The organism is Luteimonas abyssi (assembly GCF_001482195.1).
Lineage (GTDB): Bacteria > Pseudomonadota > Gammaproteobacteria > Xanthomonadales > Xanthomonadaceae > Luteimonas > Luteimonas abyssi.
Genome location: NZ_KQ759763.1, coordinates 2216951 through 2274621 on the forward strand (window position 1 = coordinate 2216951; position 57671 = coordinate 2274621).

At 69.7% G+C, this 57671-nt stretch carries 47 protein-coding genes, 4 tRNA genes and 1 pseudogene (1 of these 52 cut by a window edge); 23 read left to right on the forward strand and 29 right to left on the reverse strand.

From position 1 onward, the window contains the following. The coding region (locus RG19_RS17235) for an aminotransferase class III-fold pyridoxal phosphate-dependent enzyme (protein WP_157515365.1) at window positions 1–536 on the forward strand (536 nt) is incomplete at its 5' end. Between the two features lie 637 nt (window positions 537–1173). Here the strand turns inward: RG19_RS17235 and RG19_RS09335 are convergent. The 4 genes from RG19_RS09335 to RG19_RS17630 all read right to left on the reverse strand — a co-directional run bounded on the left by RG19_RS09335 (window position 1174) and on the right by RG19_RS17630 (window position 6058). Then, window positions 1174–3372 carry a glycoside hydrolase family 3 N-terminal domain-containing protein gene (locus tag RG19_RS09335; RefSeq protein WP_058835037.1) on the reverse strand — a complete coding sequence of 733 codons (2199 nt, stop codon included), beginning with the start codon at window positions 3370–3372 and terminating at the stop codon, window positions 1174–1176. 321 nt (window positions 3373–3693) lie between these two features. After that, complete coding sequence (locus tag RG19_RS09340; protein WP_058835038.1) at window positions 3694–4350, reverse strand: inorganic diphosphatase; 657 nt, start codon at window positions 4348–4350, stop codon at window positions 3694–3696. Further along, window positions 4347–5738 carry a purple acid phosphatase family protein gene (locus tag RG19_RS09345; protein ID WP_058835039.1) on the reverse strand — a complete coding sequence of 464 codons (1392 nt, stop codon included), beginning with the start codon at window positions 5736–5738 and terminating at the stop codon, window positions 4347–4349. The genes RG19_RS09340 and RG19_RS09345 overlap by 4 nt, the downstream gene beginning before the upstream one ends. After that, window positions 5735–6058, reverse strand: a complete 324-nt coding sequence (locus RG19_RS17630) for a hypothetical protein (RefSeq protein ID WP_157515224.1) — start codon at window positions 6056–6058, stop codon at window positions 5735–5737. The genes RG19_RS09345 and RG19_RS17630 overlap by 4 nt, the downstream gene beginning before the upstream one ends. Before the next feature lie 109 nt (window positions 6059–6167). Here RG19_RS17630 and RG19_RS09355 point away from each other — a divergent pair, with 109 nt between their 5' ends. The 3 genes from RG19_RS09355 to RG19_RS09365 all read left to right on the forward strand — a co-directional run bounded on the left by RG19_RS09355 (window position 6168) and on the right by RG19_RS09365 (window position 12373). Continuing rightward, complete coding sequence (locus RG19_RS09355; RefSeq protein ID WP_058835041.1) at window positions 6168–8999, forward strand: TonB-dependent receptor; 2832 nt, start codon at window positions 6168–6170, stop codon at window positions 8997–8999. A gap of 85 nt (window positions 9000–9084) precedes the next feature. Next, complete coding sequence (upp, locus tag RG19_RS09360; protein ID WP_058835042.1) at window positions 9085–9717, forward strand: uracil phosphoribosyltransferase; 633 nt, start codon at window positions 9085–9087, stop codon at window positions 9715–9717. Between the two features lie 421 nt (window positions 9718–10138). After that, complete coding sequence (locus tag RG19_RS09365; RefSeq protein ID WP_058835043.1) at window positions 10139–12373, forward strand: TonB-dependent siderophore receptor; 2235 nt, start codon at window positions 10139–10141, stop codon at window positions 12371–12373. Window positions 12374–12398: 25 nt separating this feature from the next. On the opposite strand, the gene RG19_RS09370 is transcribed toward RG19_RS09365, so the two are convergent. The 7 genes from RG19_RS09370 to rsmD form a co-directional block, all read right to left on the reverse strand. After that, entirely contained in the window at window positions 12399–13106 is a 708-nt protein-coding gene (locus RG19_RS09370; protein ID WP_058835044.1) for a hypothetical protein, read from the reverse strand. Then, window positions 13103–13996: an MBL fold metallo-hydrolase gene (locus RG19_RS09375; protein ID WP_058835045.1), complete on the reverse strand. Its 894-nt coding sequence runs from the start codon at window positions 13994–13996 to the stop codon at window positions 13103–13105. The genes RG19_RS09370 and RG19_RS09375 overlap by 4 nt, the downstream gene beginning before the upstream one ends. A gap of 250 nt (window positions 13997–14246) precedes the next feature. Further along, window positions 14247–16001: a gamma-glutamyltransferase gene (gene ggt / locus RG19_RS09380; protein WP_058835046.1), complete on the reverse strand. Its 1755-nt coding sequence runs from the start codon at window positions 15999–16001 to the stop codon at window positions 14247–14249. After that, complete coding sequence (locus RG19_RS09385; protein WP_058835047.1) at window positions 15998–16249, reverse strand: YfhL family 4Fe-4S dicluster ferredoxin; 252 nt, start codon at window positions 16247–16249, stop codon at window positions 15998–16000. The genes ggt and RG19_RS09385 overlap by 4 nt, the downstream gene beginning before the upstream one ends. Before the next feature lie 127 nt (window positions 16250–16376). Further along, window positions 16377–16940, reverse strand: a complete 564-nt coding sequence (locus tag RG19_RS09390; RefSeq protein WP_058835048.1) for a hypothetical protein — start codon at window positions 16938–16940, stop codon at window positions 16377–16379. Between the two features lie 37 nt (window positions 16941–16977). Continuing rightward, window positions 16978–17481: a pantetheine-phosphate adenylyltransferase gene (gene coaD / locus RG19_RS09395; RefSeq protein WP_058835049.1), complete on the reverse strand. Its 504-nt coding sequence runs from the start codon at window positions 17479–17481 to the stop codon at window positions 16978–16980. Between the two features lie 60 nt (window positions 17482–17541). Continuing rightward, the gene (rsmD, locus tag RG19_RS09400) at window positions 17542–18138 is read right to left on the reverse strand and encodes a 16S rRNA (guanine(966)-N(2))-methyltransferase RsmD (protein WP_058835050.1); all 597 of its coding nucleotides are present in this window, start codon (window positions 18136–18138) and stop codon (window positions 17542–17544) included. Window positions 18139–18506: 368 nt separating this feature from the next. Between rsmD and htpG the strand changes: the two genes are divergently transcribed. Beyond that, a complete protein-coding gene (gene htpG / locus RG19_RS09405) occupies window positions 18507–20450 on the forward strand; it encodes a molecular chaperone HtpG (protein WP_058835051.1) in 1944 nt (647 codons plus the stop codon). Window positions 20451–20636: 186 nt separating this feature from the next. Here the strand turns inward: htpG and RG19_RS18215 are convergent, their stop codons facing one another. Beyond that, window positions 20637–21254: an ester cyclase gene (locus RG19_RS18215; RefSeq protein ID WP_238376615.1), complete on the reverse strand. Its 618-nt coding sequence runs from the start codon at window positions 21252–21254 to the stop codon at window positions 20637–20639. 25 nt (window positions 21255–21279) lie between these two features. Here RG19_RS18215 and ftsY point away from each other — a divergent pair, with 25 nt between their 5' ends. From ftsY to RG19_RS09430, 4 genes are read left to right on the forward strand one after another with little or no spacing between them, the layout of a single operon-like run. After that, window positions 21280–22788 carry a signal recognition particle-docking protein FtsY gene (gene ftsY, locus RG19_RS09415; protein WP_058835053.1) on the forward strand — a complete coding sequence of 503 codons (1509 nt, stop codon included), beginning with the start codon at window positions 21280–21282 and terminating at the stop codon, window positions 22786–22788. Beyond that, window positions 22785–24092, forward strand: a complete 1308-nt coding sequence (locus RG19_RS18220) for an AsmA family protein (RefSeq protein ID WP_058835054.1) — start codon at window positions 22785–22787, stop codon at window positions 24090–24092. Before ftsY ends, RG19_RS18220 begins: the two co-directional genes overlap by 4 nt. Next, a complete protein-coding gene (gene mutY, locus RG19_RS18225) occupies window positions 24089–25138 on the forward strand; it encodes an A/G-specific adenine glycosylase (protein ID WP_058835055.1) in 1050 nt (349 codons plus the stop codon). Before RG19_RS18220 ends, mutY begins: the two co-directional genes overlap by 4 nt. Window positions 25139–25188: 50 nt before the next feature. Then, window positions 25189–25467 carry an oxidative damage protection protein gene (locus RG19_RS09430; protein WP_058835056.1) on the forward strand — a complete coding sequence of 93 codons (279 nt, stop codon included), beginning with the start codon at window positions 25189–25191 and terminating at the stop codon, window positions 25465–25467. Here RG19_RS09430 and RG19_RS09435 read toward each other — a convergent pair. Further along, a complete protein-coding gene (locus tag RG19_RS09435) occupies window positions 25440–25916 on the reverse strand; it encodes a DUF6491 family protein (RefSeq protein ID WP_058835057.1) in 477 nt (158 codons plus the stop codon). The two genes, RG19_RS09430 and RG19_RS09435, sit on opposite strands and share 28 nt — an antisense overlap. Window positions 25917–26087: 171 nt before the next feature. On the opposite strand from RG19_RS09435, the gene RG19_RS09440 reads away from it, so the two are divergent. The 11 genes from RG19_RS09440 to RG19_RS09490 all read left to right on the forward strand — a co-directional run bounded on the left by RG19_RS09440 (window position 26088) and on the right by RG19_RS09490 (window position 35067). Next, a tRNA-Phe gene (locus RG19_RS09440) sits at window positions 26088–26163 on the forward strand. Between the two features lie 8 nt (window positions 26164–26171). Next, window positions 26172–26246, forward strand: a tRNA-Val gene (locus RG19_RS09445). Window positions 26247–26829: 583 nt separating this feature from the next. Next, entirely contained in the window at window positions 26830–27042 is a 213-nt protein-coding gene (locus RG19_RS09450) for a hypothetical protein (RefSeq protein WP_058835058.1), read from the forward strand. Window positions 27043–27239: 197 nt separating this feature from the next. Further along, on the forward strand, window positions 27240–28631 hold the full coding sequence (locus RG19_RS09455; RefSeq protein WP_058835059.1) for a C40 family peptidase: 1392 nt from the start codon (window positions 27240–27242) through the stop codon (window positions 28629–28631). A 37-nt stretch (window positions 28632–28668) separates the two neighbouring features. Beyond that, a complete protein-coding gene (locus RG19_RS09460; RefSeq protein WP_058835060.1) occupies window positions 28669–29766 on the forward strand; it encodes a dipeptide epimerase in 1098 nt (365 codons plus the stop codon). Window positions 29767–29977: 211 nt separating this feature from the next. After that, window positions 29978–30787, forward strand: coding sequence for a L,D-transpeptidase family protein (locus RG19_RS09465; protein ID WP_058835061.1), 810 nt, complete (start codon window positions 29978–29980; stop codon window positions 30785–30787). Between the two features lie 206 nt (window positions 30788–30993). Further along, window positions 30994–31350, forward strand: a complete 357-nt coding sequence (gene arsC / locus RG19_RS09470) for an arsenate reductase (glutaredoxin) (RefSeq protein ID WP_058835062.1) — start codon at window positions 30994–30996, stop codon at window positions 31348–31350. Between the two features lie 95 nt (window positions 31351–31445). Next, complete coding sequence (locus RG19_RS09475) at window positions 31446–31697, forward strand: helix-turn-helix domain-containing protein (RefSeq protein WP_058835063.1); 252 nt, start codon at window positions 31446–31448, stop codon at window positions 31695–31697. Then, entirely contained in the window at window positions 31694–33382 is a 1689-nt protein-coding gene (locus RG19_RS09480; protein ID WP_058835064.1) for a SulP family inorganic anion transporter, read from the forward strand. Before RG19_RS09475 ends, RG19_RS09480 begins: the two co-directional genes overlap by 4 nt. Before the next feature lie 12 nt (window positions 33383–33394). Next, window positions 33395–34207 (forward strand): bifunctional hydroxymethylpyrimidine kinase/phosphomethylpyrimidine kinase, encoded by an 813-nt coding sequence (gene thiD, locus RG19_RS09485; RefSeq protein WP_058835065.1) that lies wholly within the window; start codon window positions 33395–33397, stop codon window positions 34205–34207. Further along, window positions 34204–35067: an alpha/beta hydrolase family protein gene (locus RG19_RS09490; protein WP_058835066.1), complete on the forward strand. Its 864-nt coding sequence runs from the start codon at window positions 34204–34206 to the stop codon at window positions 35065–35067. Before thiD ends, RG19_RS09490 begins: the two co-directional genes overlap by 4 nt. 204 nt (window positions 35068–35271) lie before the next feature. Here RG19_RS09490 and RG19_RS09495 read toward each other — a convergent pair whose 3' ends face one another. The 14 genes and pseudogenes from RG19_RS09495 to RG19_RS18515 form a co-directional block, all read right to left on the reverse strand. Then, window positions 35272–36093, reverse strand: coding sequence for an EcsC family protein (locus RG19_RS09495; protein WP_058835067.1), 822 nt, complete (start codon window positions 36091–36093; stop codon window positions 35272–35274). A gap of 185 nt (window positions 36094–36278) precedes the next feature. Next, a tRNA-Arg gene (locus tag RG19_RS09500) sits at window positions 36279–36355 on the reverse strand. Window positions 36356–36547: 192 nt separating this feature from the next. Then, a tRNA-Ser gene (locus RG19_RS09505) sits at window positions 36548–36640 on the reverse strand. Window positions 36641–36713: 73 nt separating this feature from the next. Continuing rightward, window positions 36714–36908: a carbon storage regulator CsrA gene (gene csrA, locus RG19_RS09510; protein ID WP_058835068.1), complete on the reverse strand. Its 195-nt coding sequence runs from the start codon at window positions 36906–36908 to the stop codon at window positions 36714–36716. A gap of 132 nt (window positions 36909–37040) precedes the next feature. Further along, a complete protein-coding gene (gene alaS, locus RG19_RS09515; RefSeq protein WP_058835069.1) occupies window positions 37041–39683 on the reverse strand; it encodes an alanine--tRNA ligase in 2643 nt (880 codons plus the stop codon). Window positions 39684–39928: 245 nt separating this feature from the next. Then, complete coding sequence (locus RG19_RS09520; protein WP_058835070.1) at window positions 39929–40486, reverse strand: regulatory protein RecX; 558 nt, start codon at window positions 40484–40486, stop codon at window positions 39929–39931. Window positions 40487–40588: 102 nt separating this feature from the next. Then, window positions 40589–41623 carry a recombinase RecA gene (gene recA / locus RG19_RS09525; protein WP_058835071.1) on the reverse strand — a complete coding sequence of 345 codons (1035 nt, stop codon included), beginning with the start codon at window positions 41621–41623 and terminating at the stop codon, window positions 40589–40591. 207 nt (window positions 41624–41830) lie between these two features. Next, window positions 41831–42493: a transcriptional repressor LexA gene (lexA, locus tag RG19_RS09530; RefSeq protein WP_058835072.1), complete on the reverse strand. Its 663-nt coding sequence runs from the start codon at window positions 42491–42493 to the stop codon at window positions 41831–41833. A gap of 33 nt (window positions 42494–42526) precedes the next feature. Then, a complete protein-coding gene (gene ubiB, locus RG19_RS09535; protein ID WP_058835073.1) occupies window positions 42527–44209 on the reverse strand; it encodes a 2-polyprenylphenol 6-hydroxylase in 1683 nt (560 codons plus the stop codon). Window positions 44210–44234: 25 nt separating this feature from the next. Further along, window positions 44235–44729 carry a CinA family protein gene (locus tag RG19_RS09540; protein WP_058835074.1) on the reverse strand — a complete coding sequence of 165 codons (495 nt, stop codon included), beginning with the start codon at window positions 44727–44729 and terminating at the stop codon, window positions 44235–44237. 131 nt (window positions 44730–44860) lie between these two features. Then, a complete protein-coding gene (locus RG19_RS09545) occupies window positions 44861–47533 on the reverse strand; it encodes a TonB-dependent receptor (protein ID WP_082672583.1) in 2673 nt (890 codons plus the stop codon). A 342-nt stretch (window positions 47534–47875) separates the two neighbouring features. Further along, window positions 47876–48841: an alpha/beta fold hydrolase gene (locus RG19_RS09550; protein ID WP_058835075.1), complete on the reverse strand. Its 966-nt coding sequence runs from the start codon at window positions 48839–48841 to the stop codon at window positions 47876–47878. A 59-nt stretch (window positions 48842–48900) separates the two neighbouring features. Then, entirely contained in the window at window positions 48901–49272 is a 372-nt protein-coding gene (locus RG19_RS18230) for an MFS transporter (RefSeq protein ID WP_238376710.1), read from the reverse strand. 22 nt (window positions 49273–49294) lie between these two features. Continuing rightward, a pseudogene (locus RG19_RS18515) lies at window positions 49295–49876 on the reverse strand (MFS transporter); the annotation flags it as partial. A gap of 347 nt (window positions 49877–50223) precedes the next feature. Here RG19_RS18515 and RG19_RS09560 point away from each other — a divergent pair. Continuing rightward, complete coding sequence (locus tag RG19_RS09560; RefSeq protein WP_058835076.1) at window positions 50224–50865, forward strand: TetR/AcrR family transcriptional regulator; 642 nt, start codon at window positions 50224–50226, stop codon at window positions 50863–50865. Between the two features lie 344 nt (window positions 50866–51209). Further along, complete coding sequence (mutS, locus tag RG19_RS09565; RefSeq protein ID WP_425599693.1) at window positions 51210–53846, forward strand: DNA mismatch repair protein MutS; 2637 nt, start codon at window positions 51210–51212, stop codon at window positions 53844–53846. A 123-nt stretch (window positions 53847–53969) separates the two neighbouring features. Here the strand turns inward: mutS and RG19_RS09570 are convergent, their stop codons facing one another. Next, entirely contained in the window at window positions 53970–54389 is a 420-nt protein-coding gene (locus RG19_RS09570; protein WP_058835078.1) for a hypothetical protein, read from the reverse strand. Between the two features lie 478 nt (window positions 54390–54867). Here RG19_RS09570 and katG point away from each other — a divergent pair, with 478 nt between their 5' ends. After that, window positions 54868–57120: a catalase/peroxidase HPI gene (gene katG / locus RG19_RS09575; RefSeq protein WP_058835079.1), complete on the forward strand. Its 2253-nt coding sequence runs from the start codon at window positions 54868–54870 to the stop codon at window positions 57118–57120. 205 nt (window positions 57121–57325) lie between these two features. Here the strand turns inward: katG and RG19_RS09580 are convergent, their stop codons facing one another. Continuing rightward, window positions 57326–57671, reverse strand: the 3' portion of a protein-coding gene (locus tag RG19_RS09580; RefSeq protein WP_058835080.1) for an OmpA family protein. 458 nt of this gene lie beyond the right edge of the window; only the last 346 of its 804 coding nucleotides appear in the window; its start codon lies off the right edge, out of view — the gene reads right to left on this strand; it ends in the stop codon at window positions 57326–57328.

A 57671-nucleotide genomic window follows, 5' to 3' on the forward strand; every position in this document is an offset into this window, starting at 1 on the left:
TCGACTACCCCGGCTTCCAGGACGCCGATGCCCCGGACATGGAGACCTACTCCAAGGCCCTCAACGCCGGCCAGTACCCGCTGTCGGTGCTGGCGGTGACCGCACACGCCGCCGGCCTGTACCGCAGCGGCGTCTACGGCAACACCATGACCGCCAACCCGCGCGCACTCGATGTCGCCAGCACCACGCTGGGTCAGCTCACCCCCGCCCTGCGCACCAACATCCGCGACGCTGGAAAGGCCGCCGTGGCGAAGCTGGAGACGCTCAAGGGCGAGCTGGGCGGCCTGATCACCAAGGTGCAGGGCACCGGCCTGCTGTTCTCCTGCGAGCTCGCGCCCGAGTTCAAGTGCTACGGCGCCGGCTCCACCGAGGAGTGGCTGCGCGAACAGGGCGTCGGCGTGATCCACGGCGGCGCCAACTCGCTGCGCTTCACCCCGCACTTCGCCATCACCGACGCGGAACTCGACCTGCTGGTCTCGATGGTCGGCCGCGCCCTGCGCGAAGGCCCGCGCAAGACCCAGGCCGCCGCGGCCTGACGTTCCGCGGCGTCGTATCACCGGCTTGGATCACGCCGGGGATACGACAATGTGCCACCGAGCCCCCCCGCTGCCGTGGGCGGATGTTCACAAACCTCCTCGTGAGAATGTATGGAAAACGGCTCTCCCGAATGCTCGGGGTAGTCGGAGAAGAGAGCAGGTGAGCGTGTCGGCTTCGGCGGGAGCGGCGCCGCAACCGGGGCATGCTCCTCGGCTCGGTCAGACATCCCTGTCTGACTCGCCGCCGCAGGCCATCCATGGCCTGCTCTCCGCATACCCCGGCCGCGACGCCGCGTCGGCCATTCGCTGACGCAGCTTCTTTTAGGCGAGGCGCCCATCTCGACGCCGAGACGAGCCGTGCCCAGGCGGTCGGGTGTCGCGTCAAGCGCGCCATGGATGGCGCGCGCCCGAGTCAAGGCAGGATGCCTTGACCGAGGGAAGAGCGATTCCCGGCCGCCTGGGCGCGGCGTCCTAACGAACCCCGCGCAAACGGCTTCCACGCGGCCGGTGGCCGGAGACGTCGCGCAAGGAGGAAGCTGCCCATTCCGGCAAAGGCCGTCAGGTCGCAACGAGACCAAGCGACACGACGTCTACCACCTAGTTTCCAGCGACAGCCCGATAGCCGGACAAACAACACCTAAGGCGCTGCCGACACCCCAGACGCCAGCAACTCGAACGACACCGGCTCGCCGCTCTTCGCATTCGCGCACACCCACAGATCGAACAACCCCGGCTCGGCACGACGCACGCCGTCCGCATCGGTGAACGCAAGCGCATCCCGATGCAACGCGAACCGCACCTCCACCTCGCCGCCCGCCGCGATCGCCACCTTCTCGAACGCCTTCAGCTCGCGCACCGGCCGCACCCGGCTGGCGACACGGTCGTGGATATAGAGCTGCACAACCTCCTCGCCGTCCACATCGCCCACGTTGCGCACCGTGGTCACGATCTCCAGCGTGTCGTCCCACCCCAGCCGCGTCGTGCCGAGACGTGGCGCGTCGTACTCGAACCGCGTGTAGCTCAGGCCGTACCCGAACGGATACAGCGGCTCGTTCGGAATTTCCCGCCAGCGCGCCTTGAACTCCGACATCGTCGGCAACTCCGGCCGCCCCGTTCGCGGATGGTTGTAGAAGTAAGGCTGCTGCCCAGTCGCCTGCGGAAAGCTCACCGGCAACCGTGCGGACGGGTTGTAATCGCCGAACAGCACGTCGGCCACCGCCGAACCGGTGCGGGTGCCGAGGTACCACGTCACCAGGATCGCCTGCGCATCGCGGACGGCGCCGGTCAGCGCCAGCGCGCGACCGTTGCGCAGCACGACGACCACCGGCGTACCGGTCGCCGCCACCGCTTCGGCCAGCGCCTCCTGCGCCGGCGGCAGACCGATGTCGATGCGCGACTGCGCCTCGCCGCTGTAGCGCTGCGGCTCACCCAGGGCCAGCACCACCACGTCCGCATCGCGCGCGGCGGCCACCGCGGCTTCGATCCCGCCTTCCACCGGCGCCTCCAGATCGCAGCCCGGGACCACCACCAGCGAGGCCGCGGCCTCGCCGAGCGCGGCGCGCACCCCGTCCTCGAGCGGCTCGTAGCGGCTCCTGTCGCCGAACAGCGTCCAGCAACCCTCGATGTTCTCGCGGTCGCGCGCGAACGGGCCGACCAGCGCGATGCGCTGCTCCCGCTTCTTCAGCGGCAGCACCGCATCGTCGTTCTTCAACAGGACGATCGAACGCCGCGCCGCATCCCGTGCCAGGGCCTCGTGATCGGCCAGATGCCCCGTGTCCGCCTCGCGCTCCGGATCCAGCGAACGATAGGGGTCGTCGAGCAAACCGATGCGTTCCTTGAGCACCAGCATCCGCCGCACGCCTTCGTCCAGCGCCGCCATCGGCACCTCGCCGCTTTCCACCAGCGCGGGCAGGTGCGCGGCATAGAAGCCGCTCTGCATGCTGAGATCGAGACCGGCGAGAAACGCCTTCTTCGTCGCGTCGCGGTCATCTTCCGCATAGCCGTGGGCGACCAGTTCCATGTCGGCGGTGTAGTCCGAGATCACCACACCGTCGAAGCCCCATTCCTCGCGCAGGATGCCGGTCAGCAGCCCGCGATTGGCGCTGGCGGGCACCCCGTTGATGTCGTTGAAGGCCGACATCACGCTGATCGCGCCGGCCGCGAACGCCGCCTGGAACGGCGGCAGGTGCACGTCGCGCAGGGTCTGCGGGGCGATGTCGACACTGGCGTATTCCATGCCGGCGGCCACGGCGCCATAGGCGGCGAAATGCTTGGGCGTGGCCAGCAGCGCGTCGTGCGCGGTCAGGTCGTCGCCCTGGAAGCCGCGCACACGGGCGGCGGCGAACGCGCAGCCGAGCACCACATCCTCGCCGGCGCCCTCGGCCCCCCGGCCCCAGCGCTGGTCGCGGGCGATATCGACCGCGGGCGCATAGGTCCAGTGCAGACCGGCCGCGGTCGCCTCCACCGCGGTCGCCCGCGCCGTGCGCTCGGCCAGCGCGGGCTCGAAGCTCGCCGCCTCGCCCAGCGGAATGGGGAACACCGTACGCATGCCGTGGATCACGTCGGCCGCCAGCGCGACCGGGATGCCCAGCCGGCTCTCCTCAACCGCGACCTGCTGGATCCGCCGGCCCAGCTCGGCGCCCACGCCGTTGAACAGCGAGCCGACGCGGCCGGCCCGGACCTGCGCCAGCACCTCGTCGGCATTGCGCACATTGGCTTCGGGATTCACGTCGGGCGCGAACGGCCGCACCATATCGGCGAAGACCCCGAGCTGGCCGACCTTCTCCTCGACGGTCATGCGGGCGATCAGGGACTCGATCCGGGCGGAAGCAGCCATGCAGCCTCTGAGAAAACGTTTCCAGGGCCGGCATTCTAGTGGGCTCGACCCCGGTCACGCACCCCCTGCCGCGTTCAGCAACGACGTCCCGGTGGTCGGTCGACGCCCGTGCGCCTCGCCCGGGAATGCTTGGACCACACAGCGGCCCCCCCGGGCATAGACGCCGCGGCGAAAGCTCCGCGGGTCGTCCGCATGCGCTCGTACGCGCCTGCAACGCGCCCCGGTGAAACGGCCGTACGCAGCTGGCAGACATCGCTTGGCCCCTTGTGTGTCGACCCTCCCGCGCCGCCCCGATCCGGATGCCCGGCGGGCCACGATGCGTCAGTCGTCGCCGGCCTCCGCGAAGCGCGCCATGGCCTCGACCACGAGCCGCCGGGCCTCGGCGGCGTCGCCCCACCCCTGCAGTTCGATGCGGTTGGTGCCCTCGGGCAGATCCTTGTATACGCGGAAGAAGGCCTCGATCCGCTGGCGTTCGAGCGCCGGCAGGTCGTCGAGGCCCCGGACCGCCGTGTAGGTCGGGTCCACGTCGTCGGCGGGCACGGCGACGATTTTCTCGTCGTCCTCGCCACCGTCGCGCATCCGCAGTACGCCGACCGGACGCACCTTGATCAGCGCGCCCGGCATCACCGGCATCCGGGTGAGTACCAGGCCGTCCAGGGGATCGCCATCGCCACCGAGCGTGGACGGCAGCGCGCCGTAGTTGGCCGGATAGGCCACCGCCATCGCCATGAGGCGGTCCGCGTACAGCAGCCCGTCCTCGCCCAGCTCGTACTTGACCTGCCCGCCGGCGGGAATCTCCACCGCCAGCAGAACCTCTGCCGGTGCCGTCGCGGGTTGCGCCACCCGCAACGGATGCGCCGGCCGCTCCGACGCACGTGCGGTCGGAGCAGCCGGCCCCGCCAGACCCACTGTCAACGGCACCAGCAGCATGAGCGCCAGCGCGGCGCCCAGCCCGGCTGGCCGACGCGGCCCGGTCACTCCCAGCACCGGTCCGCCCGTCCCTTCAGCGTCGCCTCGCGCGGGCAGTCGCGCTGCTGGATGCGCCCTTCCGTCCGCTCGACCAGCGCCACCGAATCCCCCCGGCGCTGCAGCTCGAACGCGTCGTAGAGACGCCCGGTCACGGTGCGCGATTCGTAGGCGAGCCGGTCGCCGTCGATGCGCAGCACCTGGAACAGCTGGGTGTCTTCCGCGACCGGCGACATGTCCTGGCGCGCCTGCGCCGAGAGCCGGTACTGCTTGGCACCCGCCACCGAGACCACGTACTGCGGCGTCGGCCGCGCCCGCTCGCCACCGCGCCGGCCGTAGACATGGTCGTGGCCCTGCAGGACCAGATCCACGGCGTGGCGCTCCAGCACCGGCAGCACCTGCTCGCGCAACACCACGTTGTCGCGATCCTGGCGTGGCGAGAACATCGGCTGGTGGATCAACACCACCGTCCAGCGACGCGGGCTGTCGGTGAGCACGCCGTCCAGCCATCGCGCCTGCGCCTGGGCGGTGCCCAGATCCAGCGCCGACGTGCCATCCAGCACGACGAAGCGGACATCCTGCGCATCGAACCAGTACGTACTGATGTCCGCGCCGGTCGCACCATTACCCGGCAGCGCGAAGGTGTGCGGCCAGTGCGTGCCCATGATGCGCCGCTCCTGCGGCGTATCCTCGAACTCTTCGTCGTACTCGTGGTTGCCCATCGCAGGCGCGATGGTCATGGTCGCGGCGACGGGCGCGACGGCGTCGAACCACTCGCCCCATTCGTTGTCGTCCTCGCCGTCGCCGCCGCTGACCAGGTCGCCGGCGAACAGCGCGAGCCGCGCATCCGGTGCGTGCCGCAACGACTCCAGCATCACCCGCGACACCAGACTGGCGTTCTGGTTCTGGGTGTCGCCGAAGTACAGCACCGTCATCGGCTGCTCCGGCGCCGGCGCGGTCCGCATCTGCCGCCAGGGCCCCCAAGTGCCATCGCCCTGCACGCGCCAGGCATACAGCGTGTCCGGTTCCAGACCGTCGATGCGTGCGCGATGGGCATGCGCGGGACCGTTCTCGGTTGCCATCGGCGTGGTCGCCGCACGCACCCGGCGCACTTCGCCCGGATCGGGCGAATCGCCGGCCTCCGCGATTTCGACCACGGGTGCCTCGACGCCGGCACCGGTGCGCCAGGCGACGGAAAAGCCGCGCGCGGCGTCTTCCAGCGGGGTGGCGACGATGCGGTCCGGCAACGCGTTCGCGGCGTAGTGCATCACGCCCGCGGGCACCAGCGTGTTCGGATCCGGCTGCGTACGCCGGATGTCCTGCGCGGACAGCGGGGTGGACAGGACGGCGGCGATCGCGGCGGCGACAACCGCGCGCTTGAAGTGACGACGGAGATTCATGCGTGGGTCTCGCGAGGGGACGAATTGAGCGTGGAGGCCATGTCGCGCCAGTCGAACGCCACCAATTCCTGGTCGTCGCGAACGGCGTACACGGCGCGCTGCGAAAACCCTCCGGTGGCGCGCTGGTCCAGCGCGATGCCATCGGTACATGCCGATGGAACATCGCCGGGACTGCGGGCGGCGACGACGAACAAGGAGAGAGCAGGCTGGGAAAGGATCGAAACGGATGCCATCTGACTCGGCGAAACCAGCGGGGGCTGCAGCCTACGTCGCCATTGCTGCAGTGCCGTGACGGCGGCGGGTCGGCGCGAAAACTTCATCGCCTTTTAACCGGGCTGAAACGTTCCACGCACAGAGTGCGGCGCCAACGACAGCCCTCGCATCGCGACGCTGTCGTTTTCTTCTTTCCCAGTCAGTCCAGGGCACACGATGAATCCGACCCGTTCCGCGATGACGCTCGCGGTCGCTTCCGCGCTCGCGCTTCTCCTCCCCTCGCACGCCGGCGCGCAGTCCCTGCCCCAACCGGAGGTCTCCGCCAGCGGCGCGCCCGGGATCGTGAACGGGCGCGTCAAGGAGGGCGTGCGCGGTGTATCGCTCGACGGTGCCGTGGTGATCCTCAACGGTTACCAGGTCACCACCGGCCGCGACGGTGGCTTCCGGATCAGCGGTGTCGCCCCCGGACGCTATACGTTGCGTATCGACTACCTGGGCTATCAGGGCCGGGAAGTGGAAATCGACGTCGGCGCCGATGCCGGCGTGCGCCTCGACGTCACCCTGCAGAGCACCGCGGCGATGGAGCTCGATCGCATCCAGGTGCGCGGCACCCGCGACGCGCAGGCGCTCGCGCTCAACCAGCAGCGCACCGCGATCAACTACACCAACGTGGTGTCCGCCGACCTGCTCGGCCAGTTCCCCGACAACAACATCGCCGAATCCACCCAGCGCATTCCCGGCGTGTCGATCGAGCGCGACCAGGGCGAAGGCCGCTACGTCACCGTGCGCGGCGCGCCGAAGGAGTTCACCACCGTCTCGATCGACGGCGTGCAGTTGGCCAACCCCGACTCCGCCAGCCGCGGCGTGGAGCTCGACACCATCCCGGCCGACGTCATCTCCGCACTGGAAGTCACCAAGGCGCTGACCCCGGACATGGACGGCGACGCCATCGCGGGCAACATCAACATCCGTACCCAGAGTGCGCTGGACCGCGACGGCATGACCCTGCGCGCTTCGGCCGGCATGGGGCGTTACGAGCTGGGCAACGGCGACAACGAGCGCTACAACGCGACCCTCGGCAACCGCTTCGGTGCCGACCGCAACGTCGGCGTGCTGCTGTCGGCATCGCACAGCCGGCAGGGGCGCTTCACCGACAACGTCGAGACGCTGTACCAGGATCTCGGCGACGGCCGCATCGTGCCGGCAGCGGTCGAGATCAAGGATTACGAAGGCGTGCGCACGCGCACGGGCGTGACCGGCCGCTTCGATTTCCGGATCGACCCGGGCAACCTGCTGTACTTCGTCGCTTCCGACTCCACGTTCGAGGATCGCGAGTTCCGCGACAACCTGATCATGGAACTCGAGCGCCATACCGACGATTCCGGCCAGACCACCGGCACCGCCGGGCGCGCCACCTTCGACAAGGAGCTGCGCGAGCGCACCTACGACAAGAACATCCGCACCTTCAACCTGGGCGGCGAGCACTTCGTCGGCGACCAATGGAAGATCGACTGGCAGGCCTCGCGCAGCCGCGCGACCAAGGAAACCCAGCCGCGCATGCAGTACGTCTTCCGCTCCACCGTGCGCCCGGAACTGGCCTACGACTACACCAACCACGACTTCCCGACCTGGACCATCATCGGCCAGCCCGACGCACCGGCCACCGGCGTCGACCTGCCCGAATCCTGGTTCGGCTTCCGTCGCCTCAACGACCGTTACGAGTACAACCGCGAAACCGAAGACGCGCTGCGGCTCGATTTCGAGCGGCAGCAGGCCTTGCTCGGCGACAGCGGCACGATGAAGTTCGGCCTGCGCTCGCGCATGCGCGAAAAGTCGTTCGACGACGAGCGTTACCGCAATAGCGATGCGGACGACTTCGCGGCGCTCGGCATCACCATGTCGGACATGCTGTGCGACGGCGTCTCCAACAATTTCGGCTACTTCCTCGCCGGCCGCCGCTTCTGCCGCGACATCTTCGACCGCCATGCCGGCCCTCTGCGCGACAGCGAGAACCACGGGCGTCTGATCCCCGACTCCCTGATCGGCGACTACACCGCCGAGGAGGACGTGCACGGCGCCTACGTCCGCCTGGACGCGGAATGGGAGCAACTGACCCTGGTCACCGGCCTGCGCTACGAGCGCACCCGACTGGAGGGCGCGGCGATCCAGTTCGACGAGGACGAGGAGGTCATCGTCCCGATGCGTTCGAGCCGCGATTACGGCCACCTGCTGCCGAGCGTCCACCTGCGTTACGAGATCGACGCCGACACCATCTGGCGCGCGTCCTACTCGACCGGCCTGAACCGGCCCGACTTCCACCGCACCGCCCCGTTCCGGGTCTTCGCCGACGATTCGGATGGGGACAATGCGATCATCGAGGTCGAGGCAGGCAATCCGGACGTCGAGGCGGCCTACGCGCACAACCTCGACCTGTCGCTGGAACGCTACCTGCGCCCGCTGGGCCTGGTGTCGGCGGCGGTGTTCTACAAGCGCATCGAGCATCCGCTGTTCGTCGCCACCTCGACCGAGGTCCAGCCGGACGGCAGCCGCGTCCGCACCACCCGCCCGGAGAACGGCGACAGCGGCCGCATCTACGGCGCGGAGCTGGCCTGGCAGCAGACCTTCGACTTCCTGCCGGCGCCGTTCGACGGCCTGGGCGTCTACACCAACTACACCTATGCCAACTCGCGTGCGGACCTGCCGTTCGACGGCGGCAGCACCGAGCTGCCCGGGACGTCGCGCAACAACTACAACGTCGCCCTGAGCTACGACAAGCACGGCTTCACCGCGCGTCTGGCCTACAACTACCGTTCCAGGTTCATCCAGGCGTTCGACGTGACCTCGCCGGAACTCAATGTGTACTGGGACGATCGCGAGAGCCTGGATTTCTCGGTCGGTTACGCATTGACCCCGCAGTGGCGCCTGTTCGGCGAGGTCAACAACATCACCGATACCGACCAGGTCCGCTTCCAGGGCGAACGCGCCCGGGTGCTGGAAATGGAGAACTTCGGCCGCTCCTGGCTGGCCGGCGTGCGCTTCGAGTACTGATCCGCACATCGCGCACGCGGCCGCCGGCCGCGTGCGTCGCCGGTGCCGACTGCGGCACACTGGCGGCTCCGTCTCGGGAGCCGCCATGAAGATCGTCGAAGTCCGCCACCCCCTGGTCCAGCACAAGATCGGCCTGCTGCGCGATGCCGGGTTGTCCACCAAAGGATTTCGCGAACTGGTCACCGAACTCGGCACCCTGCTGGCCTACGAGGCCACCGCCGACCTGGAGACCGAAGCCGCCGTGCAGCCCGGCTGGGCCGGCGAGGTCGCCGTGCGCCGCATCGCCGGAGCCAAGATCACCGTGGTGCCCATCCTGCGCGCGGGACTGGGCATGCTCGACGGCGTGCTGTCGCTGATCCCGGCCGCCAAGGTCAGCGTGGTGGGCCTGCAACGCGACGAAGAAACCCTGCAGCCGGCGACGTACTTCGAACGCCTGACAGGCCGCCTCGACGAGCGCGATGCGCTGATCCTCGACCCGATGCTGGCCACCGGCGGCACCCTGATCGCCACCGTCGACATGCTCAAGCGCGCCGGCGCGCGCCGGATCAAGGGCATCTTCCTGGTGGCGGCGCCGGAAGGCCTGCGGGCTCTCGAGGCTGCGCATCCCGACGTCGAGGTCTACACCGCCGCGATCGACCAGCGCCTCAACGAGAAGGGTTACATCCTGCCCGGCCTGGGCGATGCCGGCGACCGGATCTTCGGCACCCGGATTCCGTAGCGGCCCCGGATTCGTGGCGGCACCGAATCCCGCACGGCCATCGGCCGCGGCGGAACGAGCCGTCCTGCGATGCCCGGCGCCGCATATCCACGATGCCCTGGTCGCCGGACGGCGCACCATCGCACCGGCCGCGTCCGCTCTGTCTCGGGCGACGGAACGTAGACCGACCGGACGCCGCCGGACGCACCGCCGCGATCGGCTCGATGGCTGACCCCGCGGCCTGACGAGGCGCGCATCGCGTCCAGACCCGTCTGGACGCCGAGGCCACCGCTTGCACCGATTCGGCGGTATCGCTCACAATAGCGATTAACGCGAATCGTTCGCATTATCAGTCTTGTTCTCGGCCACGTATGCCGTCTCGCCCATCGCAATGCCGTGGGCCTGCGGTGCTGTTCCGGTCACCGTCTTCTGGAGTTCTCCCATGCCGCGCAATCGCCCCGTCATCCTGCCCGGGAGGCGTCCGCACGCCCCGGCCCCACGCCGGCCGCTGGCCCTGGCGCTCATGGTGGCGTTGACCAGCCCCGCGGGTCCGGCGTGGGCGCAATCCACCGAGGGGACATCTGCCGCGAGGACCCTCGATACCGTCGTCGTGCAGGCGCAGCGCGATGCATCGACCGAGGGCTCGCGTACCTACGGTGGCCGTGAGACCACTCTCTTCAAGGGCATTCGCAGCATCCGCGAGACCCCGCAGCCGGTCACCGTCATCTCGCGTCAGTTGCTCGACGACCGCGTCCTGCCGGATCTGCACGAAGTGCTGCAGAACACCCCGGGCGTCACCGTCGATTACACCGACAGCGAACGCGTCAATTACTTCGCGCGCGGCTTCGCCATCGACTCGCTGCAGATCGACGGCCTGTCGATCGACCAGGCGGGCTCGGTCTTCATCCAGCCCGACACCGTCGTGCTCGACCGGCTCGAGATCCTGCGCGGCGCGGCCGGTCTGCTGCGCGGCGCCGGCAACCCGTCGGCGACGGTGAACCTGGTACGCAAGCGGCCGACCCGCGAGCTGCAGGCCTCGGCCGGGCTCACCCTCGGCTCGTGGGACCGCCGCCGCGTGGAAGCCGACCTGTCCGCGCCGCTCAACGCCAGCGGCAGCGTGCGCGGGCGGATCGTCGCCGCCTACGACGACAAGGATTTCTTCCAGGACGCGCGGACGGAGCAACGGCGCACCGTCTACGGCGTGCTCGAAGCCGACGTCACCGACAGCACGTTGCTCACCTTGAGCCTGCAGCACGCCGACCTCTATGCGACGGGCTCATGGGGCGGACTGCCGTCGGACCTCGACGGCAGCCCGCTGCACCTGCCGCGCAGCACCTACCTCGGCGCGGACTGGAACACCTGGGACCGCTACAACCAGCAGGTCTTCCTCGGCCTGGAGCATCGCTTCGACAACGACTGGAACGTCCGCCTGAACGCCGCGCACACCCGCTTCGGCTACATCAACGACTTCAAGCAGACCTCGTTCTCGCGTCCAGCCTCGGCCACCGATCCCCACCTGGTCGACGTGTCGACGGCGATCTACGGCGACGCCGGCAGCCACCAGAACGCGATCGGGCTGGTCGTCGACGGCCCGTTCCAGCTGTTCGGCCGCATGCACCATCTCACCGCCGGCGCCGAGGGCCGCAATGTGAAGACCGCGAACTCCTCGGGCTACTGGAACATCGCGCCGATGACCGGGGTGGATGTGCGCGAGTGGAACCCGTGGACGAGCTATCCCGAACCGTTCGACACCGGCACGGCCAATTATTTCGAGGGCATCGACAACGCCACCCGCCAGGAAGGCGTGTTCGCGGTCGCCAAACTCTCGCTGGCCGATCCGCTCACCGCCCTGGTCGGCGCGCGCGCGAACTGGTGGACGTACTCGGTGCCCAGCAATCCCGCCAGCGGCTACTCGGTGGACCGCGAGATCACGCCCTACGCGGGCCTGGTCTACGATTTCGGCGGGCGCTTCAGCGCCTACGCCAGCTACAGCGAGATCTTCGTGCCGCAGAGCGCCTACGGCCGCGACGGCAACCTGATCGCGCCGATCACCGGCGAGGACTACGAGGCCGGCATCAAGGGCGAATTCTTCCGCGGGCGCCTCAACGCCGCGCTGTCGCTGTTCCGCATCAACAACGTCGGCCGCGCCGTCGACGACGTGACTTCGCCGGACCCGTGCCTGCCGCACTACCCGACCGGATACTGCAGGATCGCCGACGGCAAGACCCGCAGCCAGGGCTGGGAGCTGGAGCTGGCCGGCGACCTGACGCCGGACTGGCAGATCATGGCCGGCTACACCAATACCCGCACCGAGAACCTGCGCGACAACAGCCCGGCCAATGTCGGCCAGCCGGTCCGGAGCGCCGACCCGCGCCACCTGCTGCGCGTGTTCACCACCTACCGCCTGCCCGGCGCCTTGCAGGCGCTGCGCGTCGGCGGCGGCGTGCAGGCCCAGAGCGACACCTACGTGCGCAGCGGCGGGCTGGTCGCCCGCCAGGGCGGCTATGCGGTCTACAACCTGATGGGCAGTTACCAGCTCAACGATGCGGTGCGCCTGCAGCTCAACGTCAACAACCTCTTCGACAAGAGCTACTACCGGAAGATCGCGCCGACCGGCTTCGGCACCTACTACGCCGATCCGCGCAACGTGATGCTGACGGTGCATACGCGCTTCTGAGCGCGTACGACCGCCGTCGCCAGGCTCAGGAGGCGCGCCTGCGCGCCGCCAGCACGGCCACCAGCGCCAGCAGGAGGATCGCGGCCAGCCAGTAGGGCCAGCGCGCGCTTCGCTGCATCGAGTCGCCGGACGACGCCGCGCCCGCTCCCGCGTCCGGGCGGGCGGGCGCCCAGCCGTCGGCGCCCGGCACGAACGCCGCGTGCGGCGGCAGGACCAGCGCCGACCAGCGCAGACGCAGATCGCCGGCTTCGGGATGATCGGGATCCGCGGCCGTGGTCAGTACCTCGCCGCTGGACTGGAAGGTCGCCGCCAGATTCGGCGGCAACGCTGCCGCGTCGGGCGACAGCAGCCGCCACTCGCCGCTGGCCAGCAGTTGCGCCGGCGCGAGTTCGCGACCGTCGGGCATGCGCGCGTCCGTCCGCCACAGCATGGCCGCCACCGGAAGCGCCGCCGGATTCTGGTGACCGGCGGCGAGCCCGTCGCCGGCCACGGCCGCGTCGCGCCATTCGAGACGGTCCCCGCCGCCGCCCGTGCGCGGCACCCACTGCAGCATCTGCACCTCACGCCGCAACGCGAAGCCCTGCCGGGTCTCGACGCCGAACTCCGGGTCGCGCAAGACCTCCGCGGGAACGGGCCGCTCGCCCTCCTGCGCCTTCAGCACGCCGCCCGGCAACCACGCGGCGCACACCAGTACGCCCATCATCGCGACACGTGCGACGAGGCGCGGGCTCATGCGTCCCCCAGCGCGCGCGCGCTCAGCACCTCGACCTCGTGATCGGTGGCGTAGCGGCCGCGCGCATCGCGCACCACCCGCGCGAGCGCGATTCCGGGATCGTGGGTGAAGAACAGCCGCACATCGCGAGCGAGCGCGTCGGCGAGCAGCGCGTCCTTCTCGTCGATCAGCAGTTCCGGATAGCGGTCGTAGCCCATCGTGATCGGCACATGCACCCAGGGCCTGGCCGGCACCAGGTCGGCGCAGAACACGATGCCGCCGTGCGGCGTGCCGTCGCCGCGATCGGCACCGAGGATTTCGGCCAGCATCATGCCCGGCGTGTGACCGTCGCTGTAGCGGAAGCGCACCGCATCGCCCAGCAGCGGTGACCGCTCGCCGTCCACGAACTGCAGCCGGCCACTGGCTTCGAGCAGGCCCGGCAGCTCCGGGATGAAACTCGCCCGGTCGCGCGCGTGCGGCGCCGTGGCCCGCGCCCAGTGCGGGCGGCTGGTGAGAAAGGTCGCATTGGGAAACAGCAACTCGGGCGTCCGCCCCTCGTGCCAGGCCGCCAGCAGGCCGCCGGCGTGATCGAAGTGCAGGTGCGAAAGCACCACCACGTCGATGTCCTCGTGCGAGAAGCCCGCATCGGCCAGCGAATCGAGCAGCACATGGCGCGCCTCGACCACCCCGTAACGGTCGCGCGATGCCGGATCGAAGAACGCACCGATACCGGTCTCGAACAACACCGTGCGGCCGTTCAACGGGCTCGCCAGCAACGCACGGGTGGCCAGCGGAATGCGATTGAGCGCATCGGGCTCCGCCCAGCGCGTCCACAGCGCGCGCGGCGCATTGCCGAACATCGCGCCGCCGTCGAGGCGTTGGGAATTGCCGAGCAGCGACCAGAGTTTCATAGGCATCGATCCTGAAACGGGAGACACGCGGTGCGCGAGCACGTGGGGCGAACGCAAGCGTAACGCGCCGGGAGTCGCGACGCCGTGGGGGCACGGAGGATGTCGGAAGCACCGCGCGGTCGCGGCGCATGGACGCCTCGCATGCATCGTTCGCCGCGGGACGGACGTCGTGTGGGCACCACGGCACCGCCGCGCCCCCCTGCCATGCTGCGGGACGAGCCGGCGTACGGCGCCTGCAGACTGCAGCCTGCTATCGCGGCACGTTGCTGTCGACCACGGCCGCACCGACATCGTTGCGCGGATCGCTGCCACCCTCGAGCGTGCCGTCGGCGCGGTTCCACATCACCGTCTGCAGGTTGCCCCAGACATGGCTGGAGCCGCGGCCGTCGGCGGCATCGTCGGGTGGCAGGTTCAATGCATGCCCCATCGCCTCCAGCCGCTCGGCGGTGCCGGCATCGAACATCCCGCGCTCGGCGGACACCACGTCGGGCATCCACTGGTGATGGAAGCGCGGCAGCGCCGCCACGGCCTGCGCATCCAGCCCGGCGTCGTAGCCGAGGATGCCCAGCAGCACCATGGTGATGATCCGCGAGCCGCCGGGCGTGCCCAGCACCGCGACGCGCTCCGGCGACACCATGAAGGTCGGCGTCATCGAGCTGAGCATGCGCTTGCCGGGCGCCGGCGCGTTGGCATCGAAGCCCATCACCCCGAACGCGTTCGGCGTGCCGGGCTTGAGCGCGAAATCGTCCATCTCGTTGTTGAGCAGCACGCCGGTCCCCGGCGGGATCAGCCCCGAGCCGTACAGCAGATTGACCGTCTGCGTGCCGGCGACGCGGTTGCCCTGTTCGTCGATGATCGAGAAGTGGGTGGTCTCCTCGTCCTCGAGGGGCGTGGGTTCGCCGGAGAGCAGGTCACTGGGCGTGGCCCGGGAGGGATGGATCGTCGCGCGCAGGCCGGCGGCATAGTCGCGGCTGGTCAACGTGCGCAGGGGGATCTCGACGAAGTCGGGATCGCCCAGATAGAAGGTGCGGTCGCGGAAGGCGCGGCGCATCGACTCGATGGTCAGGTGCGCGCGCATGGCCGGCTCCAGCGTGTCCAGCTCCCACGGCGCCAGGATCTGCAGCATCTGCGCCAGCGCCACGCCGCCCGACGACGGCGGCGGCGCGGTGACGATCTCCCAGCCGCGATAGCCGAACCGGATCGGCTCGCGTTCGACCACGCGGTAGCCGGCCAGTTCGTCGGCGGTCCACTCGCCGCCTTCGGCGTGGACGCCGGCCAGCAGCAGGCGGCCGGTCTCGCCCCGGTAGAACCCGTCGAAGCCCTCGGCGGCCAGGCGTTCGAGCGTGCGGGCGAGATCCGGCTGCCGGAACGTGTCGCCCACCTGCAGCGGCCGGCCCGACGCCAGGAACACCTCGCGCGTGCCCGGGTAGCGCTCCATCACCTCGCGACGGCGCTCGTAGCCGCGGACCATGCGCTCGTAGGCCGGGAAGCCGTCGCGCGCGGCGCGGATCGCCGGGGCCAGCGATTGCGCCAGCGGCAGCGCGCCGTAGCGCTCGGCCAGATGCACGAAGGCCGCCGGCAGGCCCGGAATGCCCGCGGCCCAGGGACCGTTCTCGGCGCGATCGCGATCGAACGCGCCATCGGCGTCGAGATAGCGTGCCGGCGTCGCCGCGGCCGGCGCGGTCTCGCGGGCGTCGACGAAGACGTCGCGGCCGCTGGCGGCATCGTGCAGCAGGAAGAACCCGCCGCCGCCGAGGCCCGAGCTGATCGGCTCGACCACCGACAGCGTCGCCGACACGGCGATGGCCGCATCGAAGGCGTTGCCGCCGGCGTGCAGGGTGTCGATGCCGGCCTGCGTGGCCAGCGTGTGCGCCGAGGCCACCGCGATCCCCGGCGGCCTGTCCGCCGGCCTGATGCCTGCTCCGTCGGCGGCGCAGCCCGACACCGGCAGCAGGCACAGCGCCAACAGCCACACCATCGCCAGCCCGCGGCGGATCCGGGTCATGCGGCATCCTCGAGCCGGCGCATCTTGGCCAGCAGTTCTTCGTGGGTTTCGGGGAAGGCCGGGTCGGGATCGATGCACTCGACCGGGCACACCATCACGCATTGCGGCTCGTCGTAATGGCCGACGCACTCGGTGCACAGGGCCGGATCGATCACATAGATCGTCTCGCCCATGGAAATGGCCTTGTTCGGGCAGGCCGGCTCGCAGACGTCGCAGTTGACGCAGAGCTCGTTGATCTTCAGCGACACGGTGCCGCCTCCGCGGCGTACCGCGCGCGGACGCCGCCGCCGGCACGGCCGCGACGGGCCATCCGACGAACGACCTCCCCGGCACATGCCGGAGAGGTCGGGGTGTGGAACAGGTCTCGTCGTGCGATCACTGCGTGTCGACGAAGACGTACTCGACGCCGGCCGGGGCCACCGCCGCCTCGGCGCGCGGGCTCTCCGCCGCGGACCCGATGTAGAGCACGCGAACGCCCTGCATGCTGCCCTCCGGCACGCCCTCGAACGCGGCCTCGACGAAGCCCGCCACGCGGGCCGGATCGGCACCGGCATAGGCCAGCAGGTTGCCGCGCACGATGCCGCGCGCGAGGTCCGAACGGGCCTTGTCGAGCTGACGCTGGTAAGCGCCGCCGTCGTCGGCCAGGGTCGGCGCGGTCGCCTCCATGCCTTCGGCCGCCTCGCCGCCTTCGGCGGGCTCGACCACCGGCGCCTCGTCGGCCTCGGCCGCCGGCACCAGGTAGATGTACGGGGTGTTGACGATGCCGTCCATGTGGCGCGGCACCAGGTCCTGCAGATAGGCGCGCCATTCGGCGCTGCTGCTGCCGGTCGGTGCGGGCACGGCGGCGCGCTCGACCTGCTGCGGCGCCTCGTCCTTCTGGCAGGCGGCGAGCGGCACGGCGAGACAGGCGGCGAGCAGCAGGCGGTTGACGGTCTTCATACGGGTCCTCCCCAGTGAATCGTTGATCGGAATGTCATCAGTCGTGTTTGCGCCGCCATTCGGCCTGCAGCGCCTCGGCCACCGCCGCCGGCACGAACCCCGAGACATCCCCGCCGAGGCGGGAGATCTCGCGCACCAGCGACGAGGAAATGAACCCGTACTGCTCGGCCGGGGTCAGGAACAGGGTCTCGACCTCGGGAATCAGGTGGCGGTTCATGCTCGCCAGCTGGAACTCGTACTCGAAATCCGAGACCGCGCGCAGGCCGCGCAACAGCACGCCGGCCCCCAGGTCGCGCACGAAGTGCGCCAGCAGCGAATTGAAGCCGCGCACCTCGACGTTGGGAAACGCGGCCAAGCCGCGGCGAGCCAGGTCCACTCGCAACTCGAGCGGCAGGGTCGGCCCCTTGGCCGGACTCTCGGCCACGCCGACGACGATCGTCTCGAACAGCGAGGCCGCCCGGCCGACCAGATCGATGTGACCGTTGGTGATCGGATCGAAGGTGCCGGGATAGACCGCGATGCGGCTGCGGTTCGCGCTCATGGACGGGCTGTGACTCGGCTGCCGGGATCGGACGGCCAGTGTATCAGTCCGGCCCGCTCGTCAGCCGCCCTGCGCCGCCGTGCGGCGGTACAGCGCGTGGCGCGCATCGCGGCTGCCGCCCTCCCGGTGCAGGTGCCAGTCCGCGCCGGGCCGGATATCGCGCGTGGCGGGGCTTTCCACATACAGCCAGGCATCGGCCGCGAGCCAGGGTGCGAGCAGCGCCAGCACGCCGTCCCAGAGATCCGCGTCGAACGGCGGGTCGCAGAACACCCCGTCGAACGTGCCCAGGACCGGGGCGCGCAGCAACGTCAGGGCATCGGCGCGCACCACACGGATCGCCTCGCCGGCCTGCAGGCGCCCGGCGGTCGCCTCGATCGCCGTCGCCAGTGCCGGATCCCGCTCCACCAGCACGGCCTGCGCCGCCCCGCGCGAGACCGCCTCCAGCCCCAGCGCGCCGGTGCCCGCGAACAGGTCCAGCACCCGCGCGCCCGGCAGCGACGGCTGCAGCCAGTTGAACAGGGTCTCGCGCGCCCGGTCCGAGGTCGGGCGCAAGCCGGGCGCATCCGCCACCGGAAGCCGGGTGCCGCGCCAGCGCCCGCCGACGATACGCACCGCCCCGGCACCGGCGCGTCCGGCGCCGCGTCCCTTCATCGGCATTGCAGCGGTTCCGGCGTCGGCTTGCGGCTCCGGATCACCACGGGCTCGGCGAGTGTGCTGCGGGTCATCGCGATCCAGGCAGGGAACGGGGCGACGATCATAAGACAGCGCCGCCGCCCCGGCCCATGAGGCCCGACCGGCCTGGTTTCGCCGGCGCCCGCAGGGCGGGGCATGCCAGGCATCGCCGTGCTGTCGACGCGGTTGCGCCTTCTCATGGCAGCGTCTCCCGGCGGCATCGCGCCCCGCCGCTGGAGCGAGACGGCCGCCCCGGGTTGAAACCGCGCGCCCGGCCCTCATCTGCCCTCTACCGCCCGCGGCGCCGCGCGCCCGGCATTCTTTCGACATTGCGCAACGACGAACGGACCCCGATGAGCACGGACACCCAAAGCACGGATACCCAGAAGGAAACCCTCGGCTTCCAGACCGAGGTGAAGCAACTGCTGCACCTGATGATCCATTCGCTGTACTCGAACAAGGAAATCTTCCTCCGCGAGCTGGTCTCCAACGCGGCCGACGCCGCCGACAAGCTGCGTTTCGAGTCGATCGCGAAGCCCGATCTGCTGGAGGCGGACCCGAACCTGCGCATCCGCATCGGATTCGATGCCGAGGCGCGCACGGTCACCATCGACGACAACGGCATCGGCATGAGCCGCGACGAGGCCGTGGCCCACCTGGGCACGATCGCCAAGTCCGGTACCGGCGACTTCCTCAAGGCCCTGTCCGGCGACCAGAAGAAGGACGCCAACCTGATCGGCCAGTTCGGCGTCGGTTTCTACAGCGCGTTCATCGTCGCCGACCGGGTCGACGTCTACAGCCGCCGCGCCGGCCTGCCCGCATCCGAAGGCGTGCACTGGGCCTCGGCCGGCGAAGGCGAGTTCGACGTCGCCACCATCGACAAGCCCGAGCGCGGCACCCGCATCGTGCTGCATCTCAAGGAAGGCGAGGAGAACTTCGCCGAAGACTGGACTCTGCGCGGCATCGTCAAGAAGTACTCCGACCATATCGGGCTGCCGATCGAAATGCAGGCGCGCCAGGACGCCCCCGCGGTCGACGGCGAGGACGGCGACACCGCCACCGACGCAGCGCCCCCCGCCTGGGAGCCGGTCAACCAGGCCAGCGCCCTGTGGACGCGGCCCAAGACCGAGTTGCAGGACAGCGACTACCAGGCGTTCTACAAGCACATCGCCCACGACTTCAGCGACCCGCTGACCTGGAGCCACAACAAGGTCGAGGGCAAGCTGGAGTACACCTCGCTGCTGTACGTGCCCGGCCGCGCGCCGTTCGACCTCTACCACCGCGACGGCGCCAAGGGCCTGAAGCTCTACGTGCAGCGTGTCTTCATCATGGATCAGGCCGAGCAGTTCCTGCCGCTGTACCTGCGTTTCGTGCGCGGCGTGGTGGACTCGGCCGACCTCTCGCTCAACGTCTCGCGCGAGATCCTGCAATCGGGCCCCGTCGTGGATTCGATGAAGGCCGCGTTGACCAAGCGCAGCCTGGACATGCTGGACAAGCTGGCGCGCGACAAGCCCGAGCAGTACGCAGGCTTCTGGAAGGAGTTCGGCCAGGTCCTGAAGGAAGGCCCCGCCGAGGATTTCGGCAACCGCGAGAAGATCGCCGGCCTGCTGCGCTTCGCCTCCACCCACGACGCCTCGGGCGAGCAGACCGTGTCGCTGACCGACTACATCGGCCGGATGCGCGACGGCCAGGACCGCATCTACTACCTCACCGGCGATTCGCACGCGCAGATCAAGGACAGCCCGCACCTGGAGGTGTTCCGCAAGAAGGGCATCGAGGTGCTGCTGCTCACCGACCGCATCGACGAATGGCTGATGGGCTATCTCACCGAGTTCGACGGCAAATCGCTGGCCGACGTCGCCCGCGGCGACCTCGATCTCGGCAAGCTCGACAGCGAGGAGGAGAAGCAGGCTCAGGAAACCTCCGCCAAGGCGAAGGAGGCACTCGCCGGCCGGCTCAAGGCGATTCTCGCCGACGATGTGACCGAGGTGCGCGTGTCCCACCGGCTGACCGACTCGCCGGCGATCCTCGCGCTGGGCCAGGGCGACCTGGGCCTGCAGATGCGCCAGCTGCTCGAAGCCAGCGGCCAGCAGGTGCCGGAGACCAAGCCGGTGTTCGAGTTCAATCCCGACCATCCGCTGATCGCCAAGCTCGATGCCGAACAGGATCCGCAGCGTTTCAGCGACCTGTCGCGGGTGCTGTTCGACCAGGCCGCACTGGCCGCCGGCGACGGCATCAAGGACCCGGCCGCCTACGTGAAGCGGCTCAACAAGCTGCTGCTGGAACTGTCGGCCTGACCGGGTCCGGATGCGTGGCGGCCATCGACCGCCCGCATCTCTGGCCGCGCCCCTGACCGCATGCCCGACCCGGCGCCGGTGGCCCGGCGCCACCGGCGCGCACACTCTGGCGCCACATCGTCGACGCCTTCCCTCGACGCGACACCGCACCGTCGGCGCCGTCCCCGGACGGTCCTGCCGCACCGGTTATGCGGCGCGCTCGAGCTGGTCCGCGATCGCCGCCCGGTCGATGATCGACCGCACCTCCAGGATCCGGCCGTCCTCGAAGGTGTAGAAGACGTTTTCCGAGAACCGGACGCGGCGGCCGTTCACCGGCAACCCGAACAGTTCTCCGCTCGGCGTGCAGTCGAACAGCAGGCGGCTGGCCACCCGCGGCGGCTCGCACACCAGCAGATCGACCCGGAACTGCAGGTCGGGAATCGCCCGGACGTCGCCTTCAAGCATGGCGCGATAACCGGCAAGGCCCAGGTGCTCGCCGTTGCGGTGCACGGCCTCGTGCACGAACTGCCCAAGCGATGCCCAGTCGCGTCGATTGAGGCAATCGATGTAGGCGCGGTAGACGGTGGCGAGATCGCGCTCGGTCATGGCGACGGCATTGGCAAAGACGTCGGACAGGGTAGTGCGAAAGCGCGTCGCGACGGCGTGTGGCAGCGCCTCGGGATGTCGACGTGCGCGCAGGCATCTGCGCGGCGCAGCGGGTCTCGCCGTGTTCGCGGAGACGCCGTCGGCGCCCGCAGCGAGCATGAATCCCGCCGCCCCGCGAATCCTTGCCTGCACAGGCGAACGAGTCGCCGGTGGTAGCATGACGCCCCCCCGAAGAGCCTCCCGCATGGTCAGTTTCTTCCGCCGCAAGAAGCCCGAAGATCAACGCGAGCAGCCCGTCCGCCGCGGCTTCACCGCCGAAGAACTGGCCGCCGCGTTTCCCAGCGCGCCCGCGGATGCCGCACCGCGCGACGAGGCCGTCCCGGCACCGTCCGCACCGCCCCCGCCTGCCCCTGCTCCGGGCATGCCGCCCGCCGATGCCGCGCCGGTCGACACCGGCGCCATCGGCGATGCGCCCGTCGACGTGGCGAACGATGTCGACGGACCGCACGCCCCCGCGACATCGAATACCGCGGCGCCCGCGGACACGACTGACGTAAACCCGGCTGCACGTGCGCCGACGCCCTCCCGCGCCGGGCCGTCCACGGTCGGGACCGCGGACGCCGCCCCGGAGATGGATGCGCGCGCCTTCGCGGCACCGCGACCCGCCGACCCCGCGCTCGCCTACGCGCCCGCGCTTCCGCAGCCGCGCGAGACCGCGGCCACGACATCCCCGGTCCCCGCGGCATCCGCCCCGGAGCAGGTCGCAACCGCCTCGGCAGCCGTTCCCGCGCCCGCTGCACCCGGCAAGACCGGCTGGCGCGACCGCCTGCGCGGCAGCGCATTCGCGCGCAGCCTCGGCGGCCTGTTCTCGCGCAACCCGAAGCTCGACGACGACCTGCTCGACGAGATCGAAACCGCCCTGCTGACCGCCGATGTCGGCGTCGCCGCCAGTACCGCGCTGGTCGAATCGATGCGCAAGCGAATGAACGCGCGAGAGTTCGCCGATGCCGGCGCCCTGCTCGCCGCCCTGCGTGCGGAGTTGATCGCCCTGCTGCAGCCGGTGGCCCGCCCGCTGGAGATCGACCGCGACGCCAGACCCTTCGTCGTCCTGACCGTCGGCGTCAACGGCGTCGGCAAGACCACCACCATCGGAAAGCTGGCGCGCCGTTACAAGGATGAGGGCCGCGGCCTGATGCTGGCCGCCGGCGACACCTTCCGCGCCGCCGCCGTCTCGCAGCTGCAGGCCTGGGGCGAGCGCAACGGCGTGCACGTGATCGCCCAGGGCCAGGACGCCGACCCCGCCTCGGTCGCCTTCGACGCGCTGCAGGCCGCCAAGGCCCGCGGCACCGAGGTGCTCATCGCCGACACCGCCGGTCGCCTGCATACCCAGCAGGGCCTGATGGCCGAACTCGGCAAGATCCGCCGCGTGCTCGGCAAGATCGACACCCGCGCACCGCACGAAGTGCTCATGGTGGTCGACGGCACCACCGGCCAGAACGCGATCTCGCAGGTGCGGCAGTTCCATGCCGCGGTGAACGTCACCGGCCTGGTGGTGACCAAGCTCGATGGCACCGCCAAGGGCGGCGTGGTGTTCGCGCTGGCACGCGAGTTCGGCATCCCGATCCGCTACGCGGGCATCGGCGAGCGTCCCGAAGACCTGCGGGTGTTCGACGCCGAGGCCTTCGTCGATGCGCTGCTGCCCGCCGCCCTGGGACGCGACGACGCATCCGCACAAGGCGCGGCGACGCAGTGAACCGCCGGCGCGCGATCGCGCTGGCCGTGATCGTGGCGCTGCTGCTGGTGGCGCTGGCCGCACTGCGCTGGGTCGCCCATCCGGACACCGTGGGGCGCCTGTTGCTGGACCGTGCCGGCGCGGCACTCGGCCTCGAGATCAGCGCCGAATCCTTCGAATACCGCCTGCGCGGCACCCCCGAAGTGATCGCCCGTGGCGTACAGGCGCGGGTGCCCGGCGCATCCACGCCGTTGCTGCATGCCGAGCGCGTCTTGCTTTCGGTGCCGTGGTCGACCATCCGCGCCCGCGGCGCGGTGCTCGACATCCAGCGTTTGGAACTCGATGCCCCGGTGCTGGATCTGCCGGCATTCCAGCGCTGGTGGGCGACACGTCCACCGGGCGACGGCGTCGCGCCGCGTTTCATCGACGGCATCGCGATCGTGCGCGGACGTATCGACGCCGACGGCTGGCGACTCGACGACCTCGACATCGCACTGCCCCGCTTCGCCGTGGAGGCACCGCTGCGCGCGCACGTGCGCGGACGCTACGTCGCCTCGGCGCTGCAGGCACCGTTCGATGTGCGCGTGGCGATGGTCCGGGCCTCCGCACGCTCCGGTATCGGCGTCGTCGGCAACGCGACCCCGTCCACCGACGGCTGGCGCCTGCCCGCATGGTTGCAGTTGTCCGGACGCCTGCATGCCGGCGAGGGCCGCATCGCCCTGGAGCGCGCCGCGCTGGCCCTGCGCGGCCGCCTGCATCTCGACAGCGCGGCGCATCCCTTGGTCGCCGGCGCCGCCGGCGAGATGCTGATCGCCGGCGGCGGCGTCCGCGTGGAACCGCTGGCCCTGGTGTTGCGCGGCGAAGGCGTGCTGCCGCGCCTGCGCTCGCGCGGCCTGCTGGCGCTGCAGGACGATTTCGCGCTCGCCCTGGCCGGCGAGATCGCACACTGGCCGGAGGGCTGGCCCACGTTGCCCGCGCCGCTGGAGCGGCGCGATGTGCCGGTTCCCTTCGCGCTGGGCTACAACGGCGCGCCCGACCTGTCCGCACCGCTCGCCCTGCGGCTGGAGCGCGACTGCGCACGGTTCGAAGGCCGCCTGCGTATCGGTGCGATCGGCGACTGGCTCGAGCAGCTCGATCGCGGTACGCCGCTGCCCCCGGTGGTCGGCACTCTGCGCATGCCGCGGCTGGAGATCGCCGGCGCCACCCTGCACGGCGTGGAAATCCATATCCAGGACGAACCCATCCAGGGCGACCATCTCCAGAAGGGCCATCTGCGAGAGGGCGATCTCCAGGACGACCAGCGCTCAGGCGACGATCCGCCGTGAACCACGACGACGCCTTCGCCACCCGCCTGCTGGCCTGGTTCGACCGCAACGGCCGTCACGACCTGCCTTGGCAGCATCCGCGCGCACCGTATCGGGTCTGGCTGTCGGAAATCATGCTGCAGCAGACCCAGGTCGCAGTGGTGATTCCGTATTTCCAGCGCTTCGTCGAGGCCTTGCCGGACGTGGCCGCACTGGCTGCCGCGCCGCAGGACCGCGTGCTCGCGCTGTGGTCCGGCCTCGGCTACTACGCCCGCGCCCGCAACCTGCATGCCGCGGCACGCGCCTGCGTCGAGCGGCATGGCGGCGATCTGCCGCGCGATTTCGACGCCCTGGTCGCCTTGCCCGGCATCGGCCGCAGCACCGCCGGCGCGATCCTCTCGCAGGCCTGGGGCGACCGTTTCGCCATCCTCGACGGCAACGTCAAGCGCGTACTCGCCCGCTGGCACGGCGTGACCGGCTGGCCAGGCCAGCCCGCGGTCGAGCGGGTGCTGTGGGACCACGCGCGCAGCCACCTTCCCGACACCCGCCTGGCCGACTACACCCAGGCGCAGATGGACCTGGGCGCCACGCTGTGCACGCGCCACGCACCGCATTGCCTGCTGTGCCCGGTGGCCGAGGGCTGCATCGCCCGCCGCGACGGCCTCACCGGGGACCTGCCCACGCCCAAGCCCGGCAAGACCCTCCCCGAACGCGAGGCGCACATGGTGCTGTTGCAGGACGGCGACGGACGCGTCCTCCTGCAGCGCCGCCCCGGGACCGGCGTATGGGCCGCCCTGTGGTCCCTGCCCGAGGCCGACGACGCCGCGTCGGCACGTGTCCTGGCCGCCACCTTGGCCGGCATCGACGGCGAAGGCGACGCCTTGCCGGAAGTGCGCCACGGCTTCAGTCACTATCGCCTGACGATCCGCCCATGGCGCTGGCGAGGCGTCACGCCGGCCGCGCGCGTGGGCGACAATGACGCACTGCAATGGGTCGCCTCCGATGCACTGGCTGCATTGGGCCTGCCCGCGCCGATACGGCGCCTGTTGCTCGACGCGCTCGCCTGACGACCGCTCCGCACGCGCCCCCTGACTTTTTTCGAATCCGGAGACCCACGATGAGCCGCCAGGTGTTCTGCCAGTACGAACAGAAGGAAACCGAAGGCCTCGACTTCGTGCCCTGGCCGGGCGAACTCGGCAAGCGCATCTATGCCGACATCGGCAAGGCCGGCTGGGCCGCGTGGCTCGCGCACCAGACCATGCTGATCAACGAGAACCGGTTGTCGCCGCTCGACCCCAAGCATCGCGCCTTTCTCGAGGACGAGATGCAGAAGTTCCTGTTCGCCGGCGGGGCCGACAAGCCCGCCGGCTACGTGCCGGAACCGTCCGACGCCTGACCGGACGCCTCGCCGCCGTCGCGCAGAGCGCGCTCGGCGGCACGCAACGCGGCCACATCCAGCGGCTGGATTTCGGCGATGTGGCACGGGATCTGGATCGACTGCCGGTTGAGCGCCATCACCCGGTCGAAACGCGCATGCACGCGTCCTTGAGTACTGGTCAGCGAAATCGCCTGGGCGAACTCGATATCCGGGCAGGGACCGCTGAACGTGAGCAGGAAGGCCTCCGACTGGCGCGGCCAGACCGCCACCGCCCCGCTGCCCAGCGCGACCCACTGGGTCGGCGTACCGAGCAGACGGAAACTGGACACCGGTTCGCCGGCATGGGCCCGATACAGCGCCAGCCGGTCCGTGTCGGAGATGCGCTGGCCGGCACACGCCGTCAGCACGAGCATCAGGATGCCCGTCGACAGCCCTGCGAGGCGGCGCGAACAGGACGAGGCGATCATGCGCTTGCTCCCGTCACCGACGTGGCGACGACCTTCGGCACCATGCGCCCTGCCCCCGATCCCCGCAACCGCAGGCCGTCGTACGATTCAGGTGTCGGAACGCTTGCCGCCCGCCCCCGCGATCCGTATCATGCCGGGCTCGCAACACGGCAGCGCCGCGTTGCGAGACGTGGCCGGGTAGCTCAGTTGGTAGAGCAGGGGATTGAAAATCCCCGTGTCGGGGGTTCGATTCCCTCCCCGGCCACCATCGCTTCCGGGCGGTTAGCTCAGCGGTAGAGCATTGCCTTCACACGGCAAGGGTCGCAGGTTCGATCCCTGCACCGCCCACCAGCGACACACCAGAACGTACGACGAAACCGCCGAAAGGCGGTTTTTTCGTGGCCGTCGGAAAAGTCCGACACTCGTGCGGGCGGGACACCGATACCTGGGAGCCGGCGCGAAGCCCAAGCTGGATAGCCAGCAACGCGCGGACGGATGACGGCGAAGCGGCGATCAGGGCCTCCCTCCCCATCCCCTCGGGAAGACTCATCGCCTCCGGCGCCGGAACACCTCCCGCGCGTGTCCCGCCATGGAAGGCAGGCCGCTGGCGTCCTGTCGGACCAGACGCGGGCGCCCCCACCCTCCGCATCGGCCGCGCCACCCATCGACATACCGGAGGCCATTCTCGAAATGGCCTTTTCGCGTCGCGGCTTCGCGTGCCGCGGCTGCCTGCCCCGTCGGGGCGCATCCATGCTCGCCTGACGGCCCATCGGACTTTTCCTACATCGCGACACTCGACGCACTGACTGTGCACCACCCACTCGCCTTCCATGATGTCGCGATTCCACGGCAATGGACTGCCTGCGCATCGGCTGCATCGTGTGCGCATCGCCCACTGCCCCCCGGCCGTTTCCTCACCTGGAGGCATCGCACATTGAAGCGCACCCTGATCGATGTGGAGCCTGACTCGCCTGGCTGGAAAATCCGTGTGGGCGTCTGCCTGCTCGAGCGCAATCTCGAAAAAGTGGTCGCCATAGAACGTGCCAGCCGCCTGGCGATGGAACGACATCGTGCGACCGGACAACCCACCGGCGTCGCCATCCATACCCTGCACGGCGGCGCGACGCTGGTCGGCCTTCACGACTGACCCCCCGGAGGCCCGGCGGGTCTTTCGTACGCATCCGGAGCCGCTCTGTACCATGGCGGGACATCGACGATGTCCCGCCGACAGCAGGCTTCCGCATGCCACGCATTTCCTCCCAGTCCCGAGCGTCCGCCGCAGCCGCAAGCGTCGGCAGCCCGCCCGTTCCGTATCACAGCGGCCGCCCACGTCGCACCTCGCGCATGCTCGCGCTGGCATCCCTCGTACTGCTGGCCGTCGCCACCGGCCACGTGCAGGCGACGTCACACCCGGCACCGGCGGCACGGTCCGAACTCGGCATCGTCGGGCTGCAGACGCGACACCTCGACCCCGCCCACTGGGTCGCCCGCCTCGGCGCGGACGCCGATATCCCTTATCTCGACCCGACCGCCATCGCCGCCCTCAATGCGCGCCTGGTCGCCGAGGACGACAGCGTGCGCGACATGGCCGGATTTCCGCGCACGCTGGAAGGGGCGGCCATCCGCGCCTGGATCGAAAAAGCGTCCGCCCGGCCTTCCGCCGATCGCTACGACGCCGCGGGCCGACGGCTGGACGCGGCCGATTTCGCCGCACTCGAACGCTCTCTCGCGCTGGAGGCGATTCCCGCCGAAGCGACGCCACAACCGGGCCTCGTGGTCGAGCGCGCCGCGCTGCGTGCGTTCCCGACCCGCGAACGGGTGTTCTCTCGCCCCGGCGACCTCGATATCGACCGGTTCCAGGAAAGCGCGCTGTTCCCCGGCGATGCGGTCGCCGTGCTGCACACCAGTGCCGACGGCGCCTGGGCCTTCGTCGCCAGCGACCGGTATCTGGCCTGGATGGAGCGCGACAAGCTCGCCACCGGCACCGCGGCCGAAATCGACGCCTGGCGCACACGCACGCCGGCGCTGTTCGTCACCGGCGCCACGGCGCGTACCGTGTTCAATCCCGAGCGCCCCGACGTGTCCGACCTGCAACTGGACATGGGCGTGCGCGTGCCGCGGGCGGTGCTGCCGCGGGACGCGCTGGTCCACGGCCAGCACCCGGCGTTCGGCCATGCGATCGAGCTGCCTGCACGGCGCGAGGACGGCACGCTCGCGTTCGTACCCGCCCTGCTGCCGCGCACCGCCGATGTCGCCGACGCGCCGCTGCCGCTGACGCCGGCCAACCTGATCCGCCAGTCGTTCAAGTTCCTCGGCGAACGCTACGGTTGGGGGCACGACTTCAACGCCCGCGACTGCAGCGGCTTCGTCGCCGAGATCTACCGCAGCATGGGCCTGGACATGCCGCGCAACACCAGCGACCAGAGCGTGAGCCCGGCCTTCGACAAGACGCTGTTCGACGCCGGTACCGACTCCGCCGCCCGCGAGGCTGCCGTCGCCGCGCTCCAGATCGGCGACCTGGTCTACATTCCCGGCCACGTGATGATGGTGATCGGCCACGAGGACGGGATGACCTACGTGATTCACGACACCGCCGGCTTCGGCTACACAGGTGCTGACGGCGACTACGTGCGCGTGCCCGTCTACGGCGTCGCGGTCACGCCGCTGGAGCCGCTGATGTCCGATGCCGGCACGTCCACCATCGACCGCATCACCAGCATCGTGCGCCTGCGTTGAGCCCGGCGCCTCACACCTGCATCGGGCCCTCGTCGCGATGAAGATCGAACGGATCGAAATGGCCCTGCTGCAGGTGCCGTTGCACACGCCTTTCCGTACCGCCCTGCGCTGCGTCGACACGACGGAAGACGTCGTGGTCCGCATCCGCACCGACGACGGCCATGTCGGCCATGGTGCCGCAGCCCCTACCGCGGTGATCACCGGCGACACCCGCGCCTCGATCGTCGGCGCGATCCGGCAATCGATCGCCCCGCGGCTGGTCGGGCTGGATGCGCGAGACCTCAACCGCACGCTGCAGGCGGTGCACGGCGCGATCCAGCGCAACACCAGCGCGAAGGCCGCGGTCGAGATCGCGCTCTACGACCTGTGGGCCCAGCACCACGGCGCGCCGCTGTACCGGATACTGGGAGGCGGCGATCCGGCGCTGCGCACCGACATCACCATCAGCGTCGACGACGTGGAGGCCATGGTCGCGGCCGCCCTGAGCGCACTCGACCGCGGTTACGATGCGCTGAAGATCAAGGTCGGCCAGGATATCGCGACCGATCTCGAGCGCGTCCGGGCGATCCATTCGGCCGTCGGCACGCGTGCCCGGCTCAGGCTCGACGCCAACCAGGGCTGGACCGCGAAGCAGGCCGTGCGCGCGATCCGGACGGTGGAAGATGCCGGCATCGCGCTCGAACTGGTCGAACAACCGGTGCCCGCACGCGATCTGGATGGCCTGCAGCACGTCACCGCGCACGTCGATACGCCGGTCATGGCCGACGAAAGCGCATTCGGCCCGACCGAGGTGCTCGAACTGCTGCGCCGACGGGCCGCCGATATCGTCAACATCAAACTGATGAAGGCCGGCGGCCTCTCGCATGCCGTGCGTATCGCCGATCTCGCCATGCTGCACGGGGTGCCGTGCATGATCGGTTGCATGATCGAATCCAGCATCAGCGTCGCCGCCGCGGCCCATCTGGCTGCGGCGCGGCCCGACGCGATCAGTCTTGTAGATCTGGATTCGCCGGCCCTGGCGCAGTACGACCCGGTCGAGGGCGGCACCGTCTTCGATGGCCCGCGCATCGTCCTGGGCGACGGGCCCGGTCTCGGCATCGGCGAGATCCGCGGCCTGCAGCCGCTGGAGAACTGAAGGATTCATCGAGCCGGCTATGCGCCCCACGATGGGCGCAACGCGGCCATCCGCCCGGGCTTTCCGCGCCCCCGGGCGTGTTCCGACTTCCCACCTTCCCAACGCACGAGAGCCGCCGCCACGAGGGGTCGCCATGCCGGCGAGCCGGACCCGCTCGACCGCGACGTGCCGGGATGCGACAGTGGCGGCTGCACCGATCCGGACGCTCCCCATGCCGTACCGCCCCACGCTGTCGATCCCGCGCCCGTCGGTCTTGCTCCCGACAGCCCTGCTGTCGATCGTCGGCGCTCTGTCGCTGGCAGCCTGCGGCGGCCGGAGTGTCGAACCGCCCGCCGCTCCCCTCGCCAACGCCTACCAGCTGATCCTGGTGACCACCCCGGACTGGGACGCGCCTGCCGGCACGCTGCGCAGCTACGAGCGGCTCGCCGACGGCGGCTGGCGCGAAGTGGACGACGCCGCCGACGTCACCGTGGGCCGCAGCGGCACCGCATGGGGACGCGGCCTGCATCCGCAGCAACCGGGCGATGCCAAACGCGAAGGCGACGGGCGCGCACCTGCGGGTGCGTTCCCGATCGGCATCGCATTCGGCTACCCGGACCAGGTCCGCACCGCGCTCGACTATCACGCGATGCAGGCGTCGGATTACTGCGTCGACGTGTCGGGCTCGCCGCTGTACAACCGGATCGTCGACACGCGCGACGTGGGCGAAGACGCCGTGGTCGGCTCTACCGAACCGATGCGCCGCGACATCCACCGCGACGGCGACGAGCGCTATCGGCTCGGGTTCGTGATCGAGCACAACGCCGACGGCACACCCGATGCCGGCAGTTGCATCTTCGCCCACCTGTGGCAGGCCTCCGACGTGCCCACCGCGGGATGCACCGCGATGGCGCCTTCGCGCATGCAGGCGCTGCTGGGCTGGCTGGATCCGCAGCTCAAGCCGGTTTTCGTCCTGTTGCCGCAGGCCGAGTACTCGCGGCTGCGCGACGCCTGGGACCTGCCGCGCGTTCCCGGCGCGTAACGCGCGTTCGGCAGCACACGCCTCATCCGCGCCGGTCCGCATGGCCGCGCAGCGTGGCGGCGCGACACGGCGGCGAGCGGGCCGCCCGCATCGCCCCCCAGGCGGCGCCCGCGTGCCGGCCGGGACGCACCCGCGACTGCAGGTGCACCGGGCGCAAAACGCGTCATGATCGCCCGCTTCCAGACCCGCACTCGCCGAGGACCTCCATGAGCGACCCCGTGCTGTACCACAACCCGCGCTGTTCGAAATCGCGTGGCGCACTCGAGCTGCTGCAGCAGCACGGCGTCGCACCGACCGTCGTGCGCTATCTCGACACCCCACCCGATGTCGCCACACTGCGTCGTCTGGTCGATGCGCTCGGCATCGCGCCACGGGAGCTGCTGCGACGCGGGGAGACCGCGTACCGCGAACTCGGCCTCGCCGACCCGTCCCTGGACGACGATGCCCTCCTCGCCGCGATGGCCGAACACCCCAGCCTGATCGAGCGCCCGATCCTGGTCCGGGGCCCGCGGGCGGTGATCGGCAGGCCGCCGGAGCGCGTCCTGGAACTGCTCGACGAATGATGCATAGAACATCAAGAATAATATGTAGAAATTGCATATGACGATCTGAGGCGTATCATCTCGATCATCGGCGCCAACCCACCGGAGGCCAGTCCATGATCAGTTCCGCCCAGATGCGCGCGGCCCGCGCGCTGCTTGGCATCGACCAGCGCACGTTGGCCCGCATGGCCGGCATCTCACTGCCGACGATCCAGCGCATGGAGGCCAGCGACGGCACCGTGCGCGGCGTGGTCGGCACGCTCACCCGTGTGGTCGAAGCGCTGGAAGCCGCAGGCATCGAATTGATCGGCAACGATCAGCCCAGCCAGGCGCGCGGACGCGGTGTCCGCTTGAAAGAGCGCGCGTGAGCGCGCCGCGCACCGACTTCGCGGCGCTCACCCCAAAACTCTGGACGACCCTGCGCGGCGGCTACCACCTGGCGGATCTTCGCGCCGACGCGTTGGCCGGACTCACTGTCGCCATCGTCGCCCTGCCGCTCGCAATGGCCCTGGCGATCGCCAGCGGCACCACGCCCGACAAGGGTCTGCACACAGCCATCGTCGCCGGCTTCTTGATTTCAGCACTCGGCGGCTCGCGGGTACAGATCGGCGGTCCGACCGCCGCCTTCATCCCGGTCGTGTTCGTGGTGATCGAGCGCTTCGGTTACGGCGGTCTGATCCTGTGCACGCTGCTGGCCGGACTGATGCTGATCGCCGCAGGATTGCTTCGGCTCGGCGCGCTGATGCGCTACATGCCGCAGCCGGTGATCACCGGCTTCACGGCGGGCATCGCCGTGACCATCTTTTCCAGCCAGGTGAAGGATGCACTGGGCCTGCGGATGGATCACATGCCGGCGGAGTTCGTGAGCCGCTGGACCGCCTACGGCCAGCACATCGCCACCACCCAGCCGGCGGCCGTGGTCCTGACCGTGCTCGGGCTCGCGGTCATCGTCGGGCTGCGTCGCTGGCGACCGAAGTGGCCCGGCTTCCTGCTCGCACTGCTGGCGTGCACGTTCGCCGCCATGATCTTCGCACTACCGGCGGAGACGATCGGTAGCCGCTTCGGCACCCTGCCCTCGTCGCTACCGACATTCGCGGTCCCGCATATCCCGCTCGATCGCACGTTCCAACTCCTGCCCAGCGCGTTCACCATCGCATTCCTGGCCGGCGTGGAGTCCTTGCTGTCGGCCGTCGTCGCCGACGGCATGATCGGCGGACGCCATCGCTCCAACGGCGAACTGGTCGCCCAGGGCGTCGCCAACGTCGGGGCCGCCCTGTTCGGCGGCCTGCCCGCGACCGGTGCACTCGCCCGTACCGCGACCAATGTCCGCGCCGGCGCGCGGTCGCCGGTGTCGGGAATCCTGCACGCCGGGTTCCTGCTGGCATTCATGCTCCTGCTCGCACCGCTGATGCGTCATGTCCCTCTCGCGGCGCTGGCGGCGGTACTGCTCGTGGTGGCCTGGAACATGAGCGAGGTCGATCACTTCCGGCACACGATGTTGGCGCCCTGGGGCGACCGCATCGTCCTGCTGCTGACGTTCGGGCTCACCGTCTTCCTCGATCTCACCGTTGCCATCCAGTTCGGGGTCGTCGCCGCGGCCTTCGTCTTCATGCACCGGATGGCGCAATCGGGGGGGTTCGACCCGGACCGATCGCGGGAGCAGGATGAGGCCTGGCGACAACGCGCGCTGCTGCCGCCCGGCGTCGAGACCTTGCGCATCAGCGGCCCGCTGTTCTTCGGCGCCAGCAACCGCCTCGACACCCTGCTCGACCCGTTCCTCGCGCCGCCGAAGGTGTTCATCCTGCACATGCGCCGCGTGCCGATGATCGACGCGAGCGGCGAGCACGCGCTGGAAAACCTCGCCGCACGTTGCCAGCGTCAGGGCATCGCCCTGATCGTGTCCGGGCTGCAGCCGCAGCCGCGACGCGTGCTGGACGACATGGCCTTCGCCGCACATGCCCGAGACGTGCATTTCACCGCCAACGATGCGGCCGCCATGACGCTCGCACACACGCTCGCCACCGGCGACGCGCGGAGCCAGCGCGATCCGTAGCACAATGCGCGCATGCGAACGCCCGCCATCGTCTCCGCCCTGACCGTCGCCGGCTCCGATTCCGGCGGCGGCGCCGGCATCCAGGCCGATCTCAAGACCTTCGCCGCGCATGGGGTGCACGGCCTGTCCGCCATCGCCGCACTGACCGCGCAGCACACCCGCGCGGTGACCGCGGTGCACGCGCCGCCGCCCGGCTTCCTGCGCGCGCAGATCGACGCCTGCTTCGAGGATTTCGCCATCGGCGCGCTCAAGCTCGGCATGCTGGCGAATGCCGAACTCATCCGCGCCGTGGCCGACGCGATCGATACGCACGCACCTGCGCACGTCGTGGTCGATCCGGTGATGGTCGCCACCTCCGGTGCGCGCCTGCTCGAAACCGACGCGCTGCAGGCACTGCGCGAGCGTTTGTTGCCGCGCGCCACCGTGCTGACGCCGAATCTGCCCGAGGCCGAACTGCTGCTCGGCCACCGGATCGCCTCGCGCAGCGCCATGGAAGGCGCCGCACGAGCCTTGCTCGCGCTCGGGCCGCAAGCGGTGCTGCTCAAGGGCGGGCATCTCGACGACGACGGCGACGACGTGGTCGATCTGTACATCGGCCCCGGTGGCGAACGCGTCCTTCGCCACCCGCGCCTGCCCGAAGCCGCGCACGGCACCGGCTGCACGCTGGCCTCCGCGGTGGCCGCGCGCCTGAGCCAGGGCGCGCCCCTGCCCGACGCCGCAGCCGATGCGACCGACTATGTGCACCGCGCGCTGCTGGGCGGATACCGTCCGGGACGCGGCGACGTGCGCGTGCTCGACCATTTCGGCGCCATGGCACGCCCATGAGCGTGAGCGCGGGCGACGATGCCGACACCGTCGCCGTCGAGGCCGCGGATGGGCATCGCTTCGAATTGATCGTCCGTCACGCCGTCCAGCCACGCGCGGCGCTGCTGTGGCTGCCGGCGCTCGGCGTCGCCGCGCGGCATTACCTGCCGTTCGCCGACGCCCTGGCCGCGCACGGCATCACCGTGTGCCTGCACGAATGGCGCGGCCACGGCAGCAGCAACCTGCGCGCCGGACATGCCTGCGACTGGAATTACCGGAGCCTGCTCCAACATGATCTGCCTGCGGCGGACGACGCGCTGCGTCGCGCCGTCGGCGGCCTGCCGACGGTGTTCGGCGGACACAGCCTGGGCGGCCAGCTGGCGAGCTGCCACGCGGGCTTGTCGGACGCACCAGGGCCCGTCGGGCTCTGGTTGGTCGCCAGCGGCGCACCCTGGTGGCGCGGCTTCCCGGCGCCGCTGCGCTATACGATGCCGGCGTTCTACAGATTCATGCCCTGGCTGGCCAACCGCCGCGGCGCGCTGCCGGGCCGCACGATCGGCTTCGGCGGCAACGAGGCGCGCGGGGTGATCCGCGACTGGGCCGCATGCGGCCTGAGCGGCCGTTACGCCGCGCACGGCTGGAACATCGACCTCGAAGCCCGCCTGCGCAGCGTACGGGCGCCGGTGATGGCGGTGGTGCTGTCCGAGGACCGGCTGGGGCCGGCCTCGTCCCTGCGCGTCCTGCTGGACAAGCTCGGCAGCGGTGCGGACGCCCGCATCGCCACCGTCGACAGCACGGCATTGGGTGCGCGGGCCGACCACTTCGCATGGATGCGTTCGCCCGGTCGCATCGCCGATATCCTGGGCACGGCGCCCGGCTGAGTCGGATGCCGCCGTGGAGCGGTCGCGATGTCCGCACGATGCATCGCGTGCCGTCGACTGGGCCGAGCGCACGGCTCGCTCCGGCATCCGCCATGTCGCCGCTGTGCACTTGCGCCAAGATCCGCCGCCCCGCGACGATCTGCCCGAGCCACGCCCGCGCCTCCAGCGCACGAGGCGCCTCTCGCTCTCGGTTGCCCCAGACGCTCAGCGACCGGCCGGGGCCCCTGCCGCCTCGTAAGCGTTGCGGATGACCTCGCGGCCGTGCAGGCGCTCCAGGCGACGCACCACGAAGTGACCGCGCGCGGTGCGCTGGAAGTGCCGCATGAACAATGTGTTGAGCGTGGCTCCGCTCGCGGCCCCGATCACCGGCACACTCTGCGCGGCCATCTTGTGTCCGATCTTGACCGAGAACTTGGACGCCACCGAACTCATCACCTGGACCAGCGCGGGCGCGCCGCTGCTCATCAGACCGTGCGCGGCCACGTACTCCGCCGCCACGGTGATCTGCTGCGCCAGCACCGCACGCGCGGCGAAGTAGCCGGACTCGGCCCCGTCGTCGCGGGCGCTCTTGCCGCCCATGGTCAGGACCTCGTAACACGCCAGCAGGGCCTCGGGATCGTCCAGTCGCTCGCCTTCGCTGCGGGCGACCTCGGCCACGGAGCGCAGGATCAGGGTCGTGGTGACCGGCAGTTCCGCGATCAGGCCGGCCATACCGAATGCGCCGCCGGCCGCGCCGGTGCAGGCCACGGCCGCGGTGTGCAGGCGCGTCCGTGGCGCACGCGCGACGGAGGGCGCCTGACCGAGCGTGCGCGTCGCCAGACGCAGCGACTGCCGCAGCGCCAGCTGCACGCCGCCGTGTACCAGCCGGGTGGCCGCGCGCGGCAGGCGATAGGCGAGCAGGTATTCGACCGGCGCACCGACCAGATTGGCCAGCTGCGCGGCGACGCCCGGACTTTCGAGCAGGGCGCGCGCCTCGCGCAGTTCGGCGAGGTCGCGCGGCGAGAGCGTGGGCACGAGAGCGTTCATCGCGCCACCTTAGCGCGCACGGCGTCGGCCTGTGTGAGCAGCGGCCAAGCGAGCATTGCGCTGCGATCACGACCATCCGGATGTCACCGCACTCTCCGAAAGCGCTGGATACGTGCGCGACGCCATGCATGCATCCAGAAACAAACAGGGCCGGCATTGCTGCCGGCCCTGTTCGTCGTATCGAGTGGCGCGCCCGGAAGGATTCGAACCTCCGACCCCCAAGTTCGTAGCCTGGTGCTCTATCCAACTGAGCTACGGGCGCGTCGAGGCGCGGAATTATGAGGCCCGATGTTCGTCGCGTCAACGCATTTCTGCATGTTCGCGACGATGTATTCGAACCTCGTTCCACGCACCCGGAAAACCGCTCCTGGGAGGGCTTTCCGGAACAGCGCATCACGCTGGCGATGCGCTGTCTGGAACGTTTTCCTCCGGCAGATATCTGCTTGGGAGGAATTGGCGGAGAGTGAGGGATTCGAACCCTCGATGGAGTTTTTAGCCCCATACTCCCTTAGCAGGGGAGCCCCTTCAGCCACTCGGGCAACTCTCCGTCGAGTCCGGCCCGCGCGGTCCGCGCGATCCGGGCAGCGAAGGATACCGGTTCAGCCTCGAAGCGGCAAACCTCAGCTTTCGTCGTCGCCGCCCTCGGCACCTTCGCCGCGGCGGATACGCTGGTAAATCTCTTCGCGATGGACGGCGACATCCTTGGGTGCGGTGATGCCCACGCGCACCTGGTTGCCCTTCACGCCCAGGACGGTCACGGTGACGGAATCGCCGATCATCAGGGTTTCGCCGACGCGCCTGGTCAGAATCAACATGAGTACTTCTCCATGAACTGGCGGCGTGACCGCCAGCCGCGATCCGGGCAATCCCGCCCGGCCTCGCGCTTGTGGGTTAACGACAAACGACCATGATACCGGCCGCTCGCTGAAGGGAGACTAGGTCAGAAGTCACGATCCGGCAGGCGGGATCCGGGTGGCGACCCAGTTCTTGACGTCATCGAGCGCCGCCACCAGCGCCGGCCCATCGCTGCCGCCGCCTTGAGCCATGTCCGGGCGCCCACCGCCCTTGCCGCCGATCTGACCGGCCACGTGGGCCAGGAGTTCCCCCGCCTTGACCCGGCCACTGGCCGCGCCGGCCACGCCCGCGACCAGGGCGGCCTTGCCCTCGCCCGCACCTGCCAGGACGACCACCGCATCGCCGAGCTGCTGCTTGAGCCTGTCCACGGCCTCGCGCAGCGCCTTGGCGTCGAAGCCCTCCAGTCGTGCGGCCAGCACCTTGATGCCCGCGACATCGACCGCGCCCCCCGCCAGGTCGGCGGTCGCGCCACTGGCCGCCTTGGCCTTGAGCGCGTCGAGCTCGCGCTCGAGCTTCTTCTGCCGGTCGAGCAAAACCCGCAATTTGTCCACGACCTCGCCTGGCGTGCCGCCGAGCAGTCCCGCAGCCTGCTGCAATTGCCGCTGCTCGGCCGCGATGAGGTCCAGAGCGGCCTGCCCGGTCAACGCCTCGACACGGCGCACGCCCGCCGACACGCCTCCTTCGGACACCAGCTTGAACAGCCCGATCTCACCGGTGCGGCCGACATGCGTGCCGCCACACAGCTCGACCGAATCGCCCATGGTCACCACGCGCACACGCTCGCCGTACTTCTCGCCGAACAACGCGATCGCACCGGCATCGATGGCTTCGTCCATGCCCATCTCGCGGATGCCGACGGGATGATCGCGCCGGACCTCGGCGTTGACCCGGCGCTCGATCTCGATGAGCTGCTGCGGGTCGACCGGCTCGAAATGCGAGAAGTCGAAACGCAGGCGGTCGGGCGCGACCAGCGAGCCCTTCTGAGCGACATGCGTGCCCAGCAGGTCGCGCAGCGCACCGTGCAACAGATGGGTCGCACTGTGGTTGAGCACCGTCGCGCCGCGGCGCGCGCCGTCCACCTGACCGGACAGGCGGTCGCCGACCGCCAGTGTGCCGTCGGCAAGCCGTCCGATGTGACCGTGGAACTGGCCGGCGAACTTGCGTGTGTCGTCGACGTCGAAGCGGACGCGGTCCGCCGTCAGGGCGCCGGTATCGCCGACCTGGCCGCCCGACTCGGCGTAGAACGGCGTACGGTCGAGGATGACCACGGCGTCGTCGCCGGCCTCGATCCGGTCGACCGGACGGCCGTCGCGCAACAGCGCCACGACCCCGAGCTCGCCCGCCTCCACCGTGTCGTAACCGACGAACGCGGTCGCCGGCATCTGCGCGATCAGTTCGGCCGGCAGACTGGTCGTCGCGGCGAACTTGCCCGCCGCACGCGCAGTCTCGCGCTGTCGGGCCATCGCCGCATCGAATCCTGCGGTGTCCACCTGCAGGCCGCGTTCGCGGGCGATGTCGGCGGTGAGGTCGAGCGGAAAACCGTAGGTGTCGTAGAGCCGGAACGCGTCCTCGCCGGGGATCGTCGCACCGCTGCGTGCGGCCACGTCGTCGAAGATGCGCATGCCGGCGTCGAGGGTCTCGGCGAAGCGCTCCTCTTCGGCGCGCAGGCTGCGTTCGACCAGGTCGCGCTTGGCGCGCAGTTCCGGGTAGGCCTCGCCCATCAGCGCATCGACGGTGCCCACCATGCGATGGAAGAACGGCTCGCGGACCCCGAGCATCCAGCCATGGCGCAGGGCGCGACGGATGATCCGGCGCAACACATAGCCGCGTCCCTCGTTGGACGGGAGTACGCCGTCGACGATCAGGAATGCGCAGGCGCGGATGTGATCCGCGATCACCCGCAACGACTTGTTCTCGAGATCGGCGGTACCGGTGAGCTCGCCGGCCTCACCGATCAGGGCCTGGAAGAGGTCGATCTCGTAGTTGCTGTGGACGTGCTGCAGGATCGCAGCCAGGCGCTCCAGGCCCATGCCGGTGTCCACGCAGGGCGCGGGCAAGGGCTGCAGGCTGCCGTCGGCCTGGCGGTCGAACTGCATGAACACCAGATTCCAGATTTCGATGAAACGGTCGCCGTCCTCGTCCGGCGAGCCGGGCGGCCCGCCGGGCACGTGCGCGCCGTGGTCGTAGAAGATCTCGCTGCACGGGCCGCAGGGGCCGGTGTCGGCCATCTGCCAGAAGTTGTCCGACGCATAGGGCGCACCCTTGTTGTCGCCGATGCGGATGATCCGCTCTTCGGGCAGGCCGATCATGTCGCGCCACAGCGCGTAGGCTTCGTCGTCGGTGTGGTAGACCGTCGCCAGCAGACGCTCGGGCGGCAGCTTCCAGACTTCGGTCAGCAGTTCCCATGCCCAGGCGATGGCTTCCTTCTTGAAATAGTCGCCGAACGACCAGTTGCCCAGCATCTCGAAGAAGGTGTGGTGGCGTGCGGTATAGCCGACCGCGTCGAGGTCGTTGTGCTTGCCGCCGGCACGCAAGCAGCGCTGCACGTCGACCGCACGCACGTAACTGCGCTTCTCCGCGCCGAGAAACACGTCCTTGAACTGGACCATGCCGGAGTTGGTGAACAACAGGGTCGGATCGTTCCCCGGCACCAGCGGCGCCGACGGAACGATGGTGTGGCCCTTGTTCCGGAAGAAGTCCAGGAACTCGGCACGGATATCTGCGGTGGTTTTCATGCGTGGCGGAGGCTGCGTGAACGGCGCCGTTCCGACGTCGTCCACCCGAGGCGGCCACGACGAGCGAGGGGCGCCCGAAAGGAAGCGACAAGGGTATCAGGGGTGGCCCGGAGCGTGCAGACCCGCACCTGTGCCGGGCTGGAGGCGCTCCGAAGTTCTCGCTCTGAGCGGCGCACCGCCTTTCGCATGGCGCCGGAAGCGCGACACCTCCTGCTTCGCGGCCCCGAGCCCTTCTACCGGCGGCCTCAATCCTCGCCGTCGAAGCCGCTAGCCCGCCTGGCCACATCCACGCTGAAGCCGCGCCGCAACAGGAACTCCGCAGCCTTGCGCTGACGCCGCCAGGCCGCGTCGTCGGCTTCGTCGTCGGGTGCGCGGAAACGGCGCGCGACCAGATCCCGCGCGCAGGCGACCCAATCGTCCTCGCCATCGTCCGCCAGTGCCGCGAACGCCGCCTCGACCGCCGCGGCATCCAAGCCATGGGTTTCCAGCTCCACCCGGATCCGCAGCGGACCATAGCCCCCGATCGCCCGGGACCTCGCCAACGATGCGGCGAACCGGTGATCGTCCTGCCAGCCGGCCTCGGTCATCCGCGCGACGGCGCTCCGGGCCGCGTCCGGCTCCACACCGCGTGCGGTGAGCTTGCGTTCGAGCTCCCGCCGCGAATGCTCGCGACGGACCAGAAGACCCAGAGCGCGCTGCTCCGGGCTTGGCTCGGGGCGGCGGCGTCGCGGGCGCTCACGACTCGCCGCCGCATCGGCTTCGCCAGGGCGGTCGTCGTCCGTACCGCCCCCGGGCGGATTCACCGCTTCGACCTCGTGCGCCTGGCCGCAGGCGCCGCGCCCGCCTCAGCCGCCGCCTCCGGCGGCGGGACCGCTCCGGCCTTGTTCACCGTGGCAACCGGGGCGTCAATCGTCCTCCGCGTCGTCGCCTTCGCCGCGCTGCATCTCGGCCGGGACGAACTGGGCACGCAACGCGGTTTCCAGGCGACTGGCGATCTGCGGGTTGTCCTTCAGGTACTGGCGGGCATTTTCCTTGCCCTGGCCGATGCGCTCGCCATCGTGGCTGTACCAGGCACCCGCCTTGTCGACCAGCTTGGCGTCCACACCCATCTCGATCAGCTCGCCCTCGCGGCTGATGCCCTCGCCGTACAGGATCTCGGTGATGACCTGCTTGAACGGCGGCGCCATCTTGTTCTTGACCACCTTGATGCGGGTCTGGTTGCCGATGATCTCGTCGCCCTTCTTGATCGCGCCGATGCGGCGGATGTCGAGACGCACCGAGGCGTAGAACTTGAGCGCGTTGCCGCCGGTGGTGACCTCGGGGCTCTGGCCCGGCATCATCACGCCGATCTTCATGCGCAGCTGGTTGATGAAGATCACCAGACAGTTGGAACGCTTGATGTTGCCGGTGAGCTTGCGCAGTGCCTGACTCATCAGGCGCGCCTGCAGCCCGGGCAACTGGTCGCCCATTTCGCCCTCGATTTCCGCCTTGGGCGTGAGCGCGGCGACCGAGTCGACCACCACCATGTCGACGGCGTTGGAACGCACCAGCATGTCGGCGATCTCCAGCGCCTGCTCGCCGGTATCCGGCTGGCTGAGCAGCAGATCCTCGACGTTGACGCCGAGCTTGGCCGCATACACCGGGTCGAGCGCGTGCTCGGCATCGATGAACGCCGCGGTGCCGCCGGCCTTCTGGCACTGTGCGATCGCCTGCAGGGTCAGGGTGGTCTTGCCGGAGGACTCGGGCCCGTAGATCTCGACCACGCGACCCTTCGGCAGGCCGCCGATGCCGAGCGCGATGTCGAGCATCAGCGAGCCGGTGCCGATGACCTCGGTGACTTCCACCGCGCGGTCGCCCATGCGCATGACCGAGCCTTTGCCGAACTGTTTCTCGATCTGGCTCAGGGCGGCCGACAGCGCGCGCTTCTTGTTCTCGTCCATCAGGGAAGTCTCCGGGTGCGTTTGAAGTGTTGGGATCAGGTTAGGCGGCGGGGGTCGCACGGGCTGCGACCGTCCCGCACGACATCAGTGTGGAGCGGGCGACGGCATGGATCGATCCGCCGCCCGGCCTCGCCGGGGTCGGAAAACCACGCGGACAATCGAGGGAAACAGGCCGTTCCGGACCAGGCCATACAGGCATCCGGCGACTCATCGGTTCGGCCGGACCAGGCCGCAGTAGAGCCCCTCGATGGCGAAGTCCTGGCCCGGCAGCACGTCGATCGGCGCGAAGTCGGGATTGCGCGGCATCAACCGGATGCGCTCCTTGCCGATGCGCAACAGCTTGACGGTGATCTCGTCGTCCACCCGGGCGACCACGATCTGGCCCGAGCGGGCCTCCGCGGTGCGGTGCACGCCGATCAGGTCGCCGTCGAAGATGCCCTCGTCGCGCATCGAATCGCCTTTCACCCGCAACAGGTAATCCGGCGAGGGCGAGAACAGCACCCTGTCGAGCACGAGATAGTCTTCCGCACCGGTCAGATGCTCAGGCGCGCCCGCACCGATTGGCAGGCCAGCGGCCACCTGCCCCAGGACCGGCAGCCGCAGCGCGTCGTCATTGGCCGACGCCGCCAGCGCGAGTGCTTCCTGCCGGGGCCCCGGTGGCGGCACCAGCAACCGGATGCCGCGCGCGCGCCCCGGCACACGCTCGATGGCGCCGGCGTTCTCCAGCGCCTCCAGATGGTATTGCGCGGCACGCACGCTGCTGAAGCCCAGCGCGCGCGCGATCTCCGTCTGCGACGGGGGAACGCCCTCGGCCTCGACACGCTCGGCGATCAGGGTCAGGACAGCCTGCTGGGTGGGGGTGATCTCCATGGTTAGTAGTAATACTACTAACGCCTCGCCTCGTCAACGGCGACCGCTGCGCCAGATCGAGAGCACGATCCACACCCCGGTCAACGCGGCGCCGACGAATCCGAGAACGCCCATCGCCATCAGCCACGAATTGGACACGCCACCGCCGACGCTGTTCATCACGATCGACGAACCGATGATCAGCGCTGCCGTGATCACGCCGATGGTCAGCCGGTTGGCGGCGCTGTTGAGCTGGTCGCCGAAGGCCTTGAGCGAAGTGACCTCGATCTGTGCGCGCAGCCGGCCGTGGCGCGCGGCCTGCAGCAGACGGCGCAAGTCCCGCGGGAGCGCGCCGAGCAGGTCGATCACCCCCGACGCCGTACGCCGGCCGCGACGTGCCAGCACCTTGGGCGAGTACCGTTGCAGCATCGCCCGCTCGACGAACGGCCGCGCCTCGCTGGCCATGTCGAAATCCGGATCCAACTGCCGGCCCAGGCCCTCCAGGGTCAGGAAGGCCTTGATCATCAACGCCAGATCCGGCGGCAGGGTGAGCGCATGCCGACGCAGCAGCGCGGCGACGTCGGCGAGCATCGCGCCCATGCGCAGCTCCTTGAGCGGCACGCCGCGGTACTGGTCGATCAACGAGCCGATCTCGACCTGCAGGCGGCCCTCCTCCACGTCGGCCTCGCCTTCGGTCCACTCCAGCAGGATGTCGGTGACCGCTTCGGCATCCTGATCGATCAGCCCATGCAGCAGTTGCGCGATCTGCAGGCGACGTTGCTCGGAGACCCGTCCGACCATGCCGAAATCGATGAGGCCGATGCCACCGTCGCGCAGGTAGAAGATGTTGCCCGGGTGCGGATCGGCGTGGAACAGGCCGTCCTCGAGCACCATCTTGAGGACGATCGCCGCGCCCTTGCGGGCCAGCGCATGACGGTCGAGACCCGCGGCATCCACCGCGACCAGGTCGCAGCCCGGAATACCGTCCATCAACCCCTGCACGTTGAGTCGCTCCGAGGTCCAGCGCCAGTGGACCTCGGGTACGACGACATCGTCGCGACCGGCGAAGTTGGCGGCGATGCGCTGCGCATTGCGGCATTCGGCGGCGAAATCCAGCTCGGCCCGGAGCGACGCGGCGAACTGCTGGACGATGCCCGTCGGCCGGTAGCGCCGCAGGTCGGGCGCGTTCGCCTCGACGATCTCGGCCAGCCGCGCCAGCAGGCGCAGGTCCGCCTCCACCGTCTCGCGGATCCCCGGCCGCCGCACCTTCAGCACCACCGCCGTGCCGTCTTCCAGCCAGGCCCGGTGGGTCTGCGCCAGCGACGCCGCCGCCAGCGGCCGGGTTTCCAGGCGATGAAACACGGTCTCCGGCTCGGCGCCGAGGTCTTCGGCCAGCTGGCCGCGGATCGCCTCGAACGGTAGTGCGGGCACCGCGTTCTGCAGCAGGCCCAGTTCCCGGATCCAGTCCGGCGGCAGCAGATCCACCCGCGTCGCCAGCACCTGGCCGAGTTTGACGAAGGTCGGCCCCAGGTCCTCGAACGCATGACGCAGCCGCTCGGGCGGCGCCATCCGCACCTTCTCCTCGGCACGGTGCCAGTGCAGCAGGCGCCCGGCCCGCTCCAGCGCGCCGGCCAGACCGATGCGCTGGACCAGATCGCCGAAGCCGTAGCGGATCAGGACCGAGGCGATCTCCTGCAGGCGCCCGAGATCGCGGACCGTGCCGAGGGTCTCCCACATCAGCCCGCCCTCCCCGTCGCCGGACTCACAGGACCTCCAGGCCGCGCAGCGCGGCGGCGACGGTCTGTCGCCGCACCGCATCGCGATCGCCCTCGAAATGGAACAGTTCGGCACGCGGGTAGCCGCCGCGTCGTTTCCAGGCGATCCACACCGTGCCGACAGGCTTGTCGTCGGTCCCACCGCCGGGCCCGGCAATGCCGGTCACCGCAACCGCCACGCTGGCCCCGGAGCGCACCAGCGCGCCGGCGACCATCTCGATCGCGGTATCGCGGCTGACGGCGCCTTCCGCCTCCAGGGTCTGCGGACGCACGCCCAGCAGTGCCTGCTTGGCTTCGTAGCTGTAGACCGCCAGCCCGCAGTCGAACCAGGCCGACGAGCCCGCGACATCGGTCATGACCTTGGCGATCCAGCCGCCGGTGCAGCTCTCGGCCGTCACCAGCATGTCGCGCGCGGCCAGCAGATGCCGGCCGGTGGCGGTGGCGAGCGCTTCGAGCGCGGTGTCGTCGGGCGTGGAGGACATGCGGACAGGATCGGCGGGGACGAGGCCCTATTTTGTAGCCGATCCGGATGGACAAGTCTGTGTGCGTGCGGATCGTGCATGCGGGGAGCCGGATCGCGGCTCCCCTCCCCGGTCCGAAGGCGATCGTTCTCTCAGTACCGCATGCGCAGGGTCATGCCGTAGGTACGCGGCGCACCCAGGAAGGCATTCCACGAGCCGGCCTGGATCGGCGCGTCGATGCCGACCTGCCGGTAGGTCTCGTCGGTGAGGTTCTGGCCCCAGAACTCCAGCATCCAGCGTTGGTCCTGGCGACCGAATCCGACGCGCGCGTTGACCAGGGTGTAGCCGTCCTGCAGCTTTTCCGGATCGAGATCGGAGCCGGTGTTGTACTCGGACATGTACTTGGCGCCGACGTTGAAACGGCCCAGCAGGTTGCTGCCGATGTCCCAGTCGTAGGTGACCGAGGCATTGCCCGACCACTTCGGCGCGAAGCTCATCTGGTTGCCGGGCAGCAGGATCAGATCGCGGTCGGGCAACGGATCGTTGCCGTATTCGGTCTCGGCGTAGGTGAGGCCGCCCTGCACCATCAGCCCGGGCAGGCCGGTCTGCCAAAGCACCTCGGCGTCGATGCCGCGCGAGGTGACCTTGGGAATGGAGCGCACCACGAACGCGGTGCCGAGGAAGCTGTTGAGCTGGAAGTCCTCGTACTCCTGGTAGAACAGCGCACTGTTGAACAGCAGGTTGCCGCCCGCCCAGGTGGTCTTGAGGCCGATTTCGTAGCTGTCCACGAACTCGCCGGAGAACGCGGTGTCGTCCACCGGGAGGATACCGTCCACACCGCTCGACTGGCCGTTGGACGACTGCACGCGATCGAGGTTGAAGCCGCCCGCCTTGTAGCCGCGCGCCGCCGAGACGTAGCCCATCACGTCGTCCGACCAGTCGTAGGCCACCTTCAGGGTGCCCGACCACTCGCGCTCGGTCCGCTCCTGCCGGGTCTCGCGGCCGTTGTGCAGGGCGTTGGCCCAGGGCAGGCACATGAAACCGGCGACCTGCTGGATCGCGGGCTGCAGCTGCGGCAGCACCTGGGCCAGCAACTGTTGCTGCAGCGCCGGCGGCAGATTGGCGAAGCCGTCCACGCGCCCGATCATCGCCCCGCCGATGCTGGCCAGCGGATCGGCGAGCGCCGTACCGCAGGCGACACTGCCGTTGGGATTGGTGAAGCGCGAATCCAGCGTCTTCTTCTCGCGGGTGTAGCGCAGGCCGAGGGTGATCGCGAGATCGTCGGTGGCGTGGAACGTGTTGTTGGTGAACAGCGCCGCGCTCTTGGCGTTCTGCGCATAGCGGTCGAGTGCGCCCACGCCGGTGAAATTGGTCCCGAACGGCCGCCCGGTGGCCTCGGACAGGAACGTCGCCGGGTTGGCGGTGTTCACGCTCAGGCCCAGCTCGGGCGGCAACTGCCCGACCGCGGCCGACAGGCCGCCGAGCACCTGGCTGCCGACCAGGGTCGACAGGTACGGCTCGTAGGCCGAACCGAAGTAATAGGAATCGTTGCGGCTGAGGTCTTCATCGGAATAGAACATGCCGACCATCCAGTCCAGTCGGTCCGTGGAGCCGGTGAAGCGCAGTTCCTGGCTGAAGGTCTCGAACGCCGCCAGCGAGGCGTCTTCCTGCGGCGGGCGGTAGAGGATGTCGGCTGCGGTGTAGTCGAAGTCGATGCTGGTGATCGCATCCCATTCGCGGAAGGCGGTGATCGAGGTCAGCACCGCGTCGTTGGCCCAGGGCGTGGTCCAGTTGACCTCCATGGACACGCCCTTGTCCTTGATGTCCTGCTCGGTGGTGCGGTTGGCGTAGGCCAGCCGGCGGTCCGGGTCCGGCACCGGAATCACACCGACGCCCCCGGGCGTGAGCGCATCGATGATCGCCGCGGTCGGGCCACGATGGGTCGTCACGGTGACGCAGCAGTTCTCCTCGCGGCTGGTGTAGTCGGCAATGAAGTTGATCTCGAGGTTGGAGGTCGGCTCGAACAGCAACTGGCCGCGCAGGCCGTGATAGTTCTGGTCGCCATCGTCGGTCTCCCGGCGCGGGCCGTTGGCGGTGAACACATCGTCCACGCCGTCGCGCTTGCGCTTGGTCGCGAAGATGCGGAACGCGGCGTTCTCACCCAAGGCATCGTTGTACGAGCCGGACACGCCGACGAGGCCGTAGTTGCCCACGGTCACCTCGCCTTCCACTGCCTGGGTGAAGCTCGGCCGCCGGGTGACCACGTTGATCACGCCGGCCGAGGTGTTCTTGCCGAACACCGTGCCCTGCGGGCCCTTGAGCACTTCGATGCGCTCCATCTCGCCGAGATCGCCGAACCCGACGCTGTTGCGCGCCCGGTAGACGCCGTCGATCACGATGCCGACCGAGGACTCGAGACCGGGGTTGTCACCGACGGTACCGATGCCGCGGATGCGCGCAGTGGTCTGCGCCGCGGACTGCGTGCTGGTCACGGTCAGGCCGGGCACCAGGACCTGCATGTCCTTGATGTCGCGCACGCCGGCATCCTGCAGCAGTTGCTCGGGCAGCACGTTGATGACGATCGGCACGTCCTGCAACGCCTCCTCGCGCTTCTGCGCGGTCACCACCAGCCCCGACAGCGTGGTGGGCTCGTCGCGCGAAGCGGCCGCGGCGGCCTGGCCGCCCGCGACCACCGCGGCAGGCGCCGAGACGGCGGCAGTGTCGTCGAGGACATCCTCGGCGAGAGCCTGCAGCGGATGGAACGACGCGAGCGCCGCCACCACGGCGGCCGTCAACAGCTTGCGTTGCGGGCAAATCGAATGCATGGCGTCCCCCTGACCCTTCTGAATTGGATGCGACGGCCGCGACGCGGCCGTGCCGGGACGCCCCACGTGCTCCGACGACAGCTCCCCTGTCGGATGCACGGGCCGGATCGGCGTGGGGGACACGATCCGGCACGCGCGGCGTGCCCTGCGGCGGACGCTAGCACAACTCCGAACGGTTGCGTATGCGCAGAATCGGCGGCGCCTCCGCTGCTGCGCCGCAGCAGCCCCGGCCGCGCCCGCCGCCGGTCTCGAGACCTCCGGCCCTGCATGCGACGTACCCGGGCACCGCCGTGCATACCGTGGCTCGTGCACGCCCGCCCGGGGGATTCGCACGCGGCGCCGCTAGCGGGCGGAGGACTCGGCAGCGCCCAGGAACTCCAGGACGGCGGCATTCAGCGGCTCGACGCACTCCTCGGGCAACCAGTGACCGCACCCTGGCAGCACGAGACCGGTGACGTCGCTCGCATAGCGCCGCATCTGGTCGACCTGGAACTGCCCCATGCCCCCGTGTCCGCCGCCGCCGATGGCCAGCGCCGGGATCGTGACGCGGGTCTGCGCGAGCACCAGGTTGTCCTGCACGCCCTGGTTGAGCACCCGGTAATACTCGAACGCGGCATTGAGACTGTGCGGCTTGGCGTAGGACGCGGCGTAGAGATCGAGCAGTTCGGGCGTGAACACATCCTTGTTGGTGGCGTGCTCCTTGATGAAGTGCTCGAAGAACATCCGCTCGTTGCCGGCCACCAGCGTCTCGGCCAGCCGCCCTTCCGCGGCGAAGAAGCTGAAGTGCCACACCAGAGATTCGCCCTGCGCGGTGAACGCCGGGAACGTGTAGATGCTCTCGTCCGGGATCGGCGCCTCCATGTAGATCACGCGGCGAATGTCGCCCTGATGCTGCACGAGCATCGGATAGGTGTTCCAGATGCCGATATCGTGCGCGACCAGATCGAACCGTTCGCCCCCGCTGAACTGCAACGCAAGTGCGTGCAGCAGCGGGGCGATGTCGGTGGCGCGATACGACGGCGGCACAGACGACTGCCCGAGCCCGGGTAGATCCGGCGCGACCACGGTGAAGCGCTCGGCGAGTGCAGGCATCAATTGGTGCCACTCGTACCAGGTCTGTCCGAAGCCATGCACCAGGTAGACCAGGGGTCCGGAGCCGCCCTTGACGTAGTGGAGATCGACGCCGTCGATGGTCCGGTAGCCGCTGGTGAACCCCTCGGGCAACGGGAACTCGTCGGCGGCGAACGCGCACGCACCCGGAATCAACACGGCACCGAGAAGGAAGGCATGGAAACACGTTCGAAACATGACGTTGGCGTCCTTTAGGGGGAGGGAAAACACCGCATCCGGATCGATGCGGCATGCGCTCAGGCACCGGCGGCATACCTCCGCGGACCTGGCGGGAAACCGTGCGTTCGGGCTGAGCGCACGATGAGAAGTCCGATCGCCAGCAGCACGGTCGACGCCCACGGAAAAGTCTGGGCGCCCCAGCGCTCGAGCAGCACGCCACCCAGCACCCCGCCGGCGGCGATCACGCTGTTCCACGCCACCACGTTCATCGACAGTGCGACGTCGGCGCCGTCGCCGGCGGTATCGGCCAGCGCGGTCTGCAGCAGGGTCGCGGCACCGCCGAAACTCGCGCCCCACACCGCGACGCCGATGTAGACGGCGGCGGGCACGGTCGCCAGCCAGGCGAACAGCAGGGACACGGCGAAGAACGCGGCCAGGCAGGCCAGCACCGTGGCGTTCGCGTCCGGCCTGCCCGGGATAATCGGGCACCTTGGCCAGCACCCAGACGATCAATGCCAGGGTCAGCACCGACATGAGGCCGAACGCGCTTCGCCAACCCAGCGCACCGCCCAGCCAGGTCCCCAGCGGCACGCCCAGCGACAACGCGACGGGCGTGCCGATCATCGCGATCGCCATCGCCCGTCCCTGCTGATGCGGCTGCACCATGCGTCTCGCGTAACCCGCCAGCAGACTCCAGGCCAGCCCCGCCGCGACACCGGCGAAGAAGCGCGCGCCCAAGGTGAGCCAGTAGCTCGACGACAGCGCGGTGATCGAATTGAACAGCAGGAATCCGACGATGGTGAGCAGCAGCACAGTGCGCCGCCGCCAGCCACGGGTGGCGATGGTCAACGGGATGGCCGCCAGCACCGACCCGAGCGCATAGGCGGTGATCGTCTGTCCCGCCAGCGCGGGGCTCACGGCGAGCCCTTCGGACAGTTGCGGCAGCAGTCCTGCCGGCAGGGTTTCGGTGACGATGCAGATGAATCCGGTCATGGCCAGTGCCAGCAGGGCCGCATGCGGCATGTGCCCGGCGGTGGCCTGCTGCGCCGTCATCGCCGGGCTCGAAGAGTGTCTGGCTTTCAAGGTCGATGGTTCCTGGTAGAGGGGAAAGTTCAGCTGGGAGCCGCCGGCCCCTCAATATGTACCGATAGGTACATATTTTCGGGAACGAGTCCGATGCCTTCCAATAGCCGGGAGACAGAGGGAAATGAGGGGGAACAGCGCAACCGACCTGCCGCCCGCCGCGCACTCCAGACGACGCGTCGGACCGTGCCGGGCAGAGAGGCCCGCGCCCTCTGCTTTCAATATACATACCGAACGATACAAAATTATCGTCCGGCCGCGGAGATTGTCAACCACATTTGTATCGACTAGTCTTTATGTGGCCTCGGGAGTACGTCATGAAGCAGATGGGCAGACCTCGCACGTTCGACCGCGACGCCGCGGTCGCGCAGGCCCTGCATCTGTTCTGGGAACAGGGCTACGAATCCACATCGCTCAGCCAGTTGAAGGCCGCCATCGGCGGCGGCATTTCTGCGCCCAGCTTCTACGCGGCCTTCGGCTCGAAGGAAGCGCTCTATCGCGAGTGCATGACGCTCTACCTGAGCACCTACGCGAAAGTCACCGAGTGCCTGAGGGATACGGCACTCGCCCCGCGTCAGGCGCTCGAACTGGCGTTGCGTCGCTCGGCCCGGATGCAGTGCGAACGCGGGCACCCCAAAGGCTGCATGGTCGGCCTCGGCGTGATGAGCGCGCCCTCCCCCGAGTTCTCCGCCGTGACGACACCGCTGACCCGTTCGCGGTCGCGCACCCGCGCCGGCATCAGGGCCTGCATCGAGCGGGCCATCGAGCGCGGCGAACTCCGGCAGGATGTCGATCCACGGGCCCTGAGCACCGTCTTCGACAGTTTCCTGATCGGCCTGTCCACCCTGGCCCGCGACGGCGTCGGCCTCCAGGCGATGGAGGCGGCCATCACGCAGGTGATGGGCCTCTGGGATGTGTCGGCGATGCCGCACGCCCGGCGACAGGCGCCTGCAGCCTAGGTCTACATCGCCCGTCCACCCACCGGCGTCGAGGCGAGCACGACCGGCACCAGGCACACCGGCCTCGCGATGAACGCGGAGACGGGCTCGGACGATCCGCGCCGCCATGGACGGCCGGACCGCCACCGGCACCGGACCCGCACCACGGTTCTCCTGCTCCGCCGGGCGACCGGCCATCGAAAGGGGGCCGGTCGGCGGCGAGACCCACTAGACTTGTCCGGACGCCCCTGGCGCGGCGATGTGGGTCCGACCACTTCGGCTGCGACACGGCGCATCCGTGCCGCGTGACGCTTCCCCGGCCCCCCACCGACATGCCGCCGCCTCCGGCATCGCTCGCCACCGCAATGAGGACCGAACCCTTGCAAGCTACCGATTCGACGAAAAACGCAACGCCCGGCAAGGGAGCTCCGGAACACACCCCCCTGATGAAACAGTTCTTCGCCGCCAAGGCGGAGCACCCCGATGTGCTGCTGTTCTTCCGGATGGGCGACTTCTACGAGCTGTTCTACGACGACGCGCGCAAGGCCGCGCGCCTGCTCGACATCACCCTGACCCAGCGCGGCAGCTCGGGCGGCGCGCCGATCCCGATGGCCGGCGTGCCGCACCATGCGGCCGAGGGCTACCTGGCCCGGCTGGTCGCGCTGGGCGAATCGGTGGCGATCTGCGAGCAGATCGGCGACCCCGCCGCCAGCAAGGGGCTGGTGGAGCGCAAGGTGGTGCGCATCGTCACCCCGGGCACGGTCACCGACGAGGCGCTGCTCGACGAACGCCGCGACACCCTGCTGTTGGCGGTCGCGCGCGGGCGCAACGGCTACGGCCTGGCCTGGGCCGACCTGGCCGGCGGCCGCTTTCTGGTCAACGAGGTCGCCAGCGAGGATCAGCTGGAAGCCGAACTCGCGCGACTGGAGCCGGCCGAACTCCTGATGCCCGACGAGGACGGCTGGCCGGTCTTTCTCGGCGAACGGCGGGGCCTGCGCCGCCGCGCGCCGTGGCTGTTCGATGCCGACAGCGGCCGACGCCAGCTGTTGCAGTTCTTCGGCCTGCACGACCTCACCGGCTTCGGCCTGGAGGACCGTCCGCTGGCCACTGCCGCGGCCGGCGCCCTGCTGGGCTACGTGGAGGAAACCCAGAAGCAGCGCTTGCCGCATCTGACGTCGATCGCGGTGGAGACCGGCGACGGCGCGATCGCGATGAACGCCGCCACACGCCGCCACCTGGAACTGGATACACGCGTGGACGGCGAACAGCGCCACACCATGCTGGGCGTGCTCGACAGCACGGTGACCCCGATGGGCGGCCGCCTGCTGCGCCGCTGGCTGCACCGACCGCTGCGCGACCATGCGGTCCTCGGACACCGCCACCAGGCGGTGGCGACGCTGATCGATCGCGGCGCGGACACCGACCTGCGCGAACGTTTCCGTGCGGTCGGCGATCTGGAGCGGATCCTGTCGCGGATCGCCCTACGCTCGGCGCGTCCGCGCGACCTGTCCACCCTGCGCGACGGCCTGGGCATGCTGCCGGACCTGCGCGGCCTGCTCGGGACGCTGGACGCGCCCCGGCTGCAGGCGCTGGCCGACGCCCTCGGCGAACACGATGCCGAAGCGCACCTGCTCGCGTCCGCACTGGTCGAACAACCACCGGTGCTGGCCCGCGACGGCGGCGTGTTCGGCGGCGGCCACGACGCCGAGCTCGACGAGTTGCGTGCGTTGTCGGCCAATGCCGACCAGTTCCTGGTCGACCTGGAAACCCGCGAGCGCGAGGCCAGCGGCATTCCCACGCTGAAACTCGGCTACAACCGCGTCCACGGCTACTACATCGAGATCAGCAAGGCGCAGGCGGCGAAGGCGCCGGTGCATTACACCCGCCGCCAGACCCTGACCAACGCCGAGCGCTACATCACCGAGGAACTCAAGGCGTTCGAGGACAAGGTGCTGTCGGCGCGCGAACGGGCCCTCGCCCGCGAGCGGCTGCTGTACGAGCAGTTGCTCGATGCCCTCAACGCCCGGCTCGAACCGCTCAAGCGCTGCGCGGCGGCCCTCGCCGAACTCGACGTGCTGGCGTGCTTCGCCGAACGCGCGCAGGCGCTGGACTGGTCGCGTCCGGAGCTCGAGCAGGCGCCCTGCCTGCGTATCGAACGCGGCCGCCATCCGGTGGTGGAGGCGGTGCGCAAGGATCCGTTCGAACCCAACGACCTGGATCTGCATGCGGACCGGCGCATGCTGGTCATCACCGGCCCCAACATGGGCGGCAAGAGCACCTACATGCGGCAGAACGCGCTGATCGTGCTGCTCGCGCACATCGGCAGCTTCGTGCCCGCCCTGCGCGCGGTCATCGGCCCGATCGACCGCATCCTCACCCGCATCGGCGCCGGCGACGACCTCGCCCGCGGGCAGTCGACCTTCATGGTCGAGATGGCCGAGACCAGCTACATCCTCCACCACGCCACGGCGCAATCGCTGGTCCTGATGGACGAGATCGGGCGCGGCACCTCGACCTACGACGGCCTGGCGCTGGCCGATGCGGTGGCCCGGCACCTGGCCGGCCGCAACCGCAGCTACACCTTGTTCGCCACCCATTACTTCGAATTGACCGCGCTCGCCGACGAATCGTTCGAAGGCGGCGCCAGCGGCATCGCCAACGTGCATCTCGATGCCGTGGAGCACGACGACCGCCTGGTGTTCATGCACGCGGTGCGCGAGGGTGCGGCCAACCGCAGCTTCGGCCTGCAGGTGGCCGCACTGGCAGGTTTGCCGCGCGCCACGCTTGAGCAGGCGCGCCGACGTCTCGCCGAGCTCGAACGACGCGGCGGCGAAAGCCAGTCCGCGACGATGTCGGCGCCCGCGCTGGACTCGCCGCGCCAGTACGGGTTGTTCGCCGCGGCGCCATCGGCCGCCCTGGAAGCCCTGACCGCGCTCGATCCGGACGACCTCACGCCGAAGCAGGCGCTGGAGGCGCTGTACCGGCTGAAATCGCTCGCCTGACCCGGTGCCGGTGCATCCGGTCGCGGTGAGGCCCTCCGCTCATTCGATGCCGCCGGGGGCCTGCCGCGCATCGACGCCCGGGCCCTCGAGCGGGACGCGAGGCGCCGGGCGCCCACAGGACGATCAGGGCCGGGGCGTCGCCTGACGCGCGGGTTGACGACCCTCGCGCAGACGGGCGTCACGGGCGGCGGCGTCCCGTTCCTGCTGCAGGCCCGCGCGTTGCCGGGCCTCGGCCTGCTGTTGCCGCTGGGTCGCGAGCTCGGACAGTCGATCCGGCGTCGGCGCGCCGAGCGCGCGCAGGCGATCGGCATGCTGGCGGTCACGCGTCATCGTGGCGCGCTGGGCATCGAGTCTGCGCTGCGCGTTGTCCACGCGGATATCGGTGCCACGCGGTCGCACCGCGGGTGGCGGATCGGTCGGCCGGGGATCCCGCCATTGCGCCTGTTCGGCCTGTCGCGGCATCGGCTCCGGGGTGTGCACCTGCGCATGGGCCGCGGACCCGGATGCCAGCACGACGACGGACGACAGCAACAGCGCCGACATGGGCACGGACGACCGGATACGTGGGCCGGACGGCGACGCGGAGGACCGGTCGCGGAATCGACGAGCGGGAAGACGGACAGGCGACATGGTGTCCAACCTACGCCGACGCGCCGAGCCCGCGGCTGAATTTGACGATAGTCAAAAACTATCAAATAGAAGAGAACAATCGATTTCCTTTTCTTCATCCACCCCGCCTAACCTGAATCGACACCACCCGGGAAGGACGCCAGCCATGTGCAAGCAGCTCGAGACGCCGACGGTCGCCACCGTCGAGGCCCACCGCGGAAACGAGCCGGCCGGCCCACCCCGTCTTCCCGCAGTGCGCCTCTGAGGCGAGTCTCGGAGCGCGAGCAGCGTCCGCTCTCCGCGCGTTTTCCCCGCCCCACCACGGGTTCTCCGTCACGCGACGTCGCCTTCGACGGCCTGTTCGCGGCGACCGGTTTCCGACCTTCTCCTGATTCCAAAAGGCAGACCGCACATGTCCAACGAAGCCAAGTGTCCCTTCAAGCACGCTGCCGGCGGCGGCACCACGAACCGCGACTGGTGGCCGGAGCAACTGCGGCTCGACCTGCTGAACCAGCATTCGAACCGCTCCGATCCCATGGGCGAGGACTTCGATTACGCCGACGCCTTCGGGCGCCTCGACCTGGCCGCGGTCAAGCGCGACCTGGCGGCGCTGATGACCGATTCGCAGCCCTGGTGGCCGGCCGATTTCGGTCATTACGGCCCGTTGTTCATCCGCATGGCGTGGCACAGCGCGGGCACCTACCGCATCGGCGACGGACGCGGCGGTGGCGGACGCGGCCAGCAGCGCTTCGCGCCGCTCAACAGCTGGCCCGACAACGTCAGCCTGGACAAGGCCCGCCGACTGCTGTGGCCGATCAAGCAGAAGTACGGCCGCAGCATCTCCTGGGCCGACCTGATGATCCTCACCGGCAACGTCGCGCTGGAAACCATGGGCTTCAAGACCTTCGGCTTCGCAGGCGGCCGGCCGGACACCTGGGAGCCGGACAACGACGTGTACTGGGGCAAGGAAACCACCTGGCTCGGCGGCGACGTGCGATACGCCCACGGCTCGGAAGGCGTGCCCGCCCCCGCCGATCACGGCGTGCTGGTATCGGAGGACGACGCCGACGGCGATGTGCATTCGCGACGCCTGGAGAACCCGCTGGCGGCGGTGCAGATGGGCCTGATCTACGTGAACCCCGAGGGTCCGGACGGCAACCCGGATCCACTGCTCGCCGCCCGCGACATCCGCGACACCTTCGGCCGCATGGCGATGGACGACGAGGAGACCGTGGCCCTGATCGCCGGCGGCCACACCTTCGGCAAGACCCACGGGGCCGGTCCGGCCGACAACGTCGGCGCCGAACCCGAAGGCGCCGACCTCGAATCGCAGGGGTTCGGCTGGGCCAACCGCTTCGGCACCGGCAAGGGCGCCGACACCATCACCAGCGGCCTGGAAGTGACCTGGACCACCACCCCGACCCGGTGGGGCAACAACTTCTTCGAAAACCTCTTCGGCTTCGAATGGGAGCTGGAGAAGAGCCCCGCCGGCGCGCACCAGTGGGTCGCCAAGGGCGCGGACGCCATCATTCCCGATGCGCACGACGCGTCGAAGAAGCGTCGTCCGACCATGCTCACCACCGATCTGTCGCTGCGCGTCGACCCGGCCTACGAGAAGATCTCCCGTCGCTTCCTCGAGCACCCCGATCAGTTCGCCGACGCCTTCGCGCGTGCGTGGTTCAAGCTGACGCATCGCGACATGGGTCCGCGCGCACGCTACCTCGGCCCGGAAGTGCCCGAAGAAGTGCTGATCTGGCAGGACCCGCTGCCCGAGGTCGATCACCCGCTGGTGGATGCAGGCGACGTCGCGGCGCTGAAGAAGCGCGTGCTGGCGTCGGGCCTCGCGGTGTCGCAGCTGGTGGCCACGGCGTGGGCGTCGGCTTCGACCTTCCGCGGCTCCGACAAGCGCGGCGGCGCCAACGGCGCGCGTATCCGCCTGGCGCCGCAGAAGGACTGGGCGGTCAATGCGCCCGCGCAGCTGGGCGACGTGCTCGCCACGCTCGAGCGCATCCAGGGCGACTTCAATGGCGCGCAGCACGGCGGCAAGAGGATCTCGCTGGCCGACCTGATCGTCCTGGCCGGCGGCGCGGCCGTGGAGCAGGCCGCGCGCGAGGCGGGCGTGGACATCGAAGTGCCGTTCTCACCGGGCCGGACCGACGCGTCGCTGGAGCAGACCGATGTCGAGTCCTTCGCCGCGCTGGAGCCGTTCGCCGACGGCTTCCGCAACTATCAGAAGGCGCGTTCGGTGGTTCCGTCCGAACACCTGCTGGTCGATCGCGCGCAGCTGCTCACGCTGACCGCACCGGAGATGACCGTGCTCGTCGGCGGCCTGCGCGTGCTCGGCGCCAACCACGACGGTTCGGCGCACGGCGCGTTCACCGATCGCCCCGGTGTGCTGAGCAACGACTTCTTCGTCAATTTGCTCGACATGGCGACGGCGTGGACGCCGGTCTCGGACGCGCGCGACGCGTTCGAAGGCCGGGACCGCGCCACCGGTGCGGCGCGCTGGACCGCGACCCGTGTCGATCTGGTATTCGGTGCGAATGCGGTGCTGCGCGCACTGTCGGAGGTCTACGCGAGTGCGGATGCCCAGGAGAAGTTCGTGCGCGACTTCGTCGCCGCATGGCACAAGGTGATGGAGCTGGACCGCTTCGACCTTGCCTGAGCGACATCACGCCGGGCATCAACGACATGGGGCAGGCCCGAGGGCCTGCCCCACGACGTTCCGGATGCCGCCTCATCCGGAAGACCCCCGCTCCGCTCCACACCGGACACCTGCGCTACACGTGCCCGATCCCCTCGACCGTGCCACCCGCGATGGCGTCCCGCCTCGATGCGCCGTGCGATCGGCCTCGACTCGAAGCCGACCCTCAACGACGCGCCGTGCCCGAGATCTCCACCCGCCGGTCGGGGGCCAGGCACTCGATCAACGCACGTCGATCACGCTGGTCGCAGTTCGCCACCGGCTCGCGTTGGCCGCGGCCTTCGGCGCCGATCGCGGTATGCGGTACCCCACCCGCCACCAGCCGCGACACCACCGCCTGCGCGCGCCGTAGCGACAGCGCCATGTTGTAGTCGGCATCGCCGATACGGTCGGCGTGACCGACCACCAGGATGTCCTGCACATCGCTGGCGGATCGCACCTGGGCCAGGAGCCCGTCGACCGCGGACGTCCCGGACGCGCTCAGGTCCGCACTGTCGAAGGCGAACAAGGCG

Excerpts from the sequence above, each read along its gene's own strand:
- RG19_RS09335 (WP_058835037.1), bottom strand. The coding sequence starts at position 3,372 with ATGGCTGCTTCCGCCCGGATCGAGTCCCTGATCGCCCGCATGACCGTC.
- RG19_RS09345 (WP_058835039.1), bottom strand. The coding sequence starts at position 5,738 with ATGAATCTCCGTCGTCACTTCAAGCGCGCGGTTGTCGCCGCCGCGATC.
- RG19_RS17630 (WP_157515224.1), bottom strand. The coding sequence starts at position 6,058 with ATGAAGTTTTCGCGCCGACCCGCCGCCGTCACGGCACTGCAGCAATGG.
- RG19_RS09355 (WP_058835041.1), top strand. The coding sequence starts at position 6,168 with ATGAATCCGACCCGTTCCGCGATGACGCTCGCGGTCGCTTCCGCGCTC.
- upp (WP_058835042.1), top strand. The coding sequence starts at position 9,085 with ATGAAGATCGTCGAAGTCCGCCACCCCCTGGTCCAGCACAAGATCGGC.
- RG19_RS09365 (WP_058835043.1), top strand. The coding sequence starts at position 10,139 with ATGCCGCGCAATCGCCCCGTCATCCTGCCCGGGAGGCGTCCGCACGCC.
- RG19_RS09370 (WP_058835044.1), bottom strand. The coding sequence starts at position 13,106 with ATGAGCCCGCGCCTCGTCGCACGTGTCGCGATGATGGGCGTACTGGTG.
- RG19_RS09375 (WP_058835045.1), bottom strand. The coding sequence starts at position 13,996 with ATGAAACTCTGGTCGCTGCTCGGCAATTCCCAACGCCTCGACGGCGGC.
- ggt (WP_058835046.1), bottom strand. The coding sequence starts at position 16,001 with ATGACCCGGATCCGCCGCGGGCTGGCGATGGTGTGGCTGTTGGCGCTG.
- RG19_RS09390 (WP_058835048.1), bottom strand. The coding sequence starts at position 16,940 with ATGAAGACCGTCAACCGCCTGCTGCTCGCCGCCTGTCTCGCCGTGCCG.
- coaD (WP_058835049.1), bottom strand. The coding sequence starts at position 17,481 with ATGAGCGCGAACCGCAGCCGCATCGCGGTCTATCCCGGCACCTTCGAT.
- rsmD (WP_058835050.1), bottom strand. The coding sequence starts at position 18,138 with ATGCCGATGAAGGGACGCGGCGCCGGACGCGCCGGTGCCGGGGCGGTG.
- htpG (WP_058835051.1), top strand. The coding sequence starts at position 18,507 with ATGAGCACGGACACCCAAAGCACGGATACCCAGAAGGAAACCCTCGGC.
- RG19_RS18215 (WP_238376615.1), bottom strand. The coding sequence starts at position 21,254 with ATGCTACCACCGGCGACTCGTTCGCCTGTGCAGGCAAGGATTCGCGGG.
- ftsY (WP_058835053.1), top strand. The coding sequence starts at position 21,280 with ATGGTCAGTTTCTTCCGCCGCAAGAAGCCCGAAGATCAACGCGAGCAG.
- RG19_RS09430 (WP_058835056.1), top strand. The coding sequence starts at position 25,189 with ATGAGCCGCCAGGTGTTCTGCCAGTACGAACAGAAGGAAACCGAAGGC.
- RG19_RS09435 (WP_058835057.1), bottom strand. The coding sequence starts at position 25,916 with ATGATCGCCTCGTCCTGTTCGCGCCGCCTCGCAGGGCTGTCGACGGGC.
- RG19_RS09455 (WP_058835059.1), top strand. The coding sequence starts at position 27,240 with ATGCTCGCGCTGGCATCCCTCGTACTGCTGGCCGTCGCCACCGGCCAC.
- RG19_RS09460 (WP_058835060.1), top strand. The coding sequence starts at position 28,669 with ATGAAGATCGAACGGATCGAAATGGCCCTGCTGCAGGTGCCGTTGCAC.
- RG19_RS09465 (WP_058835061.1), top strand. The coding sequence starts at position 29,978 with ATGCCGTACCGCCCCACGCTGTCGATCCCGCGCCCGTCGGTCTTGCTC.
- arsC (WP_058835062.1), top strand. The coding sequence starts at position 30,994 with ATGAGCGACCCCGTGCTGTACCACAACCCGCGCTGTTCGAAATCGCGT.
- RG19_RS09475 (WP_058835063.1), top strand. The coding sequence starts at position 31,446 with ATGATCAGTTCCGCCCAGATGCGCGCGGCCCGCGCGCTGCTTGGCATC.
- thiD (WP_058835065.1), top strand. The coding sequence starts at position 33,395 with ATGCGAACGCCCGCCATCGTCTCCGCCCTGACCGTCGCCGGCTCCGAT.
- RG19_RS09490 (WP_058835066.1), top strand. The coding sequence starts at position 34,204 with ATGAGCGTGAGCGCGGGCGACGATGCCGACACCGTCGCCGTCGAGGCC.
- RG19_RS09495 (WP_058835067.1), bottom strand. The coding sequence starts at position 36,093 with ATGAACGCTCTCGTGCCCACGCTCTCGCCGCGCGACCTCGCCGAACTG.
- csrA (WP_058835068.1), bottom strand. The coding sequence starts at position 36,908 with ATGTTGATTCTGACCAGGCGCGTCGGCGAAACCCTGATGATCGGCGAT.
- alaS (WP_058835069.1), bottom strand. The coding sequence starts at position 39,683 with ATGAAAACCACCGCAGATATCCGTGCCGAGTTCCTGGACTTCTTCCGG.
- recA (WP_058835071.1), bottom strand. The coding sequence starts at position 41,623 with ATGGACGAGAACAAGAAGCGCGCGCTGTCGGCCGCCCTGAGCCAGATC.
- lexA (WP_058835072.1), bottom strand. The coding sequence starts at position 42,493 with ATGGAGATCACCCCCACCCAGCAGGCTGTCCTGACCCTGATCGCCGAG.
- ubiB (WP_058835073.1), bottom strand. The coding sequence starts at position 44,209 with ATGTGGGAGACCCTCGGCACGGTCCGCGATCTCGGGCGCCTGCAGGAG.
- RG19_RS09540 (WP_058835074.1), bottom strand. The coding sequence starts at position 44,729 with ATGTCCTCCACGCCCGACGACACCGCGCTCGAAGCGCTCGCCACCGCC.
- RG19_RS09545 (WP_082672583.1), bottom strand. The coding sequence starts at position 47,533 with ATGCATTCGATTTGCCCGCAACGCAAGCTGTTGACGGCCGCCGTGGTG.
- RG19_RS09550 (WP_058835075.1), bottom strand. The coding sequence starts at position 48,841 with ATGTTTCGAACGTGTTTCCATGCCTTCCTTCTCGGTGCCGTGTTGATT.
- RG19_RS09560 (WP_058835076.1), top strand. The coding sequence starts at position 50,224 with ATGAAGCAGATGGGCAGACCTCGCACGTTCGACCGCGACGCCGCGGTC.
- mutS (WP_425599693.1), top strand. The coding sequence starts at position 51,210 with ATGAGGACCGAACCCTTGCAAGCTACCGATTCGACGAAAAACGCAACG.
- RG19_RS09570 (WP_058835078.1), bottom strand. The coding sequence starts at position 54,389 with ATGTCGGCGCTGTTGCTGTCGTCCGTCGTCGTGCTGGCATCCGGGTCC.
- katG (WP_058835079.1), top strand. The coding sequence starts at position 54,868 with ATGTCCAACGAAGCCAAGTGTCCCTTCAAGCACGCTGCCGGCGGCGGC.